Below are 55,874 nucleotides of genomic sequence, written 5' to 3'. Positions count from 1 at the left end.
ATACGTTGTGATTCAACATGGAAAACGATACTCAGGTTAAGCGTGAAACCGACCAACGTACGCAACGGTCACGACGGTCGGGGCATGTCAGAAAAGTCGTTTAGGCACGCGGTACCGGGCAGGGAAAGAGAAAAAAAAGGCCAATCAAGAAGGAAAAATACAAATAGCAGAGTAAAAAACTTTAGGATACGGTGATGAAGTATTTTGACAGCATATTTACCCTAACCGGCAGCGCACCGGGCAGAGCCGCAATGACGCGCTCGGGGTCAGCCAGCGGGAACGCGCCGGAGAGCCGCAGGCCGGCGACCTCCGGCCGGCAGCGGATAACGCCCTGACGATAACGCCCCAGCTCCATCAGGAAGTCGTCCAGCCGCATGTTGTCGGCCAGCAGCATGCCTTGCCGCCAACCGGGCTCTTGCGTCACGCGATACGGCTCGCCAATGCCTTGCCGGCTTAATCTGCCGCCCTGACCGGCGTTGAGCACCGCGTTCCGATGCGCCGGCGAAAGGATCGTGACGCGGCCAAGATAAACGGCGATATCACTGTAGGTTTCCCGCAGGCGAACGCTGAAGCGAGCAGCCTGCGCCACGATCTCGCCCTGCGGCAGCCTCACCGTCAACGCGCCGCTTTCCGGCGGCAGATTCACCATCATTTCACCTTCCAGCAATGCGGCCTGCTGACGGCTGACGTTGACCGCCGTTTGCGTGTTCAGCATCAACTGCGCACCATCCGCCAACGCGACGGTTTGCTGCTCCCCCACCGCCGTGCGGTAATCCGCCAGCCAGGGGCGCCATGGCAGCGCGCCAGAACCGATGCCAACCGTCCCCACCACGCCGATGGCCGCCAGGCTTCTCAGCAACCGACGGCGCTGTGGGTTTGGCAACTGCGACAGACTACGCTGCGCCGCCGCCCCGTTAAGCAGAGAAAAACGGGATGAAAACGCGGCGATATGCCGCCAGGCGCGTTCATTTTCCGGTTTCGCCTGATACCAACGCCGCCAGTTTTCCCTATCCGCGTCGCTTGCCTCTTCCGACATCAGCTGGGTTAACCAGGCGGCGGCCTCACGCGCGCTCTGCCGATCGATATCCGATTCCATCATGGGCTCCGCACTTGCCGTTACGCCGCCAATGCAAAGAAACAGTGCAAATTGGCGCGCTGCAGATATTGTTTCACCGAGCTGGTCGACACCCGCAAACGTTCAGCGATGTCGCAATAACGCATGCCCTGCAGGTGCGCCAACAGGAAGGCCTCGCGGACGTGCGCCGGCAATCCGTCCAACGCCTGATCCAACTGTTCGAGCATTTCGAGGGTTTGTTGACGGACTTCCGGCGAGGGTGCCTCGATCGCCGGCAGCTCGCTCAAGGCCTGCAGATAGCTCTCTTCGATTGTTTTACGTCGGTAATAATTCGCCACCAGCCGGCGCGCCACGGTCGCCAGGAAGGGGCGTGGTTGCCGAATGGCAAGCAACTGCGGGCTCAGTAAAATACTGATGAACGTATCCTGCGCCAGGTCTTCGGCGTGATGCGCGCACCCGACCTTCTGTCTCAGCCAATGGCATAGCCAACTGTGGTGCTCAAGGTAAAGCTGTTGAGCAAACCCGTTGGCTGCCGCGGCCTCTTTCCTTGCCATTCGGTGACACCAATTGATAATGAGATTGAAAATGATAATTATTATTATTTTAAAATTGTAACTTCTGTGTCAAGCGATTGCTGATGATTTATAAACGGCGAAAAAGTAGGGAAATACGGGAGAGAAAACGTGAAAAGGGGCCGAAATGGCCCCTGTCAGCAGGATATTCAGAAACGTTGGCTAACGCTAAACTTGATGTTGCGCCCTACGCCGGACACCGATTCGCCCAGGTAAGGGTAATAATCGCGGTTGAACAGGTTGTCCACCGCGACGCGAGCTTCGAAGCCCTGCAAACCGCTGGGCTGCCACGAGGCGAACAGGCCGTGCAATGCATAACCCGAGGTTTTCGGCAGCGCCCAGACAACGGCCATCGGATCGCCGTCGGCCGGTGAACGATCCTGTTTACGCACAAAATCGCCGGTCCAGCCGAAGGCCATGTCCCACTGCGGCACTTTCATGCCCAGCATCGCGTGTGCCGTAACGGGTGGAATTTCGGCAATCCAGGTTTCGCTGCCCCACGGATCGCGTGGTGAAGCGTCGCGTTTGCCGCGAATCGAGGAGAACGACAGGCTGCCGAACAGGCTTTCGCTGTCATAAAACGATTCGAGCTCCACGCCCTCAATGGTATAGCCCGGCAAGTTGCGATAGTTCGACAACGGTTGCCCACATTGGCCACCGTGCCGTGCGGCGTCGCACACTACGCCGCGACGGTAGAAAATCTCGTCCTTGCCGCGATTGCGGAACAGCGTAGTGCGGATCTGCAGGCTGTCTCTCGCCATCAACACATCGTTGAAGTCCAGCACCGCGCCGAGGCGAACGCCCGTCATGCGTTCCACCTGCAGACTGCGGCTGGTGCCGGGCACGCTGGAAGCGGCGTATTGCACTTCATACTGTTCGTCAATCACCGGGGCGCGCCAGGTGCGGCTGACGTCGGCAAACAGGGACAGATTCGACGTCGCTTTCCACATCACGCCCAAATGCGGCGACCAGCCGGTATAGGTCACGCTGCTGTAATCATGGCCCACGAGCGGATCGCTGTCGTTATAGCGCGGAGCTCGGTTCGGTTGCCCGGTGTTGGTCACGTGATCGTAACGCACGCCCGGCGTCACGGTCAGGCTGCCGAAGCTGACCGCATCCTGCAGATAAACGCTGCGGGTTTCCTGTTCGCCCGCCGGCATGTAATACGGCTGGAAATAGCCGTAGTTGTAACTGGCGTTTTTCACCTGCGAGGGGTAATACATCAGGGTATCCCGCTGATGTTTATGCCAACGCGCGCCGAGCAACAGCTTGTGTTCCAGCGGCCCGCTGGCGAAACGGCTTTCATTGCTGACGTCAAACTGCCGATCGGTATAGTTCACCCAGCTTTCATTGCCCAACGTACCGAGATAGCTGAACTTTGAAGCGGAATCCGGCCGCTTGTCATGCTGCTCTGTCTTCGAATAGGCGTAAGACAGCGTCAGATTCAGCAACGGCTGCGCTTCCGGCGCCAGATTCCATTTCACCGAGTAATTGGTGTCTGTCTGGTCGCGATACACCAGAATGCGGCGCCACGCTTCTTCCCGGCCATATTTATCGATATCCGCCTGGCTGGGCGCGGCGATATCGTCCCGCTTGGCGGCAAAAGGCTGCCAGCCATCGGAATCGGAGCGCATCGCCGACAGCGTCAGCGTTTGCGCCTCGCTCAGATAAATATTGGTTTTTAACAGGTAGGAAGCCTGATCGTTGGCGGAATAGGCAAAGCGCGTGCCGTCCGGCCGCTTCAGGTTGCCGCCGTCACGCTTGCTCATGTAGATCAAACCGTCGGCAAATCCTTCCGGCGTACGGCCGTACAACGCGCCGCTGTAAATGCCCTGGCGATCGTTGGTGTGGTAGCTGTACTTCAGCAAGCCGCCAAAATCTTCGCCCGGCAGCAGCATATCCCCGGCATCTTTGGTCTCCAGCGTAATGGTCCCGCCAAAGCCGCCATTGCCGTTCAACAGATTGTGCGGCCCCTTATCGACCTCAACCTTTTTCAGCAGTTCGGGTTCGATGAATACCGAACCCTGCCGATATTTCTCAAATCCCTTCGGCGCCCCGTCCAGCACCACCTTCACATCTTCCATGTCGCCCATGCCCCAGATATTCAGGCTTTGGCCGCCCGGGCGCGGCGATCCCGCCATCCCTACGCCGGGCAAGCGATCAAGCAAACTGGCGATATTGTCTGCCTGCACGCGTTCGATGTCTTCTTTATCCAGCACCGAACGGCCGGCGGCGACGCTGTCGGACAAACCGCCGACCACCGACAGTTCCGGTATCGTCAACGGCTGAACCGGCCCGGCGTCGACCAACCGATATCCCTGTGCGGTTTGCTGAGCGCGCAATCCGCTGCCCGCCAACAGCGTATCGAACGCGTCGGTGAGGCGGTAATGTCCCTGCAGACCCGCGGTGCTTTTTCCACGCGTCTGTTCGGGCGTGAAAATCACTATCACGCCGGCCTTAGCGGCCGCCGTCTGCAAGGCGGGCGCCAGGTCACCGGCGGGTATGGCGAAGGAAAGGATAGCGGGCTGTTCGACCGCCGAGGGTGGTGCCGACGCACCGGGCGCCGCCATCGCGGAGGTGAGCATGCCCGATAGTGCGCATCCTATCCCGATAGCGACGCGTTTCCCGGTCATGCGTTTGGCTGATGTGAACGTACGCCCTGCGCCGTTCTTGTTTTTTATGGCCATGAAGGATTCCCCTGAGTGTATTGAACTGGAAACTCAGTAGAGAGGTCACGCCAACGAAAAGATCGGGCAGAAAAAAATGAAAAAAAGGACCGAAGTCACCGCGCCGCGTAGACGATAAAGGTCACCACGCCGAAGATCTCCAGCTGCGCCTCATCGTCGAACACGATCGGCGCGTAGGCGGGATTCATCGGCAACAGCCGCACGTCGGGGTGGCGCTGCAGCTTTTTGACGGTGAATTCCCCGTCCACCGCGGCGATCACGATATTGCCGTGCTCCGGCGTCAGGGCGCTGTCGACGATCAGCAGATCGCCATCCTGGATATTGCCGTCGATCATCGACTCGCCGCTGGCGCGCACGAAGTAGGTGGCGTTGGGGTGCCGCACCAGCAGCTTGCCGATATCCAGCCTGCTCTCGACATAGTCCTGCGCCGGGGAAGGAAAGCCGCAGGCCACGCGATCGGCAAACAGCGGTAACGTGAGGGGGTTACCTGGTGAAAAAGCATACAACCTTGAATTGCTCAGCATAATCATAACCAAACTGTATATTTATACAGTAAAGCATAAACAAAATCCGAACGCGTGCAACCCCCAATCCCCCTGCGGATCGCGCTTTCCCGCGTAATATAATAATTTTCTGAGTGATTTTTCCTGCAGCTTTTGGCGTTCTTCGCGTGTGTTTACACACATGATACCCACCAAAACTGTGGATAATGCGGCACTCAGACCGTTGGCGTATCGATGGGCAGGATGAGTGAGGGATTGTCATTGCGAACGGTGCCGACGGCGGGCGATACCGGTTGCCAGACGAAATCCTCTGCCTGCAGGCTGTACACGTCAGCCTGCATTTGACCAGAGGGCGGGACTAAGCGGGTGTCGAGCCAGTCGCGCGCGGCCGTCGGTCTCTGCTGCGTACAGCGCCGCAAAGAACAGCGGCAGGCCTTGCCTCACGGGAGGAACGGCGGACGGCCTTACAAAATGACGCCAATAAAATTGCGACTGGCAATGGCATCAATGGGACAGCCAGAGACGAAAGTCAGTACGTTATGCCAGGAGCTTGGGATAACCCGACAAACGCTGTACCGCCACATTTCCCCTGATGGTCCACTGCGAGCTGACGGTATAAAGCTGCTCAACCGGGGATAATTTTAGCGGACGGAAAAATCTGGAGTTCCGGCGTAGAACCCCGAATAAGGAATAATCCTTAATTCATTTCAGGATTATTAATTCCATCTAAAACCTCTCGGCAATATTCTTTTTTATAGGCTTCATCATTACTTAATGACTTAACCAAAAAATCAGCATTTTTCCAACCATTATCCCAATGCGTATCGAATCCTGACTGTTCATACTTTAATGTTCTAGTTAATGAGTCTTTTATTTGTTTTTTATATTTATCAATTTTCTCATTGGTTGCCCCACAAACATCATGTGCAACACGAGCATTTGAGCCAGAAAAACCTATTGCTGAAATTGCCATCGCTTCGTTTGATTTGTCGAAATCATTCGCATAGGCCACAGCATTAGATAAAGCGAATATGACAAGAGCAGGTATGGTTTCTTTGTATGAAATCATCTTTTACCTCTAACTCATTGATTGTTCATGGGGTCAGTTTGGATATCGAAAATTATTGTACATTAAGGCTGCTTTTTAATCAGTCTCAACTTCTTTATAGAAGGCCTGAATGCGACAAACTTGGGAAGTACTGTAGCCTGTCGCGTCTGCTGTTTCTCGGATGCTCAGTTTCTTAATCTGTCGGTAGTGCCTGATCCATCCTGCACGCTCCATCTCGCCGCTGGCGCGCACGAAGTAGGTGGCGTTGGGGTGCCGCACCAGCAGCTTGCCGATATCCAGCCTGCTCTCGACATAGTCCTGCGCCGGGGAAGGAAAGCCGCAGGCCACGCGATCGGCAAACAGCGGTAACGTCAGGGGGTCACCTGGTGAAAAAGCATACAACCTTGAATTGCTCAGCATAATCATAACCAAACTGTATATTTATACAGCAATGCGTAAACAAAATGCGAACGCGTGCAACCCCCTATCCCCCTGCGGATCGCGCTTTCCCGCGTAATATAATAATTTTCTGAGCGATTTTTTTTTACGCCTGCTAAGCGTTTCACCGCCCCTTGCACACACGTTATCCACCAAAACTGTGGATAACCTGGCGGGGCCACGGCGGCGCCTTCGGAGGATGCGCTATCGCCCTACTGCGCCGCTGCGGCGATGCAAAAACGGTATACCGCTTCAACCATCTGATCGAGGCCCGGTTGCTCGAGGGGATAATGCCCGGCGTTCTCGAGCATCACGGTGCTCACTGGTACCCGCCGAACGCGGCGGAGGAACAGTTCGCTCAGGTGCAACGGCGTCCAGCGATCCTGCGCTGGCTGCGTCAGCAGGATCGGGCAAACGTCGAAATCTTCCGGCTCAATGGCAGGCGCGTACGCCGCGTACGAGGCTAAAAAGCGCATCGTCACCCAGGCCCCCGCCGACGTGTCGTCCGCCAGACATGCCTTAAGCGCCGCCTTGTCATTGACCAGCGCATGCATCTTGCTCGCCAATGCCATCGGCATCGCCATCCCGGCCAGCGGCGTAGCGGCCACCAGCCGCGCCAGGGGAATGCCCAGGCGGCTCATCATTCGATTCAACGCCGTCTCGTCGCGCACCTGTTGTTCACGCTGATCGAGAAACGTCATGCCGACAATGCCTTTCACCTGCCGGTTCAGCGCTGCCACATGATAGGTCTCCATCCCACCGGCGCTCAGGCCGTACAGCACAATGGGGCGCGCATCCCTCGCCCGTTCCGCGTCGATCAGATCGCTGCCAATCTGCACCCAGTCGTCGTAGCGCACGCGCCGCCGTTGCCCGCCCGTCTGCGTCATGCCATATCCCGGCATGTCTACGGCGATCGTCTCTATTCCCCGGTGCGCCAGCGGCGCCCCCAGGATGGTCGACATCTGCCGGCCGTTGGTACCGACGCCATGAAACAGGATCACCTTCACCGGCGCCTCGGGGCGACGGTAGCAATCGAGATGGATGCGATACTGCCGCCAGGGCCACCACGTCTCTGTCGGTTCTTCCCCCGGCTGCAGCCGGAAGCTTTCCGGCAGGAATCGCTGAATGTCCTGCCAGTGAGATTGATTGGCGTAATTACCCATACGAAACCTCTCGTGATACTTGGTTGCCGGGATGAAAATCCGTATAATCCAACAAATGTCGGATTAATAAAATACAACTTATGTCGGAAAAAGCGATGCCGCAAGTAAAAAAAAATGCGCGCGTGCCAGTTCAGGAACGCGCAGCGGCGCGCATGGCCAAAGTGCTGAGCGCCGCCGAACAGATGCTCGCCACCCTTGGGCCGGAAAAAACCTCCATTCCCGCCCTGGCGGAAGCGGCCGAAGTGCCGCGCGCCGCAATTTACCCGTTCTTCCCGGACAAGTACGCGCTGTTTTCGCATCTGGCTCAGACCCATATGGAGCAACTGACGCAGGCGCTGCGCGCGTCGGGGCTCGAGACCGCCGGCAGCTTGCAGGATTGGGTGGATGCCGCCGTGTTGGCCACGGCCCGCTACTACAATGCCCATCCTGCGGCGAGCGTCTTGCTGCTGCGCGGTGCGTTCGCCGAACCCGAAAACCAGGCTCACGCCGCCAAAAACCTGACGATCGGCGAGATGTTCCGGGCAAAAGTGCGAGACCTGCCCGAACTCGAGACGCTGCCGTCGGAGCCCGACGTCGTTCTGATCGCCATAGAATTGGCGTTTGCCTGCATGAAATATGGTTACGCGCGGGAAGGCACCGTCTCTGCGGCCATTTGCCGCGAAGCGACGCGGGCGGTCATCGCCTATCTAGGCCAGTGGCGCACCGCGCCGTAAAGCAATGGCAGAGGTGCCCCGTTTCGCCCTGTTCAAGGGCGCCATCTATGATAAAATCCAGTATCACTCATCAGACTCTACTCTGACGCCGGCGCAGTATCCGCCGGCGCCGCGAAACCATCATGAACAAGCATTTGATTCTCGACGAACCCGGCGATGCCGATTCGGCCTGCCTGTCGCGCCACGCGGTCTGGCAGCGCAACGATCTGGCTCAGGCGCAACAGGATTGGCTGGCGGAAGAAGTGCCGGTCGCCCTGGTGTACAACGGCATTTCCCACGTGGTGATGATGGCGACGCCGAAAGATCTGGCGGCCTTCGCCATCGGTTTTTCGCTGTCCGAAGGCATCATTGCCTCCCCCGACGATATCTACGACATTCGCCAACAGCCGGCCTGCAACGGCATTGAAGTGCATGTGGAACTCTCGAGCCGCCGCTTTATGCAGCTGAAAGAGAAGCGCCGCAGCCTGGCCGGCCGCACCGGCTGCGGTGTCTGCGGGGTGGAGCAGCTGCAGGAGGTCGCCCAACCCATCGCGCCGCTGCCCTTCACGCAACGCTTCGATTTGGCCCTGCTCGACCGGGCGTTGGCGCAGCTGCAGGAGGTGCAAACGGTGGGGAAACTGACCGGCTGCACCCACGCGGCGGCCTGGATCCAGCCGGACGGCGCACTCAGCGGCGGGTGTGAAGACGTCGGCCGCCACGTGGCGCTCGACAAACTGCTGGGCTACCGCAGCCAACAGGCGTGGCTACAGGGGGCGGCGCTGGTGTCGAGCCGCGCCAGCTATGAAATGGTGCAAAAATCCGCCATGTGCGGCGTCGAGATCCTGTTCGCCGTTTCCGCCGCCACCCGCCTGGCGGTCGAGGTGGCCGAGCGCAGCAACCTGACGCTGGTGGGCTTCAGCAAGCCGGGGCGCGCTACCGTCTATACGCATCCGCAGCGGCTCTGGCAATCGACGCCGGCGGCCTAACGCCGCCGGACAAGAATCGACTATTCTCAATAGCAGAACACCAGGAAGCCCCACGTCATGATCATTCGCCCGAACCAGAACTGGTTTATTCGCCTGTTCGCCTGGCACGGTTCCGTGCTGTCAAAGATCACCTTTCGTCTGTCGCTGAACGTACTGATGTCGATAGTGGCGGTGATCAGCTATCAATGGTACGAGCAGCTCGGCGTACATTTAACCATCGCGCCGTTCAGCCTGCTGGGTATCGCCATCGCCATTTTTCTCGGCTTTCGCAATAACGCCGGCTACAGCCGCTTTGTCGAAGCGCGCAACCTGTGGGGCTCGCTGCTGATTACCGAGCGATCCCTGCTGCGCCAGATCAAAAGCCTGCTGCCGGACGAACCGGCGGTGCATCAGAAGGTCGCCAAGCTGCTGATCGCCTTCAGCTGGAGCCTGAAGCATCAGCTGCGCGCCACCGATCCGACCGCCGATCTGTACCACAACCTCACCAGCAAAGAGCTGGCGGAAGTGATCGCCAGCCCGATGCCGACCAACCGCATCCTGCTGATGCTGGGCCAGGAGATCGGCAAGCTGCGCCGCCAGGGGCTGCTGAGCGACATCACCTTCGAGCTGCTCGACAACAAGCTGAGCGAACTGTCCCATGCCCTCGGCGGCTGCGAACGGCTCGCCAGCACGCCGGTGCCGTTCGCCTATACCCTGATCCTGCAGCGCACCGTTTACCTGTTCTGCAGCCTGTTGCCTTTTGCCCTGGTGACCGACCTGCATTACATGACACCGTTTGTTTCGGTGTTCATTTCCTATACCTTCTTATCCTGGGACTCACTGGCCGAAGAGCTGGAGGATCCGTTCGGCGTATCGGCCAACCATCTGCCGTTAAACGCCATCTGCAACACCATCGAGCGTAACCTGCTGGAAATGAACGACCAAAGCCCGCTGCCGCCGCCGATGAAACCCGACGAGCACTTTAATTTGATTTGACCTATTTCACCCGAACACACTGGAGCCGAATGCAATGAATGCAAATAACCACCCGCCGCAAGCCGTATTCACGCCGGTGACGCGCCATGCCATCTTCATCGTCGCCACCCTGTCGCCCGTTCCCGCCCATCTGGCGGCGGTGCGCGCCTGGTGCGGCGACATCGCCGCCGTGGTGCGCTCGGTCGGCAAACGCGCGCCGGCGGGCAACCTCACCTGCGTCTGCGGCTTCGGCTCCGAAGCCTGGGATACGCTGTTTGGCGCGCCGCGCCCTCGCCAGCTGCATCCGTTCAGCCCGATCGGCAGCGGGGAACGCGTCGCCGTCGCCACGCCCGGCGATATCCTGCTGCATATCCGCGCCGATGAAATGGATCTGTGTTTCGAACTGGCCTCGCAGCTGGTCGGCAAGCTCGGCGACGCCGTGACGGTCATTGAAGAGGTGCACGGCTTCCGTTACTTCGATCAGCGCGCCATGATCGGCTTCGTCGACGGTACGGAGAACCCGGAGGGGCACGAAGCCTTCGACTACACGGTGATCGGCGACGAAGACGCGGCGTTCAGCGGCGGCAGCTATGTGCTGGTGCAAAAATACCTGCATGATATGCAGGGCTGGAACTCGCTCAGCGTGGAAACGCAGGAGAAGATCATCGGCCGCCATAAGCAGTCCAACATCGAGCTGGATGAAGCGGTCAAACCGTCGTCATCGCACAGTTCGCTGACCACCATCACCGACGAGCAAGGCAACGAGGTGAAAATTCTGCGCGACAACATGCCGTTCGGCCGCCCCGGCCTGCGCGAATTCGGCACCTACTTTATCGGCTATGCGCGCTCCCCGCAGCCGATCGAGCAGATGCTGGAAAACATGTTTATCGGCCGCCCGGCCGGCAACTACGATCGGCTGCTCGATTTTAGCCACGCGGTGACCGGCACCCTGTTCTTCGTGCCTTCCGCTCCGCTGCTGGAAGCGCTGGCCGACCGCAGCGGCGCCGAACTGCATTAAGCCCTCCTTCTGCGGCAAAGCCTCCCCCCGCGACTTATACTGAATGAACGTTGCGTATTGGGGGGAGGCACCATGCCGCTCACATTCAAACGTTCGGAAAGGCTCTCCATCGGCACCGAAATAGAGCTGCAGCTGGTCGATGACGAGCGCTACGATCTCACCGATCGGGCCGATCGGGTAGTCAGCGCGGTCGGCGATCGCCGGCGCGTCAAACATGAGCTCACCAAATCGATGGTGGAGCTGAACAGTTCGGTGCATCGCGATCTCGATGAGCTGCACGCCGAGCTGCGCACCCTGACGGATACCGTCCGGCGCAGCGCACAGCGCCTGGGCTGCGACGTCTGCGGCGGCGGCCGCCATCTCAGCAACGACTGGCGCAAACAGGTCATCAGCGACAGCGCGCGCTACAGGCAGTTGGCCAGCCGCTTTGGCTATCTCTCCAAGCTGGCCTGCGTGTTCGGCCAACACATTCACCTCGGCGTCAACGACGGGGACGAGGCAATGTACCTGTGCCATGCGCTGACGCCCTATTTTCCGCAGCTGATCGCGCTCAGCGCTTCGTCGCCGCTGTATCAGGGCGTCGACACGCACTTTGCCAGCTCCCGTTTCAGCGCCCAGAATTCCTTCCCCAACTACGGATGCCTGGAACACATCTACAGCTGGCGCGAATTCAACGCCTACTACGAACGGCTGAACGCCGCCGGCGTGATTGAAAGCGTCAAGGATATTTACTGGGATGCGCGGCCAAAGCCGGAGCTGGGTACGGTGGAGATCCGCATCTGCGATACGCCGCTGCGCCTCGCGCACGCCGTGCTGCTGGTCGGTTACTGCCGTCTGCTGGCTGATTTTCTGTTGCGGCGCCGGACGCCGATCGCGCCGGAATACGATGCCTTCACCCATTACAACAAGATCAACGCCTATCGCAGCGGTTTCGCCGCCGAATACGTCGATCCCGCGACGCTGCGCCGCAGCAGCCTGACCGCCCACATCCTGCACACGCTCGAAGCGCTGAGCGGTTGCGCCGAGCGACAGGAGGATCGGGCCATGCTGCAGGCGGTCGAGCGCCATGTCCGCCAGGGCATCAGCGATTCGGAGCATATCCGTCAGATGTTGCACAACGGCCTGCCGCAGGCTCAGGTGATCAAGCGCCTGTGCGACGAGCTGTTGCAGCCGGCAAGTTAAGTTTCAGCTATCGATTCCATACGCTAAAGCCACTGTTCATTATGTGCTCTTTCGCTACAATCGTGGGCACTGACATTCACCGTATCGAGGACACCATGTACAACTTCTCCCGCTATCAGGCAAAAGAACTGGCGCTGGCTTACATGAGCGGCAAAAAACACGATCTGTCGCCGCAAGAGTTTTTGCAGCAGCTGAAAAACAGCGAACGTTCGTTTGAGCATCTGCTGAAACACGGCAGCGAAATGCCGCGTGAGGTGCTGGTTAAAAGCTTCTGAACGGCCGGTCGCCGGCCACTTTCCCCCTACGCCGCCGGTGGCGAGCCTGACAGGCCCGCGCATTCCCGGCCGTTCATCCCCCACTCCCCACTCTGCCTCGTTTCGTCTTCACAGGCGAAAACCTGATAAATTCGCATACACAGGCGAATTATTGACATATTCGTATCCAGGTGCGAATTTATAGTCATCCCTCTGCAAACAACGGAACACGCCATGCCGACGCCAATCAGCGTTATCAGCGGCGATCTGGTCGATTCTCGCCGGTCAGACACCGTCAACTACCTCAATGGGCTGCATAGCCTGCTCGATCGGCTACGGCGCGACGGGCGGCTGCATCAGGTGGAAATCTTTCGCGGCGATGCCTTTCAGGCGCAGGCCGCCCCGGAGGACGGGCTGCTGCTGGCGGTGTACATTCGCCTCGCGCTGCGGGCGATGGGTGCCGCGCACTGGGATGCGCGCATCGCCATCGGGCTGGGCAGCCAACGGCCCGACGCCGCCGGTTACGGCAGCGCCTTTATCAACTCCGGCAGCGCGCTGGACGCCATGGCAAAAAATTGCCGGCTGGCTCTGAAAACCGACAACGATCGGACAAACGCCATTGTCAGCGATCTGCTGCCGATGTTAGATCATGTGATTGGCCGCCTGTCACAGGCCGAAGCGCGCATCGTTCAGGCGAGAATGTTCGCCGACAGCGGCGCCGCCGTGGCGGAGCAGCTGCAGAAAGCCGCCTCCACGGTCTCCGCCGCGCTAAAACGCGCGGCCTACGAGGAAATCATGCGGTTTATTCACGCCATTAACAGGATCGTCTGACTATGGATCTGACCTATGCGCCCTTGCTGGCCTGGCTGTTGCTCGTCCATCTGCTGGCGGATTTTCCGCTGCAGCCGCTGAGTTGGGTGGAAGATAAAATCCAACATCGCGCACGTTCACGTTTTCTGGTGTTGCACGCGTTGCTGCACGGGGTGCTGGCCGCCTGGGTGGTGGCCGGTTTCGGCCTGCTGCACGGCGGGCTTTCCTCATTTCAGGTGCTGGCCAGCCTGCTGGTCATCGCCGTCAGCCACTACCTGATCGATCTGCTGAAAGTCACCGCGATGAGCCGCCTGAGCCCGGCCCGCAGTTTCCTGCTCGATCAGGGATTGCACCTGGCGGTGATCGCCTTGCTGTGGCTGGGGCTGACGCCGAACGCCGGTGAACTGCTCGCCGCGCTGGGGCGGCAACTTGGGCGTTGGCAAACCGGCCTGGTTCTGGTGGCCTACAGTCTGATTTATCTGCCGATGAGCCTGCTGATCGGGCAGCTGCTGGCGCGCTGGACGCCGCAAATGCCGCCTTCGGCCAAGGCCGACAACGACTCGCTGCTGCGCGCGGGCAAACAGATTGGCTATCTGGAGAGAACGCTGATCCTGACCTTTGTGCTACTGGGGCAAATCCCGGCGATCGGCTTTTTGCTGGCGGCCAAATCCATCTTTCGTTTCGGCGATCTGCGCCAGAGCGACGATAAGATGCGCACCGAGTATGTGCTGCTCGGCACGCTGTTTTCCTTCACGCTGACCATCATGCTCGGCCTGCTGGTCAACAAACTGCTGTAGGGGTGCGGGGGCGAAGAATTTCGCCCCCGAAGTGAACGCCGAGGCGGCTTAGAGCCACTCGCCGAAGCGGCGGATATAGAAACGCTTCATCAACTGCGCGACCACGCAGTAGCTGACCAGCGTAGCGGCCAACCACGGGAAGTATTCCCACGGCAGCGGCTGCAGGCCAACCAGGGCGCCGAGCGGCGAGAATGGAATGTAGATGCCGAGCGCCATCACCAACCCGGTGGTCAGCAACACCGGCAGCGCCGCGGTGCTCTGAATGAACGGGATCTTCTGGGTGCGCAGCATATGCACCACCAGCGTTTGCGACAGCAGCCCCTCAATGAACCAGCCGGACTGGAACAGCGCCTGGTGTTCCACGCTGTTGGCGGCGAACACGTACCACATCAGCGCATACGTCGTGATATCGAAGATTGACGAGGTCGGCCCAATCCACAGCATAAAGCGCCCGATGTTTTTGGAGTCCCACTTGCGCGGCTTGCGCAGGAACTCTTTATCCATCTTGTCCCACGGCAGCGACAGCTGGGAAATATCGTACATCAGGTTTTGAATCAACAGGTGGATCGCCAGCATCGGCAGGAACGGGATGAAGGCGCTGGCCACCAGCACCGAGAACACGTTGCCGAAGTTGGAGCTGGCGGTCATGTTCAGATACTTGATGATATTGCCGAAGGTCTCGCGCCCTTTGATCACCCCCTCTTCCAGCACCATCAGGTTCTTTTCCAACAGGATGATGTCCGCCGATTCCTTGGCGATATCGGTGCCAGTGTCGACCGAAATGCCGACGTCGGCGTCGCGCAGCGCCGGCGCATCGTTGATGCCGTCGCCGAGGAAGCCGACGGTATGGCCGTTGGCCTGCAGCATTTTCAGCACCCGCGATTTTTGCAGCGGCGTCAGCTTGGTGAAGACCGTGCGCTGCTCCACTTCGCGCGCCAGCTCTTCGTCATCCATCTGCTCAATTCGCAGCCCGGAGAGCGGTTCACCCGGCTCCAGCCCAACGTCGCGACAAATCTTGCAGGTGATCACCGGGTTGTCGCCGGTCAGCACCTTCACCGTCACGCCGTTTTCCTGCAGCGCGGCGATCGCCTGCTGCGCGCTCTCCTTCGGCGGATCGAGGAAAGTCAGCAGCCCTTGCACCACCATGTCGCGCTCGTCGGCCACGCTCAGCGGGTCGGCCGGGCGTTGCGCGTCCAGCTCGCGCGTCGCCAGCACCAGCACGCGGAAGCCGTCTTCGTTATACTCGCGGGCCAGCGCCTGCAGCGCCGCACGGCGCGCGTCGTCCAGTTCCAGCGTCTTGTCGCCTTCACGCACGTGAGTGGCGATCTCCAGCATCTCCTCTACCGCGCCCTTACAGATCAGCTGCTGCTTGCCATTCTCATCCGCCACCACGATCGACAGCCGGCGGCGCACGAAGTCGAACGGCAGCTCATCCACTTTGCTGAAACGGCCCAGGGCTTCGATCCCCGGTTTGCCGCGCCCGAAGCGGATCACCGCCTGGTCCATCAGGTTCTTCATGCCGCTCTGATGGAAGCTGTTCAGCCAGGCCAGGTGCAGCACCTCGTTATCCCTGGCGCCCGTGACGTCGATGTGGTGCTCGAGAATGATGCGATCCTGGGTCAGGGTGCCGGTCTTGTCGGTGCAGAGCACGTCCATGGCGCCGAAGTTCTGAATGGCGTTCAGGCGCTTCACCACCACCTTGCGGCGCGACATGGCGATCGCCCCTTTCGCCAGGTTGGAGCTGACGATCATCGGCAGCATTTCCGGCGTCAGGCCGACCGCCACCGCCAATGCGAACAGCGCCGCCTCGCTCCAGTCGCCTTTGGTGAAGCCGTTGATCAGCAACACCACCGGCACCATCACCAGCATGAAGCGAATCAGCAACCAGCTGACGCTGTTCACCCCGCGATCGAACGCGGTTTGCGCCCGCGAACCGACGATCGACTTGGCCAGCGAGCCGAAGTAGGTGCGCCCGCTGGTCGCCACCACCACCGCCGTGGCGGTGCCGCTGGCGACGTTGGTGCCCATCAGGCAGATGTTGGAGAGCTCAAGCAGCGCGTTCTCGCTGGATACCTCCCCGTCGCTCGACTTCTGCGCCACGTTGCCCATCGCATCGTATTTCTCGATGGGGATCGCTTCGCCGGTCAAAATCGCCTGGCTGATGAACAGATCGCGCGAGGCGATAAGACGCACGTCGGCCGGCACCATGTCACCGGCGGAGAGCTGAATGATATCCCCCGGCACCAGTTCGCGGATCGGCACTTCCAGCGTCAGCGGATGCGCGCTGTAGCTGCTGCGGCGCAGCACCGTGGCGGTGGTGCGCACCATCGACTTCAACGCTTCCGCCGCTTTGTTGGTGCGGTATTCCTGCCAAAAACGCAGCAGCCCGCTCAACGTGACCATGGTCAGAATGATAATAACGCCGGTGAGTTCAGTTTCTTCACCGCTCTGGCGCGGCAGCCAATAATCGGTAAAGAAACTGATCGCAGCCAGCACCATCAGCACGAAGATAAACGGGTTGTTAAAGGCCTTGATCAGCTGAATCAAAGCATGCGGCGCCTTGTCGTGGGCGACCTGGTTGGCGCCGAACTGCTCCAACCGCTCATCGGCATCGTCCTGGGTCAAGCCGTTGCGGTTGCACTTAAGGTTCGCCAGCGTTTGGGCGATGCTGTTGGTCGCCTCTTGCGCAATGGCGTAGGTCACCGCGTCTTTATCACGGCGACGCGTTCTTTCATTAATCTGAGTCATAACGCTATTCTCTTATTTTCGTTCTGCGCACAGGGATATCCCGCCCGATAAACAGGTGACTCTGCGCAGAGTGGAATTTTTTAATTAGCGTGACTGAATAGCGTGATTACCCTGTCAGCCACGCAGAAATCATTTCCCTTCCGGGGTCATCGTCCATAACGCCTCCTTAATGCTCCGCGTTATTCAGGCGCGCCTGAATAAACCTGAACATATAATCAAGTTAGTAAATATTTATATAATTAATCAGACCGGTAATTCAGACGCGACGCGCCAGCGAACGGCACTCACGCTTTTTTCCAGGCTGACGCGGCAGACAATACCCTCAATTTCTTTTTGCGCAGCCGGCGTAGCGGTAATTTCCGCGCACACTTCCAATTGACCCGGGCTGGAAATATCGGCGCTGCGCAAGGACTGCAGCCGCAAGGCGACGCCGTTCAGCGCCTGCAGAATCAGGGTGCGCACCAGAATTTCATCCTGTTCGCCGCAGGTCACCTGAATGCGATAGCACAGTTCCAGATCGGTCGCCTGCTGGTGCGGCTGCAGGTTGATGCGCTGCGCGGCTTCGCGCAGCAGGATATTGGCGCACAGGATCACCAGCGTGGCGACCACCGCATCCCAATGCTGGCCCAGGCCGCACAGGACGCCGATCCCCGCCGAACACCACAGCGTGGCGGCGGTGTTGAGGCCGCGAATGTTCAGCCCTTCCCGCATGATAACGCCGGCGCCGAGGAAGCCGATACCCGAGACAATCTGCGCGGCCACGCGGCCGGCGCTGGCCGGATCGGTGGACATGGAGCTGAGAATAAAGACCGCCGCGCCGGTCGCTACCAGCGCATTGGTGCGCAGGCCGGCCATACGTTGGCGCCACTGGCGCTCGGCGCCAATCACCGCGCCCAGGCACATTGCCAGCAATAAATTTAAAACGAAAGGAGTCATAGCCATGACTGTCCCCTTAATTAACCGCAGGAGATAAAATCATGTGCTCTTTAGCACACGCAAAGTCGCGCCGAAAATAAATCAGCGAATCAGCGTGCTGTGCCTGGAGGGAAAAGGCTGTGGCTGCAGAATACCATAATAACGTCCAACTCAATTCACCTGAAACCGTCAGGCCTCAGGACACGTTTTTTATTCGGGTATGCACAGCTCAGGAATAACTGGAGAGGGGTGCTGCCCGCCGATAACGGCAAGCAACAAATCAGAAGAGAATTGGTCAGCTTGCCTTATTTGTTTTATTACAACTACAACTGTCCAATTGGGTTTCTCCACCGAAATTTTGGCTGAGTATAGTGACGTCAGGTAATGAAGTAAAGGCTAATTTATTAAACGAAAAATAAACTGGAATACCGCGATCATATTTCGATGTCACAATTAGGCAGCGACAACGTTGGGCGCCAGTGCGCTTATCGGTAAACTGCTCTCCTTCATCTTTCAAGGACGCCCCCGATGAAACACCGGCTTTCCCCGCTCGCGCTCGCGCTGCTCGTCAGCTTTCCCGCAGATGCCCTGCTGCTGCAGCAAGGCGACGCGCAGTTTGAACTCGATCCCGCCACGCTGCGCATTGCCGCCGGCGCTGTGCCGGTCAATCTGGCGCAGCCCGCGCAACCGGTGGCGGATCTCACTGCGTCGCCACAACGCGCCAGCTGGCGCTGGCCACAGAGCGCGGTCAAGGTTAGCGCCAGGCTGGAGGACGGCGATCTGCGCCTGAGCTTCAGCAGCGACCGGCCACAGCTTCTGAACTGGTATCGCCTGCCGCCGCAGGCGGAAACGCTGTTGCTGCCGATCGGCGAAGGCAGCCGCATTCCGCTCGACGACGCGGTCTGGCGCCATTACCTGACGGCGGAAATGACGCCGCTGGATACCAACTGGGATCTGAAGCTGCCGCTGTGGAGCCAGCAATACCAGGGCAAGGTCTACAGCTGGCTGATGTTGACGCCGTTCAGCAACCGGGTCACTTTCGTCGCCGCGCAGGAAAAGCTGGAGATGCGCGCCGGGCATCAGTTCAACCGCTTCAACCAACAGCAGGCATTCGAGGTGCTGCTGCACGTCGGCGACACCCCGCTGTCCGGCGCCCGCCGCTACCGCGACTATTTGCAACAAAGCGGCCAGTTCAGCAGCCTGCGCGAGAAGATAAAGCAGGCGCCCGAAGGCGAAAAGCTGATCGGTGCCACCCATGTCTACCTGTGGGGCGACAAACTGCTGGCGGCGGAAGACGTCAAAGATTGGCCGGGGTTGCTGCTCTACCTTGCCTCTCCGGCCGCCGCCGGGCTGCGGCAACAAATGGATACCGAGAGCAGAAAGCTCCTGCTGCAGCTGGCGGGCAAAACACCGGAGGGCTGGCAGCAACAGCCCCTGATCGACGGCATCAACCAGGCGTTGACGGCACAAATTCCGCTGGGCGCCACGCCGGACGACGCCGATTTTCTGCAGGCACAGCAGCGCCAGGCAGCTGCGGTGCGGGAGCGGGCACAGCGAGAGCTGGGGCGTTGGTTAACCCCGGTGGACCGTTGGGGGCAAGGGCTGGCCAAACCGGTGATCGATGCGCTGCGCCAGGCCGGTTTGCCGCGCCTGTGGTTGGGCACCGATAACTGGACCGCCGCCTTCCTGCACCCGCAGGCGGTAACCGCCGCCAAAGCGGCCGGCTATCTGATCGCCAGCTACGACTCCTACGATACCGCCATTCCACGCGGCGTGAACGACAGCTGGCTCACCGCGCAACTGCCGACGGCGCTGCGGGAAACCTGCGCCATCGTGCGCGCCGACGGCAGCAAGAAACCCGGCTTCGGCAAACAGGGTTACTACCTCAATCCGGGCTGCGTCCTGCCCTATTCTCAACAGCGCATGCGCGAGTTGGTGCAACTGGCCGGGTTGAACAGCCTGTTTCTCGACGTGGACGGCACCGGCATGGTCTCCGACGACTATCAGCCCGACCACCCGACCGGCGCGGCGCAAATGGCCGAAGCGCGCAACGCCAGGCTGGCCTGGTTCAGCGCCACCCTTAAGCTGCCGCTCGGCTCGGAGGACGGCAATGCGGTGACCGCCCGCAGCCTGATGTTCGCCCACGGCATGGAAACCTGGGGATTCGGCTGGGGCGATAAACAGATGAATCAGGATAAATCCTCGCCCTATTATCTCGGCGCCTGGTGGCCCAACGCCCAACCGGCGTTTTTCTTCCGCCCCGCCAAGGTGAAACAGCCCTACCGCACCGTCGAATTCGATCCGCGTTACCGCCTGCCGCTGTACCAGGCCGTTTTCCACGATGCGATCGTCAGCAGCCACCACTGGAATTACGACAATCTGAAGTTCAGCGACGTTCAGACCACCCGCAGTCTGCTCAGCCAGCTGTACAACACTGCGCCGATGTTCCATCTGAGCCGCGCCACCCTGGCGGCCCGCCTGCCGGCGATCAAACGCGCCGACGCCGCCTTCCGGCCGCTGCATCAGGCCCTGTGGGACAAAGCGCTGACCGACTTCCGCTGGCTCGATCGGGACGGCTGGGTGCAACAGACGACGTTTAGCGACGGGTCGACGCTGACCGCCAACTTCAGCGCGCAGCCGTTCGCCGGCGTAGCGGCCCACAGCCTGCGCGCCAAGCTGGCCGACGGCCGTACGTTCGACGTTGCGCCTTAGCAAGGTCGCCGGCGGTGGTCTACGCTAGGCTATGTTTCCGACGACCCGCAAGGAGTGGCCGATGACGCCTCTGATCCACACTCTGCTCGACGAGATTTGGCAAAGCCTCGGGCAGCGCCCCGCGCCCTGCGACCGGTTAACCATAAGCGGTACCGGCGCATTGCCTTCGGCTTTTCCCGTCACCGAATTGGCTACCGCCGCCTGGAGCGCCGCCGGTTTGGCCTGCGCCGACTTGCTTCGCCGCGAGGCAACCGAAGCGCCGCAGGTCTGGATCGATCAACGCCTGGCCTCGCTCTGGTTCGGCTGGACGCTGCGTCCGCTGGGTTGGACACTGCCTGCGGCCTGGGACGCCCTGGCCGGCGACTACGAGACGGCAGACGGCTGGATACGCCTGCATACCAATGCGCCGCACCATCGGCGGGCGGTGGAACAGGTGCTGGGCCCGGCATCGGACAAAGGCACGCTGGCGGCGCGCGTGCTGAGCTGGAAAAAGAGCGAGCTGGAGCAGGCAGTGATCGAAGCCGGCGGCTGTGCGGCCCAAATGCGCTCGGCGGCCGCGTGGCGGCAACATATTCAGGGCAAGAGCGTGGCGCTCGAACCCTTGATTCACACCTCGCTGCAGCCGGAAGCGCCGCCGCCGGGTTGGGCGCTGCCCATAGCCCGGCCGCTGCACGGCGTACGGGTGCTGGATCTGACACGCATTCTCGCCGGGCCGATCGCCACCCGTTTTCTCGCCGGTTTGGGTGCCGACGTGCTGCGCATCGATCCTTACGGTTGGGATGAGCCCGGCGTCGAGCACGAGGTGATGTTGGGCAAGCGCAGCGCGCGCCTCAACCTGACCAATGCGCACGATCGCCATACGTTTGAACATCTGTTGAGAAACACCGACGTGATCGTACATGGCTACCGTGCCGGGGCGCTGGAGAAGTTGGGCTATGGCGCGGAGGAAAGACGCGCGCTGGCGCCGGGCCTGATCGACGTCTGTCTGAATGCCTACGGCTGGAGCGGGCCGTGGCGCACCCGGCGCGGTTTTGACAGCCTGGTGCAGATGAGCTGCGGGTTGGCGGAAGCGGGCATGGTTTGGCGCAGCGCCAGTTTGCCGGTGCCGCTGCCGGTACAGGCTCTGGACCACGCCACCGGCTATTTGATGGCGGCGGCGGTGCTAACCGGTATGGCGCAGCGCCTGAACCGCGGCACCGGCTACCACGCAAGGCTGTCGCTGGCGCGCACGGCGCAACTGCTGCTGGCGCATCCCTATCCGGCGCATTATCGGCCACAAGCCCTGGCGCCGGCCGGCCCCGCCGACGAAAATCCGGAAACGGAATTGACCGACTGGGGCGCCGCGCAACGTCTGCGCGCCCCGTTAAGCCTGCAGGGCACGGCGCTGCAATGGGCGCTGCCGGCGACCGCGCTCGGCACCTCGCAGCCGGCTTGGCTGCGCCGTTAAATAGCCGCCAACTGTTGCTGCAGCCACTGCAGCAACCGCAAGACCGCCGGCGTCAACCCGGCGGTCTGCGGCCACACCAGATAAACGTCGTCCTCGCTCAGGCGACAGGGCGCGGCCAGCGCCACCAGCCTCCCGGCGGCGATCGCATCCTGCACCAGCAGCTTTTTCGCCAGCGCGATGCCGAACCCCTGCTCGGCCGCGCGAATCAACAATCCGGCATCGTTAAACAACGCCTGTTGGCGCCCGCACAGCGAGCGCCCTTGCGTATTGAACCAGGCGCGCCAGGGGCTGACGTCGTGCTCCAGCAAGGGAACATCGCCGCCGTTCTCGAATGCCGTTCCCCACTGCCGCGCCATGTCCGGCGAGGCGACCGGCAGCACATCGCCCGACGCGATGCGCTGTGCCTGCAGTCCCGCCCACTGACCGTTACCGATGCGGATCGCCGCATCGAATCCGCGCTGCGACAGATCCTGCAATGTCAGCGACGCATCGATATCCAGCGCAATATCGGCGCAGGCTTCATGGAAGGCCGGCAGGCGCGGCAACAGCCAGTAATGGGCAAAAGACGGCAGCACGCTGATACGCAGCGTCTGGCTTGCCGCCGCGCGCCGGGCGCGGGCAACGCCCTGCTGCAGCGCCTGCAGCGCCGGCTCTACCGCCGCCAGCATCTCTTTCCCGGCCGCATTCAGACGCACACCGCGCCCGCGCCGTTCAAACAGCGGATAGCCGACCGCCTGCTCCAGCAGCTGGATTTGCTGGCTGACCGCACCATGCGTTAAATGCACCTGCTGCGCCGTGGCGCGCAAATTCTCCAACCTGGCGGCGATAACGAAGGTCGGCAAGACGTGCAGGGGAAGGCGTTCACTCATCACTGGTTAGCCGGATTATCCAAAAAGGTTATTTTTCATCGATTTTGGCCCGCAGGCAACTGTTCTATGTTTATACCATCTATCCCTGATGCTTTCGGAGCCGCCATGCACCCACGTTTACAACAGGATCTTACACAGTTTCCGCAGATCCTCGACCACACCCGCCAGTTGGCGGAAGATTTTCTGGCCGGGCTGCAGCAGCGATCGGTCTGCCCACCGCTCGCGCAACAGCAGCTGCAACCCGGTGACGATCGGCTGGCGGAAAACGGTGAAGGCGCCCTGGCGGCGCTGGATGACTTTTGGCAGCGTTATCAGGCGGGCATTTCCGCCAGCGCCGGCCCGCGTTATTTCGGCTTCGTCACCGGCGGTGGCACCCCGGCGGCGGTCGCGGCGGACTGGCTGGTTAGCGTGACAGACCAAAATAGCCAGCTCAGCCATGATACGATCGCCGCGGCGATCGAGCTGGCCGCCGTGACGCAGTTGAAATCCCTGCTGGGCCTGCCGGAAGCGTTCAGCGGCAGCCTGGTCAGCGGTGCCACCATGGCCAATTTCGCCGGGCTGGCCATTGGCCGGCAGTGGCTGGGCCAACAGCACGGCGTGGATATTGCCCAACGGGGCCTGGCGGCGCTGGGGCCCATCCGGGTGCTGGCGGCCAATCCGCATTCCAGCAGCGTAAAGGCGCTCAGCATGCTCGGCATCGGCCGCGACGCGCTGACGACCGTCGCCAGTCTGCCGGAGTCTGAGGCCATGGATATGGCGGCGCTGGAGCGGCAGCTCGCCGCCGGCGAGGGCCGCCCCACGTTGGTGCTGGCTAGCGCCGGCACGGTCAACACCGTCGCTTTCGACGATCTGCCGCGTCTGCTGGCGCTGCGGGAGCGTTATCCGTTTTGGCTGCATGTCGATGCGGCCTTCGGGGGCGTGGCGGCCTGTTCGCCGCTGTATGCACCGCGACTCGCAGGCTGGCAACAGGCGGACTCCATCACCGTCGATGCACACAAATGGCTGAACGTGCCTTATGACAGCGCAATCCAATTTACCCGCCATCTGGATCTGCAGATGCAGGTATTTCAGAACCATTCGGCCTACCTGGAAGCGCCGACGCCGCGGCCGGACAACTATCTGCATCTGACGCCGGAAAATTCGCGGCGCTTTCGCGCCCTGCCGCTCTGGCTGACGCTGAAAGCCTATGGCCGCAGCGGCATACGGGATATCGTCGAGCGCAACGTCCAATTGGCGCAGGCGCTGGGGGCGGCGTTAGCGGCCGACGACGGCTTCCATTTGCTGGCGCCGGTGAATTTGAACGTGGTGTGCTTCGCGCTCAGCCGCCCGCTGGGCGACAGCGAAGCGGCGCGCGATCGCTTTCTTGAGCGCCTGAACCGGCACGGCGTGGTGCGTTGCACCCCAACGACCTATAACCATCAGCCGGGGATCCGCGCCGCGCTGGTCAACTGGATGACGGAGGAACGGGACATCCGGCTGGCGCTGGACTCGCTGCGCCACTGCCTGCCAGAGACGGCCTAAGGCGCGCGGCGCTACCCGAGTTGGAAAGCCTGCAAACGCCGCGCTTGCCGCCCGTCATCGCTGATGTTATCCGGCGACAGCCAGGCGGCAAAGGCGGCGTGTCGCGCCGGCCATTCCGCGTCGATGATCGACAGCCAATCGGTGTCGCGCGTGCGTCCTTTGACGACAACCGCCTGGCGGAAAGTGCCTTCGTAACGGAAACCCAAGCGCTCGGCGGCCTGGCGCGAAGGCAAATTGAGGCTATCGCACTTCCATTCGCAGCGCCGATAGCCAAGATCGTCAAACAGATGCCGCAGCATCAGGAAAATCGCCTCGCTGCCCAGCACGCTGCGCCTCATCAGCGGCGACCAGTTGATGGTGCCCAGTTCGGCCACGCCGTTGCCGGGATCGATGCGCAAAAAAGCGCAGGTCCCCACGGCGCGCCCGTTCGCCTGATCGACCACCACCATCGTGTTCCTGTCAGCGCTGGACGCCTGAGCCTGGAGATAACGCTGAAAATCCTCGCACGTCTGCGGCCGTTCCCAAAACAGATAGGTCCAGTCTCGGTCGTCCTCGGCGGTTTGGTAAGCCCGATAGAGCTCATCCCCCCAGCGCTCGAGGCTAAGGGGTTCAAGGCGGCAAAACCGCCCTTGCAGCAACCTGTGCCCGGGCAGGCCTGCCGGCTGCCAATGAGGAAGGGCATCGCCTATTGGCTGCCCATATTGATTCTGTCTCACTGCGACATCCTGCTTTTGAAAGGTGGAAAGGCAAGTTAAAACCAAGGCGGGCCGGAGACAACTCCGACCTGCCCCCGCCCCGCTGGCGCGGGCAACAGGATGATAGTTTAGAAAAACAACTCAATCACCGTTAAATATTCACCAAAATTATTTCAAGCGAAATAAATATCCAGATAACTCATTGTAAAACGGTGATTTATAGCAACAATTAAGCTACACATTTCAGCTACAACGTTAACTTTTGTTGGTTGTTATGATAAAAAAAGAAGTGATTATCATTAGCAAGTGAGGAAGGGTAGGATTCAACTTAATGATTTTTATCGTTAAAAAAACAAAAAAACCAAAAGAACACTTTTTAAGCGCTCAAAAAGCGCACTGAAAAACTTCAAAAAGCCAACACATGAATTTTTTTTAAGACTTTTCCTAGCAAACTAAAATTTTGTTTCGTGACATGATGAACAGAATCTCGGCAAGCAATGCCAGCAAGCACGGGTGCCAAGCGCAAGTCAGGCCGATCGCGTCGACGCCGAGCGAGCAGCAAATCTCTCTGACTTAAGCCAAACTTATAGATTCATGTGATTAATAAGTTTAGTATGAAAATATCATTGAGTGCCGTCGTGTTTATTGATAGAACACTCGCTACACTGAATTATTGCTCCATTTTTGCCTTTCGGCTTTTTAGGCTTTTTCTCATATTACCGCAGTAAAACGGATTTAAGTGGGGGTGCGATATGCCAACGATCATCATGGATTCATGTAGCTATACCAGATTGGGATTAACCGACTATCTGACTTCGCATGGCGTGAAAAAACGCCATATTAATGCCATCGAGGATATTGACAGCCTGCATGAAAAATGCAGCAAGTTGAATCCGAGCCTGGTGTTTATTAACGAGGACTGCTTCATCCACGAAGCAAACGCCACCGAGCGAATAAAACGGGTGATTTCACTGCACCCGGATACGTTATTCTTCATCTTCATGGCTATTACCAATGTACATTTCGACGATTATTTATATGTTCGCAAGAACGTCATCATATCGTCAAAATCCATCAAACCAGAGACTATGAATCAGCTACTTAGTCACTATCTCGAGAGAACGTCCCTACGGGCGGAAAAGTCCTCTCTGGACCAAACGCCGGTAACGCTGAGCCAGACCGAATCGAACATGTTACGCATGTGGATGTCCGGTCAAGGCACCATCCAGATATCAGACCAGATGCAAATAAAGGCCAAAACGGTCTCCTCCCACAAGGGAAACATCAAGCGGAAAATAAAGACGCACAACAAGCAGATCATTTACCACGTTGTTCGTTTGACCGATACGCTGACCAGTGGAATATTTGTCAATAGCCGTTGAGCCGCAGAGAATGCCCCCACTCTGTTTTGTCGGCCGTTAAATATCCGGGGATAAAGTCACCGGGATATCCGATACTGGAACCACCAAAAGAATACCTGCTGCGCTATCCCCCCGCTAGCGCAGCGGGTATTTTTTTGCCGGCGATAAAAAAAATCTTACCGTAATGAAATAATCTCAAAATGGACAATTTCATTAGCAAATTAATGAGATTAGCCGAAGTTACTGTCCATCGTGCTCGCGACAGAGCTCCACAAACGTGCCGTCACGGCTGTCGATTTCATTAAAAAACCATACGCCCGCCGGGTAGTCGTCAAGAGAAACCAGATACATGGTGCCTTCGTTAAACACCTCTACGGCCAGAATGACGCCTTCACGCCGCGGGCCGCCGTCTGTTTTTACCGTCACTCGATCGTTAACCTGCATACCGTTCCCCATTATTTGCGATTGCCGTCAGTGTATTACAAAAGCGGGGGCGATGGACACCGCTCTAGCCCCGCCGGCCTCTGCTATCAGCGTAGCCGCCGCCCGGATTTTCACTTTCTTAACGGTTTGGCCGCAGAATCTTAAGCCGGCCTCGCGTAGCCTGTCTTCAGGCGTTTCCCCCCCAGAGAAGCGCTCGCAAATGAAGAAGTAACAAGGAACTTTTGCCCGCAGACTTGCGGGCTTTTTTTTGCGCACCGCCGAATTGCAGGCATAAAAAAACCCGCCGCAGCGGGTTTTTTTCAATCAGCGGTAGACGCCAATTAGATAGCGGTAACGTTAGCCGCAGATGGACCTTTCGCACCGTTCTCGATAGAGAACTGTACGTTCTGGCCTTCAGCCAGGGTCTTGAAGCCTTGATCCTGGATAGCAGAGAAGTGTACGAATACATCTTTGCTGCCGTCTGCTGGGGTGATGAAACCAAAACCTTTAGCTTCGTTGAACCACTTCACTTGACCTTTGATCAGGTTAGACATGTCTATCTTCCTTCAATAATAAATGTAAGCCGCTATGGGCGATATAGCCGGTCATCAGTTACTTATGGAGGCACTGGAAAGGAAATTCGTCAGAGAAGGGCTATCCGGGATAACGCTTTTAATTTGAACTACTTTACTCAAAATGTCGTGCATAAATAGGTCTGTACCACAGGCCGGTAAGCATTAACTCACGAGCGGGCGGCAATAGCAACTCTTTTCGCCTCGTCGTGCCGTTTACCTCGGCTAAACGCACAGGATTTGACCCTGTTTGTCGACGCTATCGCCGAGCGTCTTCTCCTTACCGGCCAAGACAAATGATAGTAATTATCGTTACGCTGTTTTATAGTTGCACAAAGAAATCATTCAGGGAGATTCACCATGCCGAGATGGCTCACATTACCGGCCGCCAGCGTTACCGCCCTGCTGGCCTTTGCCGCTTGCAGCGCCCCGCTGGGCGCGCTGGAGCTGAATTATCAGCCCCCAGAGCCCAGCGTTTCCCCGCCCCCAAAACCGGTGGCTCCGCCGGGGCCGACCCCCAAGGCGGCGAAACCGCCGATTACCTGGGCAGAGGCACGCGACAAGAACGGTTTTCGCGTCGATATCGAATGCGATCATCCAGGCTGCAGCAAGCCGCGCGCCAAACCTTATCCCGCCTATGAAGGCCCGGTGAAGAAAACCGATCGCCGCCGCCAATCCGATCCTTACTCCACCAATCAGGATCCCGATTACAACATTCAGTTGGGCTATGAGTGGTAGCGGCGCTTTCGGAGTAATACCTATATCAGCCGCCCTCACCGCTGCATAAAATAGCGCCAGTTCACCACTCCTCCTGGTGTTGAACACAACAAGCTGTGTTGCAAATCTTTATGCGCCTCCCTATAGGCGCTTTTTTTTGCTCCTCCCTCATGCCCGTTTCCCGATTACAGATTGCTCTCATTGCCCCGTAAAGTGATGAATGTCACAAATACGCCTCCTTGCCATTCTTATTCGGAGGTGATGTTCATGGCCACAGGATCCCTTGCCCTCTTGGCTGCCTTGGCCGGCATTGCGGGCTATTCGCTCTATAAACACTTAAAATCTCAGAAGAAAAGTACATTCGTTCGCCCGCACGATCGGTAATCGATAACGTGTTTACACCGCGAAGGCGCGGCACGCCGCACGCCGCGCCTTCGTGGACCGTCATGTTTTCATCACAAAATTGTCACACTATGGCCATATGATGATTCGCGATTATCCGCTCTGGCTTAACACCAAGGATTTCGCCCATGACCATAATTAAAGCTGCAAACCATCAGGAAGCAGAAAAGCTCATCCGCGCCGGCACAGCCAAGAAAATCGAACTGGCCTACGATATCGGCAGCGATGACTTCTTCCAGCTTGCCAGCCTGTGGTGCGATAAAGGCGCCAAGATCTCCAAAGGGAAAGAACACTTTATCGTCTCGTTAAAAGGGTTCCGCATCCCCCCTAACGATTGATATCCAGCCGCCCATCGCGGCGGCGTCCTCCCTTCCTCGCAAAACCGCTCTATTCGACCACGCGCACCTCATTCGATTTCGCTAAGCTAACAGCAGACTTTATTGCGGGCGTTCCGCCTGGATAACCACGTCCGCCACGATGAGGAGAATGAGCATGTCAACAAATGCAGCGCAGCCCGGCACGATGAAAGCCATTGAGATCAGCCAACCGGGTGCTCCCGAGGTTCTGGTCGTCACCGAACGCCCGGTGCCCGTCCCGCAAGCGGGCGAACTCCTGGTGAAAATCGCCGCCGCCGGCGTTAACCGCCCCGACGTGCTGCAGCGCCAGGGGAACTATGCGCCACCGCCCGGCGCTTCGGATATCCCCGGCCTGGAAATCGCCGGCGAAGTCGTCGCCATCGGTGAAGGCGTGACCCACTTCGCGCTCGGCGATCGGGTTTGCGCCCTCATCGCCGGCGGCGGCTATGCCGAATACTGCACCGTGCATGAAAGCAATGCGCTGCCGGTGCCGGCAGGCCTGAGCCTGACCGAGGCCGCCGCGCTGCCGGAAACCTTCTTTACCGTCTGGGTCAACGTGTTCCAGCGTGGCCACCTCAAAGCCGGCGAAACCGTGTTGATCCACGGTGGCACCTCCGGCATCGGCACGGTCGCCACCATGCTGGCAAAAGCCTTCTGCGCGCAGGTGATCACCACCGTTGGCTCCGAAGAGAAGCGCCAGGCCAGCCTGGCGCTGGGCGCCGACGTGGCGATTAACTACCGCAGCGAAGATTTTGTCGCACGCACCAAAGACGCCACCGACGGCAAAGGCGCCGATGTGATCGTCGATCTGATCGCCGGCGACTATCTGGCCAAGAACTATCAGGCCGCGGCGATGGAAGGCCGCATCGTACAAATCGGCACGCAAAATGGCGTGGTAAAAGAGCTCAATCTGATGCCGCTGCTGTTGAAACGCCTGACCCATACCGGTTCAACGCTGCGCTCACGCAGCGTCGCGGACAAAGCGCAGATTGCCGCCGATCTGCACGAGAAGGTTTGGCCGCTGCTGGAGCGCGGCGTCCTGAAGCCACAAATTTTTAAAACCTTCCCGCTCGAACAGGCCGCCGCCGCGCATGCGCTGCTGGAGTCCAGCGAGCACATCGGCAAGATCATGTTGACGTTCTGAAACCGTTCCCCGCAGCCTGCGCTGCGGGGAAACCGATGCCGCGCTCAGGGAATGATGCCGCGGCGGCGGAACTCATCGAACAGCGAGAAAAACATGGCTTTGGTTTCGACAAACTGATGGAAACCGAAACGCCGCGCCTTGCTGCCGTCCGCGAACATGTCATAGTCCCAGGAAAAGACGAAGTCGGCGAAACGCCAGCCGGCCACCGCGCGATAGTCCGGTTCGGTCAATTTGTGCCGTTGCACCAGCTCTCGCCACAGCATCGCTTTGTCCGCCATCATGCTCTCCAACGGCATCGGCAGCGGCGGCGCGCATTCCAGCCCGAAGTAAGCGGCGATTTTTGGCCACATCTCGCTCCAGCGAAACAGATCGCCATTGTTGATATTAAACGCCTGATTGGCCGCCGCCGGTTCGGTCGCCGCCCAGAGCGTGGCACGCGCCAACAGCCCGGCATCGGTCATTTCCAGCAGGCTGTGGTAAGCGCCCGGTTTGCCGGGGAAACGCAACGGCAGCCCAAGCGCTTTACTGATCGACGCGTAAACCGCGATGCTTAACGCCAGGTTCATCGGATTGCCGAGGGAGAAGCCCCCCACCACGCTCGGGCGAATGGCGCTCCAATGCCAACGCTTGCCGGCCTGACGCTGCGCCAGATACTGCTGTTGCGCCATGTTAAACTCCGGCGGCATATGCCCGGCGTCGCTTTCACGCGCCGGCGTTTTAAACGGCCCCAAATGAGCGCCATATACCTTATAGCCCTGCATCAGGCTGATATGCTCCAGCGCCGGCGCGAGCGGCTCCAGCCCCTCGACGACGTTTTGCAACATCTGCAGATTGGGCGCCACCAGGCCCGCCCAATCCGGCGCATCCTGATAGGCGGCATAGAAAACGTGGCTAACCGCGCTCAGCGGCCGCAGCGCGTCGCGCGTCGCCACCGCATCCAGCAGATCCACCTGCAGGTGGCGCACACCAGGCGCCGGTTGCCCACCCCGGCGCGAGACGCCCACCACGGGCCAGCCCTGGCCGGTCAGCTCCTCAATCAAACGGCGCCCTATCACGCCATTGGCGCCGATCACTAACGCTTGCCGCTTTGCATTCATCTTGTCACTCCTCGGGTTGTCGAGGCCCTGAGTGTTATTGATTAGCGACCCTTGCGGTAGACGAGACTTTCCACTAACACTAATAAGAAATATTTATAGGCAAAATCGCTATGGATAAGCTGAACGCAATGAAAACCTTTGTGCGGGTGGCGGAGCTGGGCAGCCTGTCGGCCGCCGCTCGCGATCTGCGCTTGACGCAGCCGGCGGTCAGTCAGCAAATCGCCGGTCTGGAGCAGGAACTGGGGGCGCAGCTGCTGTTTCGCAGCACCCGGTCAGTCTCCCTGACCGAGGCCGGCAGCGGTTATTATCAACGCCTCAAAGCGATTCTGGCGGCGGTCGACGAAGCGGAAGAGGCGCTGCACGGCCAGCGCCACCGGCTGCAAGGCAACCTGCGCCTTCACGCACCGACCGGATTCGGTCAGCGGCACGTCACGCCGCTGGCCATCGCTTTCCAGCAGCGCCACCCGGACCTCACCATCGAGCTGCTGCTGGACGATCGGCGCGCCGACGTGATCGGCGAAGGCATCGACGTGGCGCTACGCTTCGGCGAACTGCACGCGCCCGGCATGGTGGCGAAACGGCTGGGCGAACTGCAACGCCTGCTGGTGGCGTCACCGGCGTATCTGGCAGAGCATGGCGCGCCACGCTCGCCGGCGGAGCTGGCAAAACATGCGCACATTCGCTACAGCGGATTGAACGACGGGGATACGCTCACCCTGATCGGCCCGCACGGCCCCGAAATAGTGGCGCTGCGGCCCACGTTCCGCGCCAACAATACGCTATCGCTGCTGACGGCCATCGAGGCAGGGCTTGGTATCGGCGGCGCTCAGCGGCCGTTGATCGGCGAGCAGCTGGCGACAGGGGCGCTGGTGCCCGTATTGCCGGAATACCGCTATCCGCCCATGGCGCTGCACGCGGTCTATCCCGCATTACGATTTATTCCGGAGAAAGTGCGCGCCTGGGTGGCGCATCTGCAACAGGCGTTGATGGCGATCGAGGGAATTAGCGGAGTGAATGCCCCCGGCCAGACGCCGGGAGCATAAGCCTTATTTGAACAGTTTGCCGACCATGTCGCCCAGTTCGTTGCTGTCTTGCTGCACTTCGCCATTTGGCGAAGCGGCATCCGCGACCGTTGGCAAGAACTGTGCAATGGTGCTGGAGGCCTGAGCCGGATCGACACCCAGCTTTTCAGCCAGCTGATTAATCGCATCGCTACCCAACGCCTGCTGTACGTGATCGCCGGTAATCGGTTGGTTTTCGCCATTGCCGAGCCAGGAGCCGACGATATCGCCGAACTGCCCCTGACGGAACTTGTCCAAAATGGCCTGCAGGCCACCTTGTTGCTCAACCCACTGCATAATGGCGATGTAATCGATGCCTTTGCCACCGTTGGCGCCGCCGCCCAGAATGTTACCCAATACGCTATCGAACAGACCCATGATATTCCCCTTTCAGCCGATACGGCCCGCGCCGCACCGCCGGATTGATTTCACGAAAAAGGGCCGCCGCGGCGACCCTGTTGAGCAACGGCTGCTTAGCCTTTGATCTTCCTGTAGACAAAAAGCACCACCAGGGCACCGATTACCGCCACCACAAAGCTGCCCAGGTTAAAGCCGTCAACGCGACCCATACCGAAGAAGGTGCTGATATAGCCGCCGACCACGGCGCCCACGACCCCCAGTACCACGGTCATAATAAACCCGCCGCCGTCTTTGCCCGGCATAATCCATTTGGCCAGGATACCGGCGATTAAACCAAAAATGATCCAGGAAATGATGCCCATCTTTACTCTCCCTATTACCTTTTGCCTAACAGAAATCCTATTACCAGGCCCACGACGGCGCCGGCGCCTATCCCCGCCCAAGGATTATCCTTGATGCAGGCACATGATTGCTCGAGCGCCGCTTTTACACCGCTGCGCACTTCGCAGGCGGTGGTTTTCACGTAGTCGCTCGGTTGCTCAACACCGTTTAGATCGTCATTTTCATATGACATGTCAAATCCTTACAGACCAACCCTCTGAGAATTGCGTCACATGTTTCACGCCCGGCACCGCCCGCCCCGCGATCTTGCTCCGGGCAATCTGCCCGCTGCCGCTCAATGCAGGGCTTACGGCGACAAACGCACAACTTCACACTATGACTATAGTAAAAAATCAGCGGTTTACCCATTTCCGTCCGTCTGAATTTCACCGTACAAAAAACGATCTAATTTCATCCTGCTGTCATCTCGACAGACTAAACTTTAAACAAATCTCCGGGAGGAAACGCCCATGTTCAATGCCCCGTTCATCCTGATTCTCGCACTGCTGTACGCGCTGGCCGCCGTTTGGGACGGTTCCGCCGCGTTACTGTTTCTCTAAGGTTACATAGCGGTTGTCACTTTTGCGATGCGCTTAATTGTGTCTTTATTTTTCAATTGCGTCAGCCGGTTGAAATAGCGGTAAATATCCTCCTTTTCCTCGGTAAAAATCCTAACTTGCCCCGTTATCCGTGCGTTGCTAAATAAAGCGCAAAAAAAAGCATTAATGGAAAACCCTATTTAGCACCAAATGTTCTATCATTCGCCGTATAACAATTTGGGTTAAGGTCCCATTGGGAAAGAAAAGGAAGAACAGGAAAAATGCTTTCAAACCAACGCTTTGAGCGCGAATTCTTGCGCCCTCGTTATTGGTTGCTGTGGATAGGGCTAGGAATGCTCTATCTCTTGGTGTTACTGCCCTACCCGCTCATATATCGGCTTGGACACGGCCTCGGCAGAATAGCCATGCGCCTGATGAAACGCCGGGTAAAAATAGCGCGCCGCAATTTAGCACTCTGCTTCCCCGCAATGCCCGCCGCCGAGCGCGAGGCGCTGATCGTCAAAAATTTTGAGTCCGTCGGCATGGGCCTGTTCGAAGTCGGCATGGCCTGGTTCTGGCCCGACTGGCGCATCGCCCGCTGGTTCAAGGTGAGCGGCATGGAAAACATGCAGCTGGCACGCCAGGACGGCAAAGGCGTTCTGCTGATCGGTCTGCATTTCCTGACGCTGGAACTGGGCGCGCGCATTTTCGGCATGCAAAATCCCGGCATCGGCGTGCATCGCCCGCATAACAACAAGCTGATGGAGTGGGTCCAGACCCGCGGCCGGCTGCGCTCGAATAAGTTCATGATCGATCGTAAAGATATCAAAGGCATGATCCGCAACCTGAAACAGGGGGAAATCCTGTGGTACGCGCCGGATCACGATTACGGCCCGCAAAGCAGCGTGTTTGCGCCGTTCTTCGCCGTTGAAAACGCCGCCACGACAACCGGTACCTTTATCCTGGCGCGCATGGGGCGGCCGTCGATCGTGCCTTTCGTGCCGCGCCGACTGCCGCATGCGCAGGGCTATGAGCTGATCGTACAGCCGCCGCTGAAGGACTTCCCGCTGGACGATGAAACGCGCGCGGCGGCCATGATGAACCGCGTGGTGGAAGAACAGGTGCTGCTGGCACCCGATCAGTACATGTGGCTGCACCGCCGGTTTAAAACCCGTCCGCCCGGCGAACCTTCGCTGTATTAACGCCCTCGTGCCTTCGCCCGCCACACCGCTGGCGAAGGCGCGCTCGCCTCGCACAAGCATTCTTCGCCAAGGGAACTACACTAATAAGTCACCGACGGCAATCATTGCCGCCAGCAACCATTTCTTCCTGCCCGCGGGCCGGTCGTTGCCTGTCGGGTCACAACCGAGGTCAATGTCATGCTGGTACAACCCTATCTGTTTTTCAGCGGTAACTGTGAGCAAGCGATTAACTTCTACGTGCAGCAGTTGAATGCCAAAATTGAAATGGTCATGCGTTACAAAGACATGCCCGAAGAGGCTCGGCAAGGCGGTCCACAGGACGTCAACCCGGAGGCGATCATGCATGCGCGCCTGCTGATCGGTGACGGTGTGCTGATGGCCTCCGACGGCTGTCCGCAGGACGACAGCGGCGGCGCTTCCCATAAAGGCTTCTCGCTGTCGCTGAACCCCAGCGATGCGGAGCAAGGGCGCAAGCTGTTCGATAATCTGGCGCAGGGCGGCCAGGTGACGATGCCTTACCAAGCCACCTTTTGGGCCAAAGGCTTCGGCATGCTGACCGATAAATTTGGCGTCAACTGGATGATCAACGTCGAATAACCCGCCATGGCGCCGCTAGCTATAGCGGTGCCAGTCATACGCCGCCTTGGCGAACAGCACGAACAGCAGCGTCAACAGCACCAACCCCAACCGCCAATAGGGCGACCGGCGCCGACGCCAGGCAAAGAACATCATCACCGCCAGCGCCCCCAGCGTAAGGGGGTAATACACCGCCAGCGTCAGTAAAGCGATAATGATGTAATCCGACATTGACTCCCCCACTCCGTCTTGTCCGCACCGCCGCAGAGGCAGATTGCGGCATGCCTTTCTCCGTATCGCCTCGTTAAGGGCTAGAGGTCTGGCGCATTTATGCATAAAATATAGGATTGCTCTTAACTCAAATTGAATAGTAATCAAACCACAAGGGTGACATGACTCAGCAGCAACCCATACAGGATGCCGTGCCGCCGCGCAGCGTTAAAAGCTCCCCATTATTATTTCAGGCCGGCGTGTTTGTCATCATCGTTGCCGCCACGCTGATCCTCTTTAACAGCTGGCAAATCTGGAACGCGCACCAGCGCGATCTGCGCAGCGCCGAGCATGAATCCGCCAACCTCGCCCGCTCGCTGGCGCAGCACGCCGACGATACCTTCATGCAGGTAGACGGCAATCTGCTCGATCTGACCGAACGTCTCCAGAACGACGGGCTGGGCCCATCGCAGCTGACGCGGCTGCAGCGCGTCATGCAGACGCAGGTTGGCAATCTGCCGCAGCTGCATGGGCTGTTTATCTACGATGCGCGCGGCCGCTGGCTGGCGACCTCCTCGGGCAAGTTCATCAAGAACGCCAACAACGCCGATCGTGATTACTTCAAATACCATCAAAACCGCGACGGCGGCGGTCTGTACATCGGCAAGGTGATCCGCAGCCGCACTAGCGGCGATCTGATCATCCCCGTATCACGGCGCTTCAACAACCCGGACGGCAGCTTTGGCGGCGTGGTGCTGGCGACGCTGTACGTCGATTATTTCCGCCAGTTTTACGACAGCTTCGCCCTCAACACCGACGCCTCGTTGAACCTGCTGCTGGCGGACGGCACCATCCTTTACCGTCGCCCTTACTCAGCGGCCTCGATCGGTAAAAACATCGCCAAGGGCGTGTTGTTCAGCGAAATTTTACCGCATTCGGAGTTCGGCAACGCCACCATCACCTCGCTGTACGACAAAGTGGAGCGCATCTACGGCTATTCGCGGGTCAATCGCTTTCCGCTGGTGATCGCCGCCGGGCTGTCGAAGCGCGACGCGCTGGCGGACTGGCGCACCGACGCCGGCCTGTTTGCCGCCGGCGGCCTCTCTCTGCTGATGATCCTGTTGGCGATGGGCATGGTGCTGCTGCGGCAAATCAAGCACAGCATGCAAACCGAAGCCGAGCTGATGCGCACCCGCGATCAGCTGACCAGCATCAACCAGATGCTCGAAGAGTTGGCGCTGCTGGACGGCCTGACCGGTCTGGCCAATCGCCGCCAGTTTGATATCGCGCTGAAGAACGAGCTGGCGCGGGCTTCGCGCAACTACCGCAGCGTGGCGCTGCTGATGCTGGATATCGACTACTTCAAGCAGTACAACGACAGCTATGGCCACGTCGCCGGCGACCAGTGCCTGCAGCAAATCGGCCAAACGCTGAAGGGGCTGGCGTGCCGCAGCAACGACATTCTGGCGCGCTACGGCGGCGAAGAGATGGGGATTATCCTGCCGGATACCGACGTGCAGGGCGCGCTGATTTTCGCCGAACGCGTCATCCAGGCGGTGCGCGATCTGAAAATTCCGCATCAGGGCAACCCGCACGGCATCGTTACCATCAGCATCGGCATCTGCGCCAAAGTGCCGCATATGTACAACGATACGCCGATCAGCTTTATCAATGAGGCGGACAGCGCGCTGTATCAGGCCAAGAAAAAAGGCAAAAACTGCATTTACGGCGCTTAAGCAATCATCGGGTCACCAAAATTTGGCGGCCCGATTTATTCACCCGGCAAAAATGAAATAGTTTCCCTCCGCAACATTATTTCACCGACTCGCCCCGCTCTCTGAATGAAATAACGCCAATAAATAAGCAGAATATTAATTTACAATATAATTCAATAAGATAAGAATTGTGCCATTCAACAACCCATTCGTGCCATTTTTGATTATTCGTGCCTACGCCAGGCCCCGTTTAGCCCCCGTTTACTATTTATTGGCGTTGCCGGTGATACTCTTATCAGGACTATTCTATATATCAGGAAGCCATCGCACGCTTCGGCGCACTGCGCCCTGCTGATACATCCATAATAGAACCCGCAAATTTCACGTTGCAATTGGGCGACCGGCGCAAAAATTTCTGGCGCCGCTCCAGCCAGCCACTGCGCAAGCCAGTGCAGCCAACCACGCGGCAACCTGAAAGACGGGAATAAAGCGATATAGATTTGCAAGGAGATCTCATGCCTACTGGCGATATTACGCGTGAACGGGCCGTTCTGACGCTGCCGTTGCGACAATGGGCGGCGCAAGAAGCCTCCAGCGCGGTCAGCGAACTGGAACAGGGCAAGGTGCTGTTTCTGCCCGAGCTGGCCTTCACCCTGTCTGAGCAGGAAATGCCACTGCTGGATCCGGCGTTGGTCGATCCGAAGCGCAAGAACATCAGCTATCAGCCGCTGTCCGGCAAGCTGACCGGCGTCGCCGTCGCGGAACGCCGGCAGCAGGTTCAGCAACTGCTGGAGCGCTATTACCAGTCGTGCCGTCAGCTGATCGCCGGGCTGTTGCCCGAGTATCAGGAGGCGCTGCACCACCCAACCGGCAGCCTGCGTTTGCATCCGGTCTCCGCCTGGCGCGCCAATAGCTCCTGGCGCAAAGACGACAGCCGGCTGCACGTCGACGCTTTCCCGTCGCGCCCGAACTACGGCGAACGCATTCTGCGCATTTTCACCAACATCAATCCGCACGGTGAACATCGCCAATGGCGGGTCGGCGAGCCGTTCCCTGAGCTGGCTGAACGCTTTATGCCGCGTCTGGCCCGCTATTCTGCGTTAAGCAGCTGGCTGCAGCACCAGGTGCGCATCACCAAAACCCGCCGCAGCCATTATGACCACCTGATGCTGCAGTTGCATGACGCCATGAAGGCCGATGGCGATTATCAGCAGCGTGGCCCACAGCTGGCGCTGGCGTTCCCGCCGGGCAGCAGCTGGATTTGCTTCTCGGACCAAACGCCGCACGCCGCGATGGGCGGCCAGTTTATGCTGGAACAGACCTTCCTGCTGCCGGTGAATAAAATGCAGGATCCGCAACGTTCACCGCTGAAAGTGTTGGAACAGCTGCGCGGCCAGCCGTTGATCTGACTGATTTGCCGCCGTCGGCGTTACCGGCGGCGGCAAACGCGCATCACGCCTCGAAATCCCCCTGTTGGCGCGCCACCAGCGTCAGAATGCTGTACAGCGCCACCGGCTGCTGTTCCTGATTCAACACCTGCACATCCCACACCACTACGCCGTGCGGGCGATCTTCGGCGGTTTTCTGCGGCTTGCGGATTTTCTTTTTGCAGGTCAACCGCACCTGAATGGTATCGCCGATCTTCACCGGCTCGATAAAGCGCAGATTCTCCATGCCGTAGTTGGCGATCACCGGCCCGACGGCGGCGTCAACAAACAGCCCGGCCGCGGCGGACACCACAAAGTAACCGTGCGCCACCCGTTCGCCGAACAGCGAGTCGGCGGCGCCGATCTTGTCCATGTGCGCGTAGAAATGGTCGCCGCTCAGGCAGGCGAAGTTGACGATATCCGCTTCGGTCACGGTGCGGCGCGCGGTCAACAGGCTGTCGCCCAGCTGCAGCTGCTCGAAGTATTTCCGGAACGGATGCACCGGATGCTCGACGACCGGCGCGCCGCGCACCCATTCGCCGCCGATGGCCGCCAGCATCGCCGGGCTGCCCTGGATCGCCGTGCGCTGCATATAGTGCTTCACCGCGCGCAGCCCGCCCAGCTCTTCACCGCCGCCGGCGCGCCCCGGGCCGCCGTGCACCAGCATCGGCAACGGCGAACCGTGGCCGGTGGACTCCGCCGCCGCCTGCTCATCCAAAATCAACATGCGGCCGTGGGCGCAGGCCGCCGCGCGAATGAAGCGCTTGGCCAATGCCGGATCGGCAGTCACCAGCGATCCCGCCAGGCTGCCCTGCCCCAGCAACGCCAACGCGATCGCCTGCTCGGTATCCGCATACGGCATCAGCGTCGCCACCGGGCCGAAGGCCTCAGTGCCGTGCACAGCCTGATGGGTGAGCGGATCGGCGCAATACAGCAGGGTCGGCGGATAAAACGCCCCGCCGCGCGCACCGTCACCGAGGACTTCCAGCTTATCCTGCGCCGCGCCACAGAGTGGTTCGCAGCCGTTGCGCAGCAGGAAATCCACCTTGCTTTGCACATCATCACGCTGCTCGTGGCTGACCAACGCCCCCATGCGCACCTGTTCCAGCTGCGGATCGCCCACCGTCACCCCCGCCAGGCGCTGCAACAAGGCCTGACGCACGGCCGCCACCTGCGCCGCCGGCACGATGATGCGGCGGATCGCGGTGCATTTCTGCCCCGCCTTGGCGGTCATTTCACGGCACACTTCTTTGATGAATAGCGCAAACTCGGGCATCTCCGGCGTCACGTCTTCCGCCAGCACGCAGCAGTTGAGCGAATCCGCTTCCATGGTGAACGCGATCGATTTCTCCAGCAGGCGCGGGTGTGCCCGCAGCCGCTGTCCGGTCTGCGCCGAACCGGTGAAAGTCACCGCATCCTGGTAATCCAGGTGCGCAAACATGTCGCCGACGCCGCCGCAAACCAGCTGCAGCGCCCCTTCCGGCACCAGCCCGCTGTCGACGATCAGCCTGACCATCGCCTGCGTCAGCTGCGCGGTAGCGGTGGCCGGCTTGATGATGGCCGGCATGCCCGCCAGCCAGGTCGGCGCCAGTTTTTCCAGCATGCCCCAGCACGGGAAGTTGAAGGCGTTGATGTGCAGCGCCACGCCGGGGCGCGAGGTCAGCACGTGGCGGGCGGCGAACTGCGCCTGTTTCGACAATGGGATCAGCTCGTCTTCCGGCCACAGGGTATCGTCCGGCAGATCGCGGCCGGCCATGCCGGCATAGGCGAACAGCGTGGCGATACCGCCCTCAATATCAACCCAGCCGTCGCTGCGCGTCGCGCCGGTTTGATAGGAAATCTGATACAGCGCCTCTTTGTGCGCCAGCAGGTGTTTCGCCACCGCTTTCAGCATCTGGGCGCGCTGCTGGAACGTCATGTGCGCCAGCGCCGGGCCGCCGTGGCTGCGCGCATAGCTCAGGCTCGCCGCCAACGGCAGGCCGTCGGAGCAAACCTGGTACAGCGCCTCGCCGGTCACGGCATGGCGGATCTCGCGCCCCTCTCCCTGCCCGTACACCCAGGCGCCAGAAAGATAACTGTGTAACTGCTGCATGTGCCCTCCGAAATTCATAAATTTTCACCATATAGCTTAATTACGTATCATATAAATGCCAGTCTGCGCCAAACCAAATTTTAACAAAAAGAAAACAAAAGGCGCTTTCAGGGCATTTGACCTGCTATAAACAAGGAATCAATCACTTTATTTATCAAATAAAATCAACAAAATAACAAATAACCTTGTGAGTAACCTCGCAAAACCACATGAATTACGTTTGATCTTTTTGTTATCAGTTTGTAGCCTTATGGTTAGTTAAAGTGATTCACATTTTTATGTTTAATGTGAAAAATACGAATCACCAAGAGGCAAGCATGACAACTGACGCACAGTATCAGCAGCATTTCGACGACAAGATCGCGGCGGACATCGCCATTGAGGCCAAAGACTGGATGCCGGACGCCTACCGTCAGAACCTGATTCGGCAGATTGGCCAACACGCCCACTCGGAAGTCATCGGCATGCTGCCGGAAGCCAACTGGCTGACGCGCGCCCCCACGCTGCGCCGCAAGGCGGTGCTGCTGGCCAAGGTGCAGGACGAAGCCGGCCACGGTCTGTACCTCTACAGTGCCGCCGAGACCCTCGGCTGTTCGCGCCAGGACATCTACCAAAAGATGCTCGACGGCAAGATGAAGTACTCCTCTATCTTCAATTACCCCACGCTCAACTGGGCGGATATCGGCGTGATCGGCTGGCTGGTCGACGGCGCCGCCATCGTCAACCAGGTGGCGCTGTGCCGCGCGTCCTACGGCCCCTATGCGCGGGCGATGGTGAAAATCTGCAAAGAGGAAAGCTTCCACCAGCGCCAGGGCTACGAGGCGGTGATGGCGATGGCCAACGGCAGCGACACGCAGCGCGCCATGTTGCAGGACGCTATCGATCGCTTCTGGTGGCCGGTGCTGATGATGTTCGGCCCGAGCGACGCCGACTCCCCTCACAGCGCCCAGAGCATGGCGTGGAAAATCAAACGCCACAGCAACGATGAGCTGCGGCAGAAATTCGTCGACAACACCGTGCCGCAGCTTGAGGCGCTGGGCATGACGGCACCGGACCCGAACCTTACCTGGGACGAGGCCGCCGGCCACTATCGCTTCGGCGAGATCGACTGGAGCGAACTGCATGAGGTGATCAAAGGGCGCGGTCAATGCAACCACGAACGCCTGCAGGCCAAACGCCGCGCCTGGGAAGACGGCGCCTGGGTACGCGACGGCGCCATGGCCCACGCCGCGAAAAACGCCGCCTCCGCCGCATAGCCAACATAAGGAAACGAGATCATGAGCCACGTTGAATGGCCGCTGTATGAAGTGTTTATCCGCAGCAAACAAGGGCTGGCGCATCGCCACGTCGGCAGCCTGCACGCCGCCGACGACCAAATGGCGCTGGAAAATGCCCGCGACGCCTATACGCGCCGCAACGAAGGCTGCTCGATCTGGGTGGTGCAGTCGCGCCATCTGATCGCCTCGCAGCCGGAAGATCGCGGCGCGTTCTTCGATCCGTCCGAAGATAAGATCTACCGTCATCCGACGTTTTACACCATTCCCGACGGCATCAAGAACATGTAGAGGCGACCATGACGGTTAACGATCCGCGCATCAGCTATTTGCTCCGCCAGGGCGACACGCCTCTGATCCTCGCCCAGCGCCTGTGCGCCTGGTGCGGCCACGCGCCCGAGCTGGAAATCGATCTGGCGTTGGCCAACATCGGGCTCGATCTGCTCGGCCAGGCGCGCAACTTTCTGGGTTACGCCGCCGAACTGGCCGGCCCGCCCTGCAGCGAAGACAGCCTGGCCTTCGGCCGCGACGAGCGCCAGTTTCATAACCTGCTGTTGGCGGAGCAGCCGAACGGCGGTTTCAACGACACGCTGGTGCGTCAGTTCCTGCTCGATGCCTACCACGTACAGCTGCACCAGGCGCTGAGCCGCAGCCGCGATGCGCAGATCGCCGCCATCGCCGCCAAGTCATTGAAGGAGGCCGATTATCACCTGCGCTTCAGCCACGGCTGGATGATCCGCCTGGGCGACGGCAACGACGTCAGCCACCGCAAGATCCAGCAATCGCTGGATAACCTGTGGCGGTTCACCGCCGAGCTGTTCCACGCCGACGCGCTGGAGCTAGAACTGGCAGAACAAGGCATCGCCGTCAATCCACGCGAACTGCAGGCCCCCTGGCAAGCGCAGGTGGAAGAGACGCTGCGCCAGGCGACGCTGGCGCTGCCTGCCGAGCAGGCGTTCCGGCACGGCGGCAAGCAAGGCCGGCACAGCGAACACCTCGGCCCGCTGCTGGCGGAAATGCAGTTCCTGCAGCGCGCCTATCCAAACGGTCAATGGTAGGAGGCCACGATGAACGTCACCCGTTTGCAACCCGCCGAAATCCCGCAGATTTGGCACTGCCTGCAGCAGATCAGCGATCCCGAACTGCCGGTGCTGTCGATCACCGATTTGGGCATGGTGCGCGACGTAGCGCGCGACGGCGCGGGCTGGCGCGTGACCTTCACCCCAACCTATTCCGGCTGCCCGGCCACCGAATTTTTGCTCAACGCCATCGAGCAGCGGCTGGCGGCCGCCGGCTTCAGCCCGGTGCAGGTGGACATTCGCCTCAGCCCGGCCTGGACCACCGACTGGATGAACGCCGACGCCCGCGAGCGGCTGCGGCAATACGGCGTAGCGCCCCCGCAGGGGCACACCTGCGATCGGCCGCACGCCCACGGCCCGGTAGCCTGCCCGCGCTGCGGCAGCACCCACAGCGAGAAGGTCAGCGAGTTCGGCTCCACCGCCTGTAAAGCGCTGTACCGCTGCTGCGACTGCCGGGAACCGTTCGATTATTTCAAATGCATATAGGAGCGCTGACACCATGACGGTCTTTCATCGCCTGAACGTCGCCGCCATCGAGCGCGAAACGCCGGACGCCGTAGCCATCACCCTGCGGGTGCCCGAAGAGCTGCAAAACCAATACCGCTATACCCCCGGCCAGCACCTGACGCTCAAGGCGTTGGTCAACGGCGAAGAGCTGCGGCGTTGCTACTCCATCTGCAGTTCGCCGCAGGAAGGCCTGCTGCAGATCGGCGTGAAGGCGATTGACCAGGGGCGCTTCTCCGGCTTCGTCAACCGCATGCTGAAGGTCGGCGACGCGCTGGAGGTGATGGTGCCTCAGGGGCGCTTCGGCTACCAGCCGCAGGCAGAGCGCCACGGCAACTACCTGGCGATCGCCGCCGGCTCCGGCATCACGCCGATGCTGTCGATCATCAAGGCGACGCTGCTGCTCGAACCGGGCAGCAGCTTCACCCTGATCTACGGCAACCGCAACAGCCGTTCGATGATGTTCAAAGAGGCGCTGTCGGATCTGAAAAACCGCTACCCGCAGCGTTTTCAGCAGCTGTATCTGTTCAGCCAGGAAAGTCTCGACAGCCCGCTGCTCAGCGGCCGCATCGACCGTGAACGCCTGACGGCGATCGGCGGCGCGCTGCTGGATTTCCGCGACTATGACCACGCCTTTATCTGCGGGCCGGAATCGATGATGGACGACGCACAAACCGTGCTGGAACAGGCCGGCGTCCCGGCCAACCACATCCACAGCGAACGCTTCAACACCAGCGGCCTGGTCGTCCGCCCGCGAAGCAGCGGCGATCGCAACGCCACCCGGGTGGCGATCCTGCTCGACGGCCGCCGGTTGGATATCGAGGTCGGCGAACAGGACGACAGCATTCTCGACGCCGCGCTGCGCCAGGGCGCCGACCTGCCCTACGCCTGCAAAGGCGGCGTATGCGCCACCTGCAAATGCCGTCTGAAGGCCGGCCAGGTGGAGATGGGCGTCAACTACAGCCTGGAGCCGGATCAGTTGGCGGCAGGCTACGTATTGAGCTGCCAGTCGTGGCCGAAAGGCGACGGCGTGGTGTTGGACTTCGACGTCTAGGAGCCGCGATGGACACCCCCTTTATTTTGCATCAGCAGCAGCACCGCGTGGTCACGCTGACGCTGCATCGCCCGGAGGCGCGCAACGCTCTGAGCACGCCGTGCCTGGAACAGCTGGTTGCTCGCCTGGAGCAGGCCGACGCCGACAGCGGCGTGGGCGCCGTAGTGATCGCCGGTGCGGTGCGCTTCTTCGCCGCTGGCGCCGATCTGCGCGAACTGCAACAGCAGGATCTGCCGGCCGCGCTGGCGGATCGCCGTCCGCAGCTGTGGCAGCGGCTGGCGCAGTTCAGCAAGCCGCTGCTGGCGGCGGTGAACGGTTATGCCCTGGGCGCCGGCTGCGAGCTGGCGCTGGCCTGCGACATCGTCATCGGCGGCGAAAGCGCCCGCTTCGGCCTGCCGGAGATCACCCTCGGCCTGATGCCGGGCGCCGGGGGCACCCAGCGTCTGATCCGCTGCGTCGGCAAGTCGCGCGCCAACCAGATGGTGCTGACCGGCGAGCCCATCGACGCCCGCACCGCGCTGCAGGCCGGCCTTATCAGCGAAGTGTGCGTCGATGCCCTGACGCTGGAACGCACGCAGCAGATTGCCGATCGCATCAGCCGTCAGGCGCCGCTGGCGCTGCGCGCCGCCAAACAGGCGCTGAAACAGGCCGAGGAAATCGGCCTTAGCCAGGGGCTGACGATGGAGCGTCAGCAGTTCGTCACCCTGGCCGCCACCGACGATCGCCGCGAAGGCATCGCCGCCTTTTTCGAAAAACGTACGCCAAACTATCAGGGGCGCTGATTTATGGATAACGCATTGATTCTCAGCCATCTCGACGCCGGCGTGTTGACGCTGACCCTTAACCGGCCGGATCGGCTCAACAGCTTTAACGACGAGATGCATCGCCAGCTGAGTGAAGCGCTGACGCAAGCCGAGCGCGACGACAGCGTGCGCTGCCTGCTGATCGCCGGCGCCGGGCGCGGTTTCTGCGCCGGGCAGGATCTCAACGATCGCAACGTCAGCGCCGATCAACAGGCGCCGGATCTCGGCCTGTCGGTCGAACGTTTCTACAACCCCCTGATCCGTCGCCTGACCGCCCTGCCGAAGCCGGTGGTGTGCGCGGTCAACGGCGTGGCGGCCGGCGCCGGCGCCGCGCTGGCCCTGGCGTGCGATATCGTCATCGCCACCGACAATGCCAGCTTCATTCAGTCGTTCTGCCGTCTTGGGCTGGTACCTGACTCCGGCGGCAGCTGGTTCCTGCCGCGGCTGGCCGGCCACGCCCGCGCGATGGGCATGGCCATGCTGGGTGACAAAATCAGCGCCCAACAGGCGCTGGCGTGGGGCATGATCTGGCAGGTGGTGCCGGCGGATGAATTGGCCGACCGCACGCAAACGCTGGCGCGCCATCTGGCCACCCAGCCGACCTACGGTCTGGGGCTGATCAAGAAAGCCCTCTACAGCTCGGCCACCAACAGCCTCGATCAGCAGCTCGATCTGGAGCGCGATCTGCAGCGCCTGGGCGGCCGCAGCGACGACTATCGCGAAGGCGTCAGCGCGTTCTTTGCCAAACGCACGCCAAACTTCAGCGGGAAATAGCCATGAACGCGCCCCTTCTTAACGGCCAGGTGGCGGTGATCGGCGCCGGCACCATGGGTATCGGCATAGCCCAGGTGGCCGCCGCCGCCGGCCACCCGGTGCGGCTGTTCGATATCGCGCCCGCCGCCGCCCAGCGCGCGATCGACGATCTCGCTCGCCGCCTGCGCCAGCGGGTCGACGACGGCAAGGCCGACGCCGCGCCCACCGAAGCCCTGCTGGCGCGCCTCGAATGCGCCGACTCGCTCGAGCAGCTGGCCGACTGCACGCTGGTGATTGAAGCGGTGGCGGAAAATTTGGCGATCAAACAGGGCCTGTTCCGCGATCTGGAGGCGCTCTGCGCACCCACGACGCTGTTCGCCAGCAATACCTCTTCGCTGTCGATCACCGCCATCGCCGGGGCACTGCAACACCCGGCCCGCATGGCCGGGCTGCACTTCTTCAACCCGGCGCCGCTGATGAAGCTGGTGGAGATCGTCAGCGGCCTGGAGACCGGCGCCGAGACCCTCGCCGCGCTGCAGGCCCTGGCACAGCGCTGGGGTAAGCAGAGCGTCGTGTGCCGCTCGACGCCGGGATTTATCGTCAACCGCGTGGCGCGGCCGTTCTATGCCGAAACCCTGCGCGCGCTGGAGGAACAGGTGGCCGACGCCGCCACGCTGGATACGGTATTGCGCGACGCCGGCGGCTTCGCCATGGGCCCGCTGCAATTGACCGATCTGATCGGCCAGGACGTCAATTACGCCGTGACCGAATCGGTGTATCAGGCCTTCTATCAGGATCCGCGCTTCACGCCCTCACTGGTGCAGCAGGAGTTGGTGGCCGCCGGGCACCTCGGCCGTAAATCCGGCCGCGGTTTCTACCGCTACGACGCCCCGCGATCCGCCGCCGCGATCGCCTTTGCGCCACCGGCGCAGGCCGCACTGCCGCAACGCGTTACGCTGCACGGCGACTGGTCTTCGCTGGCCGATTTGGCGCAGCTGTTAAGCGAAAATGCGGGGGCGATCAAACAACCTGGCCAGACCAGCCCACACGTCACGATCGACGACGTTACACTGATGTTAACCAATGGTAAAACCGCCGGCCAACTGGCCGACGAACGTGGAACGCCCGTGGTGCTGTTCGATCTCTGTGCCGACTATGCGCACGCCTCCGCCATCGCCATCAGCTGCGCGGCGCAAAACGATGCGCAACACAATGCCAAAGCGATTCGCCTGCTGCAGTCCCTCGGCAAGCAGGTCATTCCGTTGCCGGATTACCCCGGCCTGCTGACGATGCGCACCCTGGCCATGCTGGCCAACGAAGCGCTCGACGTGGTGAACAAAGGCGTCGCAAACGCCGAAGATACCGATCTGGCGATGCTGCGCGGCGTCAACTATCCGCGCGGGCCGCTTGCCTGGGGCGCCGCGCTCGGCTGGCGCCACATTCTGGCGACGCTGGAAAACCTGCAACGCTATTACGGCGAAGCGCGCTATCGCCCGATGCCGCTGCTGCGCCGCTACGCTTCCCCCGCCTCTTTCCCAGGAGCCGAACGATGAACGCCAATACGCCGCGCGCGCTGGCTCAGCGCTGCGCCGAACAGATGTTCCAACAAGATACCTGCGCTCAGGCGATGGGGATGCACATCGATGCCGTCGACGCCGGGTACGCTCAGGTCAGCATGACCGTCGGCCCGCAGATGCTCAACGGCCACCAGACCTGCCACGGCGGCCAGCTGTTCAGCCTGGCGGACACCGCCTTCGCCTACGCCTGCAACAGCCAGGGGCTGGCGGCGGTGGCCTCCGGCTGCAGCATCGACTTCGTCCGCCCGGCGCTGGCCGGCGATCGCCTCACCGCCAGCGCGGAGATGCGCCATCAGGGCAAAGCCACCGGGCTGTATGACGTCGAAATCGTTAACCAACGGGGCAAAACCGTCGCCTGGTTCCGCGGCCGCGCACACCGCCTCGGCCACAGCATTTTAGGAGATCAGGCATGAATCAGGCATTTATCTGCGACGGCGTGCGTACCCCGATCGGCCGCTATGGCGGCGCGCTGGCCCAGGTGCGCGCCGACGACCTCGCCGCCCTGCCGCTGCGCGTGCTGTTGGAACGCCATCCGCAGGTCGATTGGGCGCAGCTGGACGACGTGATCCTCGGCTGCGCCAACCAGGCCGGGGAAGACAACCGCAACCTGGCACGCATGGCGCTGCTGCTGGCCGGCGTGCCGGTCGGCGTGTCCGGCACCACGGTGAACCGCCTGTGCGGTTCGGGCCTGGATGCGCTGGCGATGGCGGCGCGCAGCATCAAGGCCGGTGACGCCGGGCTGCTGCTGGCGGGCGGCGCGGAATCGATGACCCGCGCGCCGCTGGTGATGGGCAAGGCCGACAGCGCCTTCAGCCGCCAGGCGCAGCTGTACGATACCACCCTCGGCTGGCGCTTCGTCAATCCGCGGATGCAGGCCGAGTTTGGCACCGATTCGATGCCGGAGACCGCCGAAAACGTCGCGGCGCAGTTCAACATCAGCCGTGCCGATCAGGACGCCTTTGCGCTGCGCAGCCAGCAGCGCGCCGCCCGGGCGCAGGCGCTGGGCCACCTTGCGCAGGAGATAGCCCCGGTCAGCCTCACCGGCAAAAAAGGCGCGGTGACGCTGTTCAGCCAGGATGAACACCCGCGCCCCGACACCACCTTTGATCAGCTGCAGGCGCTGAAAACCCCGTTCCGTCAGCCCGGCAGCGTCACCGCCGGCAACGCCTCGGGCCTGAACGACGGTGCGGCGGCCCTGATCGTCGCCTCCGAAGCGATGGCGGCGCGCCAGGGGCTGACGCCGCGCGCGCGCATCGTTGCCACCGCCACCTGCGGCGTGGAGCCGCGGCTGATGGGCATCGGCCCGCTGCCGGCCACCCGCAAGGTGCTGGAAATCGCCGGGCTGAGCCTGGCGCAGATGGACGTTATCGAACTGAACGAAGCGTTCGCCGCCCAGGCGTTGGCGGTGATGCGCCAGCTTGGCCTGCCGGACGATGCCCCGCAGGTCAACCCCAACGGCGGCGCGATCGCCCTGGGGCATCCGCTGGGCATGAGCGGCGCGCGCCTGGCGCTGGCCGCCCTGTTTGAACTGGAACGGCGAGCCGGCCGCTACGCGCTTTGCACCATGTGCATCGGCGTCGGCCAAGGCATCGCCATGATCATTGAGCGTGTCTGACCCCTGAGGCTAACCATGACAATAAATCCACAGCCCCTCGAAACGATCGAATTCGCCTCGCGCGATGAGATTGAAGCGTTGCAGCTGACGCGTCTGAAGTGGACGCTGCACCACGCCTACGACAATGTGCCGATGTACAAACGCAAATTTGACCAGGCCGGCGTGCACCCCGACGATCTCAAACAGCTGAGCGATCTGGCGCGCTTCCCCTACACCACCAAGCAGGATCTGCGCGACAACTACCCGTTCGACACCTTCGCGGTGCCGATGGAACAGGTGGTGCGCATCCACGCCTCCTCGGGCACCACCGGCCGCCCGACGGTGGTGGGTTACACCCAACGCGACATCGATAACTGGGCCGATATCGTCGCCCGCTGTCTGCGCGCCGGCGGCGCCACCGCCAAAGACAAGGTGCACGTCGCCTACGGTTACGGCCTGTTCACCGGCGGCCTGGGCGCACACTACGGCGCAGAGCGGCTCGGCGCGACGGTGATCCCGATGTCCGGCGGCCAGACGGAACGCCAGGCGCAGCTGATCCTCGATTTCAAACCCGACATCATCATGGTGACGCCGTCCTATTGCCTGACGCTGATCGACGAGCTGGAGCGCAAGATGGGCGGCGACGCGCGCGGCTGCTCGCTGCGGCTCGGCGTGTTCGGTGCTGAACCCTGGACCGAAGCCCTGCGCCACGAGATCGAAACCCGCATGGGCATCAAGGCGTTGGATATTTACGGCCTGTCGGAAGTGATGGGGCCGGGCGTGGCGATGGAGTGTCTGGAGAGCGGCGGCGGCCCTACCATTTGGGAAGACCACTTCCTGCCGGAGATCATCTGCCCGGAAACCGGCATTGCTCTGCCGGACGGCGAACACGGCGAACTGGTGTTCACCACCCTGACCAAAGAGGCGCTGCCGGTGATCCGCTACCGCACCCGCGATCTCACCCGGCTGCTGCCGGGCGACGCGCGCCAGATGCGCCGCATGGGCAAGATCACCGGCCGCTCCGACGACATGCTGATCATCCGCGGCGTCAACGTCTTCCCGTCGCAGGTGGAAGAGCAGATCATGCAGTTCGAGCAGCTGTCGCCGCACTACCAGCTGCAGGTCAGCCGCAGCGGGCACCTGGACACGCTGGCGGTGCGCGTCGAGCTCAAGGAGTCGGCGCTCAGCCTCAGCCACCAGCAGCGTTGCGACATCTGCCACCAGCTGCGCCACCACATCAAATCGATCGTGGGCGTCAGCACCGACGTCAGCATCGCCAACTGCGGCGATATTCCGCGCTCGGAAGGCAAAGCGCAGCGCGTGGTCGATTTGCGGCCGCGCTGAGACGCACGGCGTCACGGATGACGCCGCCCCAAATTAGGCGTAATGTTATGGCTCATCGAAGGCTAACCCATGGAAAAATATGGAACATAAACTGGATGAGTTCATTCGCCATGCCGTCGACGCGCAGCCGATCAGCGGCACCTCGCTGATCATTTCGCTGTACGGCGACGCGCTCAGCCACCGCGGCGGCGAAGTGTGGCTCGGCAGCCTGAGCGCGCTGCTGGAGGCCTTTGGCTTCGGCGATCGCTTCGTGCGCACCTCGGTGTTCCGCCTGCAGAAAGAGGGTTGGCTGGCGGTGGAGAAAATAGGCCGCCGCAGCTTCTACCGCGTGACCGAGCAGGGGATGCGCCAGTTCCGCCACGCCGAATCGAAAATCTATCTGCGCGAGCAGCCCGCCTGGGACGGCAAGTGGGAGCTGTTGCTGCTGGAAAGCGCCGAAAAAAACGAGCGCGCGCGGCTGAAAAAAGAGCTGGGCTGGCTCGGGTTCGGGCAAATCGCCAGCAACCTGATGGCCGCCCCCACCCATGCGCAAACCGACGTGACGGCGCTGCTCGGCGAGCTGAACGCCAGCGAGCAGGTGATTTACTTCCGCGCCGATTATCCCTATAACCGCTCCGAGCAAACCCTGCAGAACTTGGTGGCCGACTGCTGGTCGCTAAACGAAGTGGCGGCCGGCTATCACGAGTTTATCGTCTCCTTCCGGCCGCTGATGGCGCTGCTGCGCGAAGTCGATCCGTCGGCGCTGACGCCGCTGCGCTGTTTCCAGATTAAGCTATTATTGATTCACTTCTTCCGTCGCGTGGTGTTGAAAGATCCGCTGCTGCCGGACGCGCTGCTGCCCGCGCAGTGGGAGGGCCAGATCGCCCGCAACCTGTGCATCAATCTTTATCAGCAGGTCGATCGCGCCGCGACGGAGTATGTCAGCGCGCTGGCGGAAACCACCATCGGCGCCCTGCCCGCGCCGGCCGCCGGCTACTATCGGCGCTTCGGCGGCCTGCCGCGCGACCCTACATTTTAAGGAACTCACGCTATGCCTGTGTATCAGATTGACGGCCTGACGCCGGTCGTCGACCCCAGCAGTTACGTGCACCCGACGGCGGTGCTGATCGGCGACGTGATCGTCGGCAAGCACGTGTACATCGGCCCGAATGCCAGCCTGCGCGGCGATTTTGGCCGCCTGGTGATCTGTGACGGCGCCAACATTCAGGATAACTGCGTGATGCACGGCTTCCCGCAGCAGGACACGGTGGTGGAAGAAGATGGCCATATCGGCCACGGCGCCATCCTGCACGGCTGCCGCATTCGCCGCAATGCGATGGTGGGCATGAACGCGGTGGTGATGGACGGCGCGGAGATCGGCGAGAACACCATCATCGGCGCGATGGCGTTCGTCAAAGCCGCGGCGGTGATCGAAGCCAACAAGCTGGTGGTCGGCAGCCCGGCACGCGTGCTGCGCGATCTGACCGAACAGGAGCTGGCCTGGAAGATCGCCGGCACCCGCGAGTATCAGGATCTGGTACAGCGCTGCAAATCCTCGCTGCACGAAGTGGCGCCGCTGACCGAAATCGAACCGGGCCGCCAACGCCTGAGCTTCGGCGACCACCTGATCCCGAAAAGCCAGCTGTAATCCCCGGGGCTGAGGCACGCCTCAGCCCCTTCCCTTATTACTCCACCTCCGGCGCCTTGAACGGCGACGGCACGGCCGCGCGGCGGCTCTGGACGTGATAAGCCACCACCAGCAGCAAGGTGAACGGAATACCGAACCACAGCGTCATGCGGAAAAATTCGGTAAACGCCGTCGAGATCATCAGCGCCGCCATCAGCCCGGCGCCCAGCAAGGTGGTATAGGGGAACCCCCACATGCGGAACTTCAGGTGGGTCTGCCGGTGCCGGCGGCGGAAGAACAGGTGGGTGACGAAAATCATCAGCCAGGTAAAGCAGGCGCCATACACCGAAATAGACATCATGGCGGCGAACGACGTTTCCGGTGCCACCAGGCTCAGCACGATAGACACCACGATGCCGATGCACGACATCGCCAGCGCATTGACCGGAATGCCGCGCCGGCTGACGCGCCCCAACGCCGCCGGTGCCTGCCCGGCGCGCGACAGCGAGAACATCATGCGGGTGGTGATATACAGCTGGCTGTTCATCGCCGACAGCGCCGCCACCAGCACGATAAAGTTGAAAATACCGGCGGCGGCGGGCAGATGGATCACGTTCATCGCCATCAGGAACGGGCTTTCGCCGGTGCCGGACTGCCGCCAGGGTACGATGGCCAGCATCAGGGCGATCGACAGCATGTAGAAGATGAACAGCCGCACGATGGTGCCCTTGAACGCCGCCTTCACCGCAATCACCGGATTTTTCGCCTCGCCGGCGGCCACCGCGATCATTTCAATGCTCAGATAGCTGAAAATGGACACGATCACCGCGAACCACATGCCCTTGACGCCAAACGGCATGAAGCCGCCGGCGGTCAGGTTGCGCAGGCCGTAGGCCGGGTTGCCCGAGAACGCCAGAATGCCGATGCCGATCAGAATGAACGCCACGATCGCCGTCACTTTGACGGTGGACAGCGCGTATTCCACCTGGCCGAACGACTTCACGCCGATCACATTGATGACGATCACCGCCGCCGAGAACAGCAGCACCCACGGCCAGGTCGGCGTCGCCGGGAACCAGAACTGCATGTACATGCCGATGGCGGTAACTTCGGTGCCCACCGCCAGCACCACGCAAGACCAGTAGGAATAACGCACCAGAAAACCGAACAGCGGGCCAAGATAGAATTCGGCGTAGTCGCCGAACGAGCCGGGCGTCGGGTGTTCGGAGGTCATTTCCGCCAGGCTGCCCATCAACAGCAGCGCAATAACGCCGCCGATCAGGTAGCTCAGCAATACCGACGGCCCCGCCATCTGAATGGCGTAGGCGCTGCCGAGAAACAGCCCGGTGCCGATGGCGCCGCCGATCGCCAGCATCGACATCTGCCCGGCGGTAAGATGCTTGTTCAACCCGTCCTGACGGCGGGCGATATGCTCAAAATCATTCATCTGTGGCATGGCTGTGTTCCCGAGCGAAGTTAGGCGGTACGGGTGACGTCGAGAATGGCGGCGGTCACGTAGTCGATATTGCCGGGGTTGAGCCCCGGCAGGCACATGCGGCCGGGCGAAACCAGATAGATGGCATAGCGCTGCCGCAGGGTCTGCAGCTGCGCTTCGTTCAGGCCGGTATAGCTGAACATGCCGCGCTGATCGCGTATGCGCCGGTGATCCAGCGAAGAACCTCCCCGCGCCAGGCCGGCGGCCAGCTGCTCACGCATCTGCTTGATGCGCACGCGCATTTCCGCCAGCTCATTGCGCCAAAGCTCACCGAGTTCGGCGTCGCCGAGCAGGGTTTCCACGATCTGGCTACCGTGCGTCGGCGGGCAGGAGTAGCTGCGGCGGATCAGCGTTTTTAACGCGCCTTTGACGTTAGCGGCGTTTTCCGCATCGGCGCAGCGCACCGACAGCGCGCCCAGCCGCTGGCCGTACAGCGCCACGTTTTTGGAAAACGAGTTGCAGACCAAAAACGGCAGATCGGTTTTCAGCGCTTCGCGCAACGCCAAGCAGTCCTCCTCCAGCCCGTCGCCGAAGCCCTGATAGGCGATATCGAACAGCGGCAGCAGGTGACGCCGCTGCAGCACGGCGAGCGTGGCGCGCCACTGCTCCGCCGTCAGATCGGTGCCGGTCGGGTTATGGCAGCAAGGATGCAACAGGACTACGCTGCCGGGCGGCAGGCTGTCCAGCGCGTCGAGCATGGCGGCGAAACGCAGGCCGCCCGCCGCTTCGTCAAAGTAGGGATAGGTATTCACCCGCAGCCCGGCGCCTTCAAATATCGCCCAGTGATTGGCCCAGGTGGGATCGGACACCCAAATGTCACCGCGCGCCAGAAAGTGGCGCAAAAAATCCGCCGCCAGCTTTAGCGCACCGGAGCCGCCGACGGTCTGCACCGTGGCGATCTCGGCCGCCTGTTGCTCGCCGAACAGCAGCGCCTGCACCTGGCGAGCGAACTGCGGCGAACCTTCGATCGGCGGATAACCGTGCGGGCGACGCAGCGCCAGCAACCGCTGCTCGGCGGCCTCCACCGCCTGCATCAGCGGAATATTCCCCTGCCGGTCGTAATAGAGTCCAATGCCTAAATTCACTTTTTTCGGATTGGGGTCCTGCAAATAGGCTTCCATCAGCGACATAATAGGATCGGCTGCAGAAGGTGCAATCTGTTTAAACATGACGCATCCTTAACTCGTTATTGAATTAATATGAAGACAGACTTAATAAAAATTAAATCAGGCGATGGCGCTGACGGTGATTTCTATTTTCATTCCCGGCACCACCAGTTTTTCGACAATAACCGTGGAACGATTGGGATAAGGATAATTAAAGTATTTACGGTAAATATCATCGAGCAATTTAACGTCGTTGACGTCGGTAAGATAAACGATCACCTGCAGTACCTTATCGCTGTGGCTGCCCGCCGCCTTCAACGTCTGCGCCAGGTTATCGAAGGTTAACGCAATCTGTTGCTCCGGCGCGCCGGTCTCGATGCTGCCGTCCGCCCGCACCGGGCCATGGGCGGTAAACAGCATGCCGCCGCCCCGGGTGGCCCAGGAAAAAGGCTGGCCGATGTCCGGCAGCCCGGTCTCTACGATCTCGCGCATATCAGTGGTTCCCGTGGTGGTCAAGTTGGCGAAGCAGCGCGCCGTCGGCGGCGAACAACGCATCCAGAATGGTGAAATGATTGGCGCCGGGCACCGCGACCAGTTCGGCCGGCAACCCGCGTTGGCGCAGCGCCGCGTGATAGTGTTGCGACTGACCGATCAGCTCCGGCAGCTCAGCCGCGCCGTAATACAGCGTGAGCGGCTTACTGCGCGTCGGCGGGTGGCGCGCCGGGCTTAGCGTTTCAATCTGCCGCGCGGTCAGCTGCAGCGCCCGATTGACATAGCTCTCTTGCAGCGGCGCCAGTTCGAACAGGCCGCTGATGGGAAAGACCGCCTCCACCAACGCATGCTGCTGCCAAAACGCCGCCAGATGCCCGCCGGCGGAATGGCCGCACAGATGCACCGGATGGGCATAGTGCGGCGGCAGACGGCGCCGAATAGCATCAAGCGCCGCCCCCACCTGGCGACAAAT

General features: G+C 60.7%; 55 protein-coding genes and 3 pseudogenes (1 of these 58 cut by a window edge). 34 read left to right on the top strand and 24 right to left on the bottom strand.

All coding sequences use genetic code 11. The annotated features are described in order from the left end of the window. Positions 1-181: 181 nt before the first annotated feature. The 5 genes and pseudogenes from AWX27_RS07665 to AWX27_RS25465 form a co-directional block, all read right to left on the bottom strand. A complete protein-coding gene (locus tag AWX27_RS07665) occupies positions 182-1,099 on the bottom strand; it encodes a FecR domain-containing protein (RefSeq protein WP_060420672.1) in 918 nt (305 codons plus the stop codon). A 17-nt stretch (positions 1,100-1,116) separates the two neighbouring features. Beyond that, on the bottom strand, positions 1,117-1,629 hold the full coding sequence (locus AWX27_RS07660; protein ID WP_025303329.1) for a sigma-70 family RNA polymerase sigma factor: 513 nt from the start codon (positions 1,627-1,629) through the stop codon (positions 1,117-1,119). Between the two features lie 167 nt (positions 1,630-1,796). After that, the gene (locus tag AWX27_RS07655) at positions 1,797-4,334 is read right to left on the bottom strand and encodes a TonB-dependent receptor (protein ID WP_369819298.1); all 2,538 of its coding nucleotides are present in this window, start codon (positions 4,332-4,334) and stop codon (positions 1,797-1,799) included. Positions 4,335-4,429: 95 nt separating this feature from the next. Next, positions 4,430-4,864, bottom strand: coding sequence for a translesion error-prone DNA polymerase V autoproteolytic subunit (umuD, locus tag AWX27_RS07650; protein ID WP_060420666.1), 435 nt, complete (start codon positions 4,862-4,864; stop codon positions 4,430-4,432). A 188-nt stretch (positions 4,865-5,052) separates the two neighbouring features. Further along, positions 5,053-5,232: pseudogene (locus AWX27_RS25465) on the bottom strand (hypothetical protein); the annotation flags it as partial. Positions 5,233-5,269: 37 nt separating this feature from the next. Between AWX27_RS25465 and AWX27_RS25370 the strand changes: the two are divergent. Beyond that, positions 5,270-5,476: pseudogene (locus AWX27_RS25370) on the top strand (helix-turn-helix domain-containing protein); the annotation flags it as partial. Positions 5,477-5,534: 58 nt separating this feature from the next. Here the strand turns inward: AWX27_RS25370 and AWX27_RS25015 are convergent. The 3 genes and pseudogenes from AWX27_RS25015 to AWX27_RS07640 all read right to left on the bottom strand — a co-directional run bounded on the left by AWX27_RS25015 (position 5,535) and on the right by AWX27_RS07640 (position 7,486). Next, the gene (locus AWX27_RS25015; protein ID WP_139159326.1) at positions 5,535-5,906 is read right to left on the bottom strand and encodes a hypothetical protein; all 372 of its coding nucleotides are present in this window, start codon (positions 5,904-5,906) and stop codon (positions 5,535-5,537) included. A 213-nt stretch (positions 5,907-6,119) separates the two neighbouring features. Further along, positions 6,120-6,311, bottom strand: a pseudogene (locus AWX27_RS25005) (DNA polymerase V); the annotation flags it as partial. A gap of 224 nt (positions 6,312-6,535) precedes the next feature. After that, complete coding sequence (locus tag AWX27_RS07640; protein ID WP_060420663.1) at positions 6,536-7,486, bottom strand: alpha/beta hydrolase; 951 nt, start codon at positions 7,484-7,486, stop codon at positions 6,536-6,538. Between the two features lie 80 nt (positions 7,487-7,566). On the opposite strand from AWX27_RS07640, the gene AWX27_RS07635 reads away from it, so the two are divergent. From AWX27_RS07635 to AWX27_RS07600, 8 genes are all read left to right on the top strand, one after another. After that, positions 7,567-8,199 (top strand): TetR/AcrR family transcriptional regulator, encoded by a 633-nt coding sequence (locus AWX27_RS07635; RefSeq protein ID WP_060420660.1) that lies wholly within the window; start codon positions 7,567-7,569, stop codon positions 8,197-8,199. Positions 8,200-8,321: 122 nt separating this feature from the next. Further along, positions 8,322-9,164, top strand: coding sequence for a formate dehydrogenase accessory sulfurtransferase FdhD (gene fdhD, locus AWX27_RS07630; RefSeq protein ID WP_060420657.1), 843 nt, complete (start codon positions 8,322-8,324; stop codon positions 9,162-9,164). Between the two features lie 57 nt (positions 9,165-9,221). Continuing rightward, complete coding sequence (locus AWX27_RS07625) at positions 9,222-10,139, top strand: bestrophin family protein (protein WP_060420654.1); 918 nt, start codon at positions 9,222-9,224, stop codon at positions 10,137-10,139. 34 nt (positions 10,140-10,173) lie between these two features. Beyond that, positions 10,174-11,136 (top strand): Dyp-type peroxidase, encoded by a 963-nt coding sequence (locus tag AWX27_RS07620; protein WP_047730421.1) that lies wholly within the window; start codon positions 10,174-10,176, stop codon positions 11,134-11,136. Between the two features lie 72 nt (positions 11,137-11,208). Continuing rightward, a complete protein-coding gene (locus AWX27_RS07615; protein ID WP_060420651.1) occupies positions 11,209-12,318 on the top strand; it encodes a YbdK family carboxylate-amine ligase in 1,110 nt (369 codons plus the stop codon). A gap of 95 nt (positions 12,319-12,413) precedes the next feature. Continuing rightward, positions 12,414-12,593, top strand: a complete 180-nt coding sequence (locus AWX27_RS07610; protein WP_060420648.1) for a hypothetical protein — start codon at positions 12,414-12,416, stop codon at positions 12,591-12,593. Between the two features lie 213 nt (positions 12,594-12,806). Continuing rightward, positions 12,807-13,403, top strand: a complete 597-nt coding sequence (locus AWX27_RS07605) for a hypothetical protein (protein ID WP_060420645.1) — start codon at positions 12,807-12,809, stop codon at positions 13,401-13,403. A 2-nt stretch (positions 13,404-13,405) separates the two neighbouring features. After that, positions 13,406-14,179 carry a DUF3307 domain-containing protein gene (locus AWX27_RS07600; protein WP_060420642.1) on the top strand — a complete coding sequence of 258 codons (774 nt, stop codon included), beginning with the start codon at positions 13,406-13,408 and terminating at the stop codon, positions 14,177-14,179. Between the two features lie 48 nt (positions 14,180-14,227). Here AWX27_RS07600 and mgtA read toward each other — a convergent pair whose 3' ends face one another. Further along, entirely contained in the window at positions 14,228-16,927 is a 2,700-nt protein-coding gene (gene mgtA, locus AWX27_RS07595; RefSeq protein ID WP_060420640.1) for a magnesium-translocating P-type ATPase, read from the bottom strand. A gap of 243 nt (positions 16,928-17,170) precedes the next feature. Continuing rightward, positions 17,171-17,869 (bottom strand): MgtC family protein, encoded by a 699-nt coding sequence (locus AWX27_RS07590; protein WP_025303346.1) that lies wholly within the window; start codon positions 17,867-17,869, stop codon positions 17,171-17,173. Between the two features lie 501 nt (positions 17,870-18,370). On the opposite strand from AWX27_RS07590, the gene AWX27_RS07585 reads away from it, so the two are divergent. Together AWX27_RS07585 and AWX27_RS07580 are read left to right on the top strand one after the other, a co-directional pair. Continuing rightward, positions 18,371-20,554 carry a glycoside hydrolase gene (locus tag AWX27_RS07585; protein WP_060420637.1) on the top strand — a complete coding sequence of 728 codons (2,184 nt, stop codon included), beginning with the start codon at positions 18,371-18,373 and terminating at the stop codon, positions 20,552-20,554. A 61-nt stretch (positions 20,555-20,615) separates the two neighbouring features. Beyond that, positions 20,616-22,001 carry a CoA transferase gene (locus AWX27_RS07580; RefSeq protein WP_060420634.1) on the top strand — a complete coding sequence of 462 codons (1,386 nt, stop codon included), beginning with the start codon at positions 20,616-20,618 and terminating at the stop codon, positions 21,999-22,001. On the opposite strand, the gene AWX27_RS07575 is transcribed toward AWX27_RS07580, so the two are convergent. Next, positions 21,998-22,873, bottom strand: coding sequence for a LysR substrate-binding domain-containing protein (locus tag AWX27_RS07575; RefSeq protein WP_060420631.1), 876 nt, complete (start codon positions 22,871-22,873; stop codon positions 21,998-22,000). The genes AWX27_RS07580 and AWX27_RS07575 overlap by 4 nt on opposite strands. A 102-nt stretch (positions 22,874-22,975) precedes the next feature. Between AWX27_RS07575 and AWX27_RS07570 the strand changes: the two genes are divergently transcribed. Beyond that, entirely contained in the window at positions 22,976-24,391 is a 1,416-nt protein-coding gene (locus AWX27_RS07570; protein WP_060420628.1) for a pyridoxal phosphate-dependent decarboxylase family protein, read from the top strand. An 11-nt stretch (positions 24,392-24,402) separates the two neighbouring features. On the opposite strand, the gene AWX27_RS07565 is transcribed toward AWX27_RS07570, so the two are convergent. Further along, entirely contained in the window at positions 24,403-25,044 is a 642-nt protein-coding gene (locus tag AWX27_RS07565) for a GNAT family N-acetyltransferase (RefSeq protein ID WP_080432920.1), read from the bottom strand. Positions 25,045-25,838: 794 nt separating this feature from the next. Here AWX27_RS07565 and rcsA point away from each other — a divergent pair. Continuing rightward, positions 25,839-26,468 (top strand): transcriptional regulator RcsA, encoded by a 630-nt coding sequence (gene rcsA / locus AWX27_RS07560; RefSeq protein ID WP_033635078.1) that lies wholly within the window; start codon positions 25,839-25,841, stop codon positions 26,466-26,468. Positions 26,469-26,687: 219 nt separating this feature from the next. On the opposite strand, the gene dsrB is transcribed toward rcsA, so the two are convergent. Together dsrB and cspE are read right to left on the bottom strand one after the other, a co-directional pair. Next, the gene (gene dsrB / locus AWX27_RS07555; protein ID WP_060420622.1) at positions 26,688-26,891 is read right to left on the bottom strand and encodes a protein DsrB; all 204 of its coding nucleotides are present in this window, start codon (positions 26,889-26,891) and stop codon (positions 26,688-26,690) included. A 320-nt stretch (positions 26,892-27,211) separates the two neighbouring features. Next, positions 27,212-27,424: a transcription antiterminator/RNA stability regulator CspE gene (gene cspE / locus AWX27_RS07550; protein ID WP_049201327.1), complete on the bottom strand. Its 213-nt coding sequence runs from the start codon at positions 27,422-27,424 to the stop codon at positions 27,212-27,214. A 378-nt stretch (positions 27,425-27,802) separates the two neighbouring features. Between cspE and AWX27_RS07545 the strand changes: the two genes are divergently transcribed. The 3 genes from AWX27_RS07545 (at position 27,803) to AWX27_RS07535 (ending at position 30,061) form a co-directional block, all read left to right on the top strand. Continuing rightward, complete coding sequence (locus tag AWX27_RS07545; RefSeq protein WP_060420619.1) at positions 27,803-28,180, top strand: hypothetical protein; 378 nt, start codon at positions 27,803-27,805, stop codon at positions 28,178-28,180. Between the two features lie 509 nt (positions 28,181-28,689). Next, a complete protein-coding gene (locus AWX27_RS07540; RefSeq protein WP_004935132.1) occupies positions 28,690-28,899 on the top strand; it encodes a hypothetical protein in 210 nt (69 codons plus the stop codon). A 154-nt stretch (positions 28,900-29,053) separates the two neighbouring features. Further along, positions 29,054-30,061, top strand: a complete 1,008-nt coding sequence (locus AWX27_RS07535; RefSeq protein WP_060420616.1) for an NAD(P)H-quinone oxidoreductase — start codon at positions 29,054-29,056, stop codon at positions 30,059-30,061. Between the two features lie 44 nt (positions 30,062-30,105). On the opposite strand, the gene AWX27_RS07530 is transcribed toward AWX27_RS07535, so the two are convergent. Then, complete coding sequence (locus tag AWX27_RS07530; protein WP_060420613.1) at positions 30,106-31,158, bottom strand: SDR family oxidoreductase; 1,053 nt, start codon at positions 31,156-31,158, stop codon at positions 30,106-30,108. A 110-nt stretch (positions 31,159-31,268) separates the two neighbouring features. On the opposite strand from AWX27_RS07530, the gene AWX27_RS07525 reads away from it, so the two are divergent. After that, positions 31,269-32,201, top strand: a complete 933-nt coding sequence (locus AWX27_RS07525) for a LysR family transcriptional regulator (protein ID WP_060420610.1) — start codon at positions 31,269-31,271, stop codon at positions 32,199-32,201. A 3-nt stretch (positions 32,202-32,204) separates the two neighbouring features. Here AWX27_RS07525 and AWX27_RS07520 read toward each other — a convergent pair whose 3' ends face one another. The 3 genes from AWX27_RS07520 to AWX27_RS07510 all read right to left on the bottom strand — a co-directional run bounded on the left by AWX27_RS07520 (position 32,205) and on the right by AWX27_RS07510 (position 33,153). Beyond that, on the bottom strand, positions 32,205-32,597 hold the full coding sequence (locus AWX27_RS07520; RefSeq protein ID WP_049201337.1) for a YidB family protein: 393 nt from the start codon (positions 32,595-32,597) through the stop codon (positions 32,205-32,207). Positions 32,598-32,692: 95 nt separating this feature from the next. Then, a complete protein-coding gene (locus tag AWX27_RS07515) occupies positions 32,693-32,941 on the bottom strand; it encodes a GlsB/YeaQ/YmgE family stress response membrane protein (RefSeq protein ID WP_019453501.1) in 249 nt (82 codons plus the stop codon). Between the two features lie 14 nt (positions 32,942-32,955). Beyond that, on the bottom strand, positions 32,956-33,153 hold the full coding sequence (locus AWX27_RS07510) for an ElaB/YgaM/YqjD family protein (protein WP_033635087.1): 198 nt from the start codon (positions 33,151-33,153) through the stop codon (positions 32,956-32,958). Between the two features lie 627 nt (positions 33,154-33,780). Between AWX27_RS07510 and AWX27_RS07505 the strand changes: the two genes are divergently transcribed. Both AWX27_RS07505 and AWX27_RS07500 read left to right on the top strand, forming a co-directional pair. After that, entirely contained in the window at positions 33,781-34,701 is a 921-nt protein-coding gene (locus AWX27_RS07505) for a Kdo(2)-lipid IV(A) acyltransferase (protein WP_060420607.1), read from the top strand. 177 nt (positions 34,702-34,878) lie between these two features. After that, complete coding sequence (locus AWX27_RS07500; RefSeq protein WP_047730371.1) at positions 34,879-35,298, top strand: VOC family protein; 420 nt, start codon at positions 34,879-34,881, stop codon at positions 35,296-35,298. Between the two features lie 15 nt (positions 35,299-35,313). On the opposite strand, the gene AWX27_RS07495 is transcribed toward AWX27_RS07500, so the two are convergent. Continuing rightward, the gene (locus AWX27_RS07495; RefSeq protein WP_060420604.1) at positions 35,314-35,508 is read right to left on the bottom strand and encodes a hypothetical protein; all 195 of its coding nucleotides are present in this window, start codon (positions 35,506-35,508) and stop codon (positions 35,314-35,316) included. Positions 35,509-35,669: 161 nt separating this feature from the next. On the opposite strand from AWX27_RS07495, the gene AWX27_RS07490 reads away from it, so the two are divergent. Then, positions 35,670-37,223, top strand: coding sequence for a sensor domain-containing diguanylate cyclase (locus AWX27_RS07490; protein WP_060420601.1), 1,554 nt, complete (start codon positions 35,670-35,672; stop codon positions 37,221-37,223). A 494-nt stretch (positions 37,224-37,717) separates the two neighbouring features. Next, positions 37,718-38,611: a Kdo hydroxylase family protein gene (locus AWX27_RS07485; protein WP_060420598.1), complete on the top strand. Its 894-nt coding sequence runs from the start codon at positions 37,718-37,720 to the stop codon at positions 38,609-38,611. A 43-nt stretch (positions 38,612-38,654) separates the two neighbouring features. Here the strand turns inward: AWX27_RS07485 and paaZ are convergent, their stop codons facing one another. Continuing rightward, a complete protein-coding gene (gene paaZ / locus AWX27_RS07480) occupies positions 38,655-40,721 on the bottom strand; it encodes a phenylacetic acid degradation bifunctional protein PaaZ (RefSeq protein WP_060420595.1) in 2,067 nt (688 codons plus the stop codon). 317 nt (positions 40,722-41,038) lie between these two features. Here paaZ and paaA point away from each other — a divergent pair, with 317 nt between their 5' ends. From paaA to paaY, 13 genes are all read left to right on the top strand, one after another. After that, on the top strand, positions 41,039-41,977 hold the full coding sequence (paaA, locus tag AWX27_RS07475) for a 1,2-phenylacetyl-CoA epoxidase subunit PaaA (RefSeq protein WP_060420592.1): 939 nt from the start codon (positions 41,039-41,041) through the stop codon (positions 41,975-41,977). A gap of 21 nt (positions 41,978-41,998) precedes the next feature. Further along, positions 41,999-42,286, top strand: coding sequence for a 1,2-phenylacetyl-CoA epoxidase subunit PaaB (paaB, locus tag AWX27_RS07470; RefSeq protein WP_004935173.1), 288 nt, complete (start codon positions 41,999-42,001; stop codon positions 42,284-42,286). An 8-nt stretch (positions 42,287-42,294) separates the two neighbouring features. After that, a complete protein-coding gene (gene paaC / locus AWX27_RS07465; RefSeq protein WP_060420589.1) occupies positions 42,295-43,053 on the top strand; it encodes a 1,2-phenylacetyl-CoA epoxidase subunit PaaC in 759 nt (252 codons plus the stop codon). Between the two features lie 9 nt (positions 43,054-43,062). Beyond that, complete coding sequence (gene paaD / locus AWX27_RS07460; protein WP_060420586.1) at positions 43,063-43,560, top strand: 1,2-phenylacetyl-CoA epoxidase subunit PaaD; 498 nt, start codon at positions 43,063-43,065, stop codon at positions 43,558-43,560. A 13-nt stretch (positions 43,561-43,573) separates the two neighbouring features. After that, on the top strand, positions 43,574-44,632 hold the full coding sequence (paaE, locus tag AWX27_RS07455; protein ID WP_060420583.1) for a 1,2-phenylacetyl-CoA epoxidase subunit PaaE: 1,059 nt from the start codon (positions 43,574-43,576) through the stop codon (positions 44,630-44,632). 8 nt (positions 44,633-44,640) lie between these two features. Beyond that, on the top strand, positions 44,641-45,414 hold the full coding sequence (gene paaF / locus AWX27_RS07450; protein ID WP_060420580.1) for a 2,3-dehydroadipyl-CoA hydratase PaaF: 774 nt from the start codon (positions 44,641-44,643) through the stop codon (positions 45,412-45,414). A gap of 3 nt (positions 45,415-45,417) precedes the next feature. Further along, positions 45,418-46,209, top strand: a complete 792-nt coding sequence (gene paaG, locus AWX27_RS07445; protein WP_060420577.1) for a 2-(1,2-epoxy-1,2-dihydrophenyl)acetyl-CoA isomerase PaaG — start codon at positions 45,418-45,420, stop codon at positions 46,207-46,209. 2 nt (positions 46,210-46,211) lie between these two features. After that, positions 46,212-47,741: a 3-hydroxyacyl-CoA dehydrogenase gene (locus tag AWX27_RS07440; protein WP_060420574.1), complete on the top strand. Its 1,530-nt coding sequence runs from the start codon at positions 46,212-46,214 to the stop codon at positions 47,739-47,741. After that, positions 47,738-48,178 (top strand): hydroxyphenylacetyl-CoA thioesterase PaaI, encoded by a 441-nt coding sequence (paaI, locus tag AWX27_RS07435; RefSeq protein WP_047730362.1) that lies wholly within the window; start codon positions 47,738-47,740, stop codon positions 48,176-48,178. The genes AWX27_RS07440 and paaI overlap by 4 nt, the downstream gene beginning before the upstream one ends. Beyond that, complete coding sequence (pcaF, locus tag AWX27_RS07430) at positions 48,175-49,380, top strand: 3-oxoadipyl-CoA thiolase (protein WP_038872173.1); 1,206 nt, start codon at positions 48,175-48,177, stop codon at positions 49,378-49,380. Before paaI ends, pcaF begins: the two co-directional genes overlap by 4 nt. Positions 49,381-49,395: 15 nt before the next feature. Beyond that, positions 49,396-50,703: a phenylacetate--CoA ligase PaaK gene (gene paaK, locus AWX27_RS07425; protein ID WP_049201370.1), complete on the top strand. Its 1,308-nt coding sequence runs from the start codon at positions 49,396-49,398 to the stop codon at positions 50,701-50,703. A 79-nt stretch (positions 50,704-50,782) separates the two neighbouring features. Beyond that, positions 50,783-51,721, top strand: coding sequence for a phenylacetic acid degradation operon negative regulatory protein PaaX (gene paaX, locus AWX27_RS07420; RefSeq protein WP_060420571.1), 939 nt, complete (start codon positions 50,783-50,785; stop codon positions 51,719-51,721). 12 nt (positions 51,722-51,733) lie between these two features. Further along, on the top strand, positions 51,734-52,330 hold the full coding sequence (gene paaY / locus AWX27_RS07415) for a phenylacetic acid degradation protein PaaY (protein WP_060420568.1): 597 nt from the start codon (positions 51,734-51,736) through the stop codon (positions 52,328-52,330). Between the two features lie 37 nt (positions 52,331-52,367). Here paaY and AWX27_RS07410 read toward each other — a convergent pair whose 3' ends face one another. The 4 genes in view from AWX27_RS07410 to AWX27_RS07395 are tightly spaced (at most 57 nt apart) and all read right to left on the bottom strand, a layout consistent with a single transcriptional unit that may run on beyond the window. Next, complete coding sequence (locus tag AWX27_RS07410; RefSeq protein WP_060420565.1) at positions 52,368-53,765, bottom strand: amino acid permease; 1,398 nt, start codon at positions 53,763-53,765, stop codon at positions 52,368-52,370. 20 nt (positions 53,766-53,785) lie between these two features. Then, positions 53,786-54,973 carry an amino acid aminotransferase gene (locus AWX27_RS07405; RefSeq protein ID WP_060420563.1) on the bottom strand — a complete coding sequence of 396 codons (1,188 nt, stop codon included), beginning with the start codon at positions 54,971-54,973 and terminating at the stop codon, positions 53,786-53,788. A gap of 57 nt (positions 54,974-55,030) precedes the next feature. Continuing rightward, the gene (locus AWX27_RS07400; RefSeq protein ID WP_060420560.1) at positions 55,031-55,402 is read right to left on the bottom strand and encodes a RidA family protein; all 372 of its coding nucleotides are present in this window, start codon (positions 55,400-55,402) and stop codon (positions 55,031-55,033) included. 1 nt (position 55,403) lies between these two features. Next, a protein-coding gene (locus AWX27_RS07395) for an alpha/beta hydrolase (protein WP_060420557.1) crosses the window boundary here: on the bottom strand, positions 55,404-55,874 show its 3' portion. It continues 327 nt past the right edge of the window; 471 of the gene's 798 nt are visible here — the last part of the coding sequence; its start codon lies beyond the right edge, outside the window — the gene reads right to left on this strand; its stop codon occupies positions 55,404-55,406.

It is taken from the genome of Serratia sp. 2880STDY5682894 (genome assembly GCF_001537385.1).
Lineage (GTDB): Bacteria > Pseudomonadota > Gammaproteobacteria > Enterobacterales > Enterobacteriaceae > Serratia > Serratia nevei.
Note: the sequence above shows the minus strand (reverse complement) of the source record. Positions and strands in the feature narration are given on the sequence as shown.

What these genes read in the sequence shown, in the direction of transcription:
- AWX27_RS07665 (WP_060420672.1), bottom strand. Translation starts at nt 1,099, where the DNA reads ATGATGGAATCGGATATCGATCGGCAGAGCGCGCGTGAGGCCGCCGCC.
- AWX27_RS07660 (WP_025303329.1), bottom strand. Translation starts at nt 1,629, where the DNA reads ATGGCAAGGAAAGAGGCCGCGGCAGCCAACGGGTTTGCTCAACAGCTT.
- AWX27_RS07655 (WP_369819298.1), bottom strand. Translation starts at nt 4,334, where the DNA reads ATGGCCATAAAAAACAAGAACGGCGCAGGGCGTACGTTCACATCAGCC.
- umuD (WP_060420666.1), bottom strand. Translation starts at nt 4,864, where the DNA reads ATGATTATGCTGAGCAATTCAAGGTTGTATGCTTTTTCACCAGGTAAC.
- AWX27_RS25015 (WP_139159326.1), bottom strand. Translation starts at nt 5,906, where the DNA reads ATGATTTCATACAAAGAAACCATACCTGCTCTTGTCATATTCGCTTTA.
- AWX27_RS07640 (WP_060420663.1), bottom strand. Translation starts at nt 7,486, where the DNA reads ATGGGTAATTACGCCAATCAATCTCACTGGCAGGACATTCAGCGATTC.
- AWX27_RS07635 (WP_060420660.1), top strand. Translation starts at nt 7,567, where the DNA reads ATGTCGGAAAAAGCGATGCCGCAAGTAAAAAAAAATGCGCGCGTGCCA.
- fdhD (WP_060420657.1), top strand. Translation starts at nt 8,322, where the DNA reads ATGAACAAGCATTTGATTCTCGACGAACCCGGCGATGCCGATTCGGCC.
- AWX27_RS07625 (WP_060420654.1), top strand. Translation starts at nt 9,222, where the DNA reads ATGATCATTCGCCCGAACCAGAACTGGTTTATTCGCCTGTTCGCCTGG.
- AWX27_RS07620 (WP_047730421.1), top strand. Translation starts at nt 10,174, where the DNA reads ATGAATGCAAATAACCACCCGCCGCAAGCCGTATTCACGCCGGTGACG.
- AWX27_RS07615 (WP_060420651.1), top strand. Translation starts at nt 11,209, where the DNA reads ATGCCGCTCACATTCAAACGTTCGGAAAGGCTCTCCATCGGCACCGAA.
- AWX27_RS07610 (WP_060420648.1), top strand. Translation starts at nt 12,414, where the DNA reads ATGTACAACTTCTCCCGCTATCAGGCAAAAGAACTGGCGCTGGCTTAC.
- AWX27_RS07605 (WP_060420645.1), top strand. Translation starts at nt 12,807, where the DNA reads ATGCCGACGCCAATCAGCGTTATCAGCGGCGATCTGGTCGATTCTCGC.
- AWX27_RS07600 (WP_060420642.1), top strand. Translation starts at nt 13,406, where the DNA reads ATGGATCTGACCTATGCGCCCTTGCTGGCCTGGCTGTTGCTCGTCCAT.
- mgtA (WP_060420640.1), bottom strand. Translation starts at nt 16,927, where the DNA reads ATGACTCAGATTAATGAAAGAACGCGTCGCCGTGATAAAGACGCGGTG.
- AWX27_RS07590 (WP_025303346.1), bottom strand. Translation starts at nt 17,869, where the DNA reads ATGGCTATGACTCCTTTCGTTTTAAATTTATTGCTGGCAATGTGCCTG.
- AWX27_RS07585 (WP_060420637.1), top strand. Translation starts at nt 18,371, where the DNA reads ATGAAACACCGGCTTTCCCCGCTCGCGCTCGCGCTGCTCGTCAGCTTT.
- AWX27_RS07580 (WP_060420634.1), top strand. Translation starts at nt 20,616, where the DNA reads ATGACGCCTCTGATCCACACTCTGCTCGACGAGATTTGGCAAAGCCTC.
- AWX27_RS07570 (WP_060420628.1), top strand. Translation starts at nt 22,976, where the DNA reads ATGCACCCACGTTTACAACAGGATCTTACACAGTTTCCGCAGATCCTC.
- rcsA (WP_033635078.1), top strand. Translation starts at nt 25,839, where the DNA reads ATGCCAACGATCATCATGGATTCATGTAGCTATACCAGATTGGGATTA.
- dsrB (WP_060420622.1), bottom strand. Translation starts at nt 26,891, where the DNA reads ATGCAGGTTAACGATCGAGTGACGGTAAAAACAGACGGCGGCCCGCGG.
- cspE (WP_049201327.1), bottom strand. Translation starts at nt 27,424, where the DNA reads ATGTCTAACCTGATCAAAGGTCAAGTGAAGTGGTTCAACGAAGCTAAA.
- AWX27_RS07545 (WP_060420619.1), top strand. Translation starts at nt 27,803, where the DNA reads ATGCCGAGATGGCTCACATTACCGGCCGCCAGCGTTACCGCCCTGCTG.
- AWX27_RS07540 (WP_004935132.1), top strand. Translation starts at nt 28,690, where the DNA reads ATGACCATAATTAAAGCTGCAAACCATCAGGAAGCAGAAAAGCTCATC.
- AWX27_RS07535 (WP_060420616.1), top strand. Translation starts at nt 29,054, where the DNA reads ATGTCAACAAATGCAGCGCAGCCCGGCACGATGAAAGCCATTGAGATC.
- AWX27_RS07530 (WP_060420613.1), bottom strand. Translation starts at nt 31,158, where the DNA reads ATGAATGCAAAGCGGCAAGCGTTAGTGATCGGCGCCAATGGCGTGATA.
- AWX27_RS07525 (WP_060420610.1), top strand. Translation starts at nt 31,269, where the DNA reads ATGGATAAGCTGAACGCAATGAAAACCTTTGTGCGGGTGGCGGAGCTG.
- AWX27_RS07520 (WP_049201337.1), bottom strand. Translation starts at nt 32,597, where the DNA reads ATGGGTCTGTTCGATAGCGTATTGGGTAACATTCTGGGCGGCGGCGCC.
- AWX27_RS07515 (WP_019453501.1), bottom strand. Translation starts at nt 32,941, where the DNA reads ATGGGCATCATTTCCTGGATCATTTTTGGTTTAATCGCCGGTATCCTG.
- AWX27_RS07510 (WP_033635087.1), bottom strand. Translation starts at nt 33,153, where the DNA reads ATGTCATATGAAAATGACGATCTAAACGGTGTTGAGCAACCGAGCGAC.
- AWX27_RS07505 (WP_060420607.1), top strand. Translation starts at nt 33,781, where the DNA reads ATGCTTTCAAACCAACGCTTTGAGCGCGAATTCTTGCGCCCTCGTTAT.
- AWX27_RS07500 (WP_047730371.1), top strand. Translation starts at nt 34,879, where the DNA reads ATGCTGGTACAACCCTATCTGTTTTTCAGCGGTAACTGTGAGCAAGCG.
- AWX27_RS07495 (WP_060420604.1), bottom strand. Translation starts at nt 35,508, where the DNA reads ATGTCGGATTACATCATTATCGCTTTACTGACGCTGGCGGTGTATTAC.
- AWX27_RS07490 (WP_060420601.1), top strand. Translation starts at nt 35,670, where the DNA reads ATGACTCAGCAGCAACCCATACAGGATGCCGTGCCGCCGCGCAGCGTT.
- AWX27_RS07485 (WP_060420598.1), top strand. Translation starts at nt 37,718, where the DNA reads ATGCCTACTGGCGATATTACGCGTGAACGGGCCGTTCTGACGCTGCCG.
- paaZ (WP_060420595.1), bottom strand. Translation starts at nt 40,721, where the DNA reads ATGCAGCAGTTACACAGTTATCTTTCTGGCGCCTGGGTGTACGGGCAG.
- paaA (WP_060420592.1), top strand. Translation starts at nt 41,039, where the DNA reads ATGACAACTGACGCACAGTATCAGCAGCATTTCGACGACAAGATCGCG.
- paaB (WP_004935173.1), top strand. Translation starts at nt 41,999, where the DNA reads ATGAGCCACGTTGAATGGCCGCTGTATGAAGTGTTTATCCGCAGCAAA.
- paaC (WP_060420589.1), top strand. Translation starts at nt 42,295, where the DNA reads ATGACGGTTAACGATCCGCGCATCAGCTATTTGCTCCGCCAGGGCGAC.
- paaD (WP_060420586.1), top strand. Translation starts at nt 43,063, where the DNA reads ATGAACGTCACCCGTTTGCAACCCGCCGAAATCCCGCAGATTTGGCAC.
- paaE (WP_060420583.1), top strand. Translation starts at nt 43,574, where the DNA reads ATGACGGTCTTTCATCGCCTGAACGTCGCCGCCATCGAGCGCGAAACG.
- paaF (WP_060420580.1), top strand. Translation starts at nt 44,641, where the DNA reads ATGGACACCCCCTTTATTTTGCATCAGCAGCAGCACCGCGTGGTCACG.
- paaG (WP_060420577.1), top strand. Translation starts at nt 45,418, where the DNA reads ATGGATAACGCATTGATTCTCAGCCATCTCGACGCCGGCGTGTTGACG.
- AWX27_RS07440 (WP_060420574.1), top strand. Translation starts at nt 46,212, where the DNA reads ATGAACGCGCCCCTTCTTAACGGCCAGGTGGCGGTGATCGGCGCCGGC.
- paaI (WP_047730362.1), top strand. Translation starts at nt 47,738, where the DNA reads ATGAACGCCAATACGCCGCGCGCGCTGGCTCAGCGCTGCGCCGAACAG.
- pcaF (WP_038872173.1), top strand. Translation starts at nt 48,175, where the DNA reads ATGAATCAGGCATTTATCTGCGACGGCGTGCGTACCCCGATCGGCCGC.
- paaK (WP_049201370.1), top strand. Translation starts at nt 49,396, where the DNA reads ATGACAATAAATCCACAGCCCCTCGAAACGATCGAATTCGCCTCGCGC.
- paaX (WP_060420571.1), top strand. Translation starts at nt 50,783, where the DNA reads ATGGAACATAAACTGGATGAGTTCATTCGCCATGCCGTCGACGCGCAG.
- paaY (WP_060420568.1), top strand. Translation starts at nt 51,734, where the DNA reads ATGCCTGTGTATCAGATTGACGGCCTGACGCCGGTCGTCGACCCCAGC.
- AWX27_RS07410 (WP_060420565.1), bottom strand. Translation starts at nt 53,765, where the DNA reads ATGCCACAGATGAATGATTTTGAGCATATCGCCCGCCGTCAGGACGGG.
- AWX27_RS07405 (WP_060420563.1), bottom strand. Translation starts at nt 54,973, where the DNA reads ATGTTTAAACAGATTGCACCTTCTGCAGCCGATCCTATTATGTCGCTG.
- AWX27_RS07400 (WP_060420560.1), bottom strand. Translation starts at nt 55,402, where the DNA reads ATGCGCGAGATCGTAGAGACCGGGCTGCCGGACATCGGCCAGCCTTTT.